Annotated in this window: 56 protein-coding genes and 1 pseudogene (2 of these 57 cut by a window edge); 20 read left to right on the top strand and 37 right to left on the bottom strand. The window is 39.3% G+C overall.

Annotated features, from left to right (window positions below; genetic code table 11):
* Positions 1–197 carry the beginning of an ATP phosphoribosyltransferase gene (hisG, locus tag PLEUR7319_RS0104720; protein ID WP_019504050.1) on the bottom strand. It extends 439 nt beyond the left edge of the window, so the window shows 197 of its 636 coding nt (coding positions 1–197); its start codon is at positions 195–197; the stop codon falls past the left edge of the window.
* A 22-nt stretch (positions 198–219) separates the two neighbouring features.
* Between hisG and PLEUR7319_RS0104715 the strand changes: the two genes are divergently transcribed.
* Together PLEUR7319_RS0104715 and PLEUR7319_RS0104710 are read left to right on the top strand one after the other, a co-directional pair.
* The gene (locus tag PLEUR7319_RS0104715; RefSeq protein ID WP_019504049.1) at positions 220–645 is read left to right on the top strand and encodes a VOC family protein; all 426 of its coding nucleotides are present in this window, start codon (positions 220–222) and stop codon (positions 643–645) included.
* A gap of 236 nt (positions 646–881) precedes the next feature.
* On the top strand, positions 882–1,355 hold the full coding sequence (locus PLEUR7319_RS0104710) for a GNAT family N-acetyltransferase (RefSeq protein ID WP_019504048.1): 474 nt from the start codon (positions 882–884) through the stop codon (positions 1,353–1,355).
* Between the two features lie 110 nt (positions 1,356–1,465).
* Here PLEUR7319_RS0104710 and fabG read toward each other — a convergent pair whose 3' ends face one another.
* Positions 1,466–2,230 (bottom strand): 3-oxoacyl-[acyl-carrier-protein] reductase, encoded by a 765-nt coding sequence (gene fabG, locus PLEUR7319_RS0104705; protein ID WP_019504047.1) that lies wholly within the window; start codon positions 2,228–2,230, stop codon positions 1,466–1,468.
* A gap of 140 nt (positions 2,231–2,370) precedes the next feature.
* Between fabG and trxA the strand changes: the two genes are divergently transcribed.
* Both trxA and PLEUR7319_RS0104695 read left to right on the top strand, forming a co-directional pair.
* Entirely contained in the window at positions 2,371–2,688 is a 318-nt protein-coding gene (gene trxA / locus PLEUR7319_RS0104700) for a thioredoxin (protein WP_019504046.1), read from the top strand.
* A gap of 143 nt (positions 2,689–2,831) precedes the next feature.
* A complete protein-coding gene (locus PLEUR7319_RS0104695; protein WP_019504045.1) occupies positions 2,832–3,686 on the top strand; it encodes a DUF2267 domain-containing protein in 855 nt (284 codons plus the stop codon).
* A 237-nt stretch (positions 3,687–3,923) separates the two neighbouring features.
* On the opposite strand, the gene PLEUR7319_RS0104690 is transcribed toward PLEUR7319_RS0104695, so the two are convergent.
* Positions 3,924–5,456 (bottom strand): phosphomannomutase/phosphoglucomutase, encoded by a 1,533-nt coding sequence (locus tag PLEUR7319_RS0104690; RefSeq protein ID WP_019504044.1) that lies wholly within the window; start codon positions 5,454–5,456, stop codon positions 3,924–3,926.
* Positions 5,457–5,587: 131 nt separating this feature from the next.
* On the opposite strand from PLEUR7319_RS0104690, the gene PLEUR7319_RS0104685 reads away from it, so the two are divergent.
* Positions 5,588–5,941 (top strand): phenylpyruvate tautomerase MIF-related protein, encoded by a 354-nt coding sequence (locus PLEUR7319_RS0104685; RefSeq protein WP_019504043.1) that lies wholly within the window; start codon positions 5,588–5,590, stop codon positions 5,939–5,941.
* A 650-nt stretch (positions 5,942–6,591) separates the two neighbouring features.
* On the opposite strand, the gene PLEUR7319_RS0104680 is transcribed toward PLEUR7319_RS0104685, so the two are convergent.
* The 7 genes from PLEUR7319_RS0104680 to PLEUR7319_RS0104650 all read right to left on the bottom strand — a co-directional run bounded on the left by PLEUR7319_RS0104680 (position 6,592) and on the right by PLEUR7319_RS0104650 (position 12,483).
* A complete protein-coding gene (locus PLEUR7319_RS0104680) occupies positions 6,592–6,711 on the bottom strand; it encodes a photosystem II protein Y (protein ID WP_019504042.1) in 120 nt (39 codons plus the stop codon).
* 218 nt (positions 6,712–6,929) lie between these two features.
* Positions 6,930–7,883: a DUF1517 domain-containing protein gene (locus PLEUR7319_RS0104675; protein ID WP_036799287.1), complete on the bottom strand. Its 954-nt coding sequence runs from the start codon at positions 7,881–7,883 to the stop codon at positions 6,930–6,932.
* A 40-nt stretch (positions 7,884–7,923) separates the two neighbouring features.
* Positions 7,924–8,145, bottom strand: a complete 222-nt coding sequence (gene thiS / locus PLEUR7319_RS0104670) for a sulfur carrier protein ThiS (RefSeq protein ID WP_019504040.1) — start codon at positions 8,143–8,145, stop codon at positions 7,924–7,926.
* Positions 8,146–8,168: 23 nt separating this feature from the next.
* Positions 8,169–9,182, bottom strand: a complete 1,014-nt coding sequence (locus PLEUR7319_RS0104665; protein ID WP_019504039.1) for a thiamine phosphate synthase — start codon at positions 9,180–9,182, stop codon at positions 8,169–8,171.
* A 428-nt stretch (positions 9,183–9,610) separates the two neighbouring features.
* Positions 9,611–10,549, bottom strand: a complete 939-nt coding sequence (ppk2, locus tag PLEUR7319_RS0104660) for a polyphosphate kinase 2 (protein ID WP_019504038.1) — start codon at positions 10,547–10,549, stop codon at positions 9,611–9,613.
* Between the two features lie 615 nt (positions 10,550–11,164).
* A complete protein-coding gene (locus PLEUR7319_RS0104655; RefSeq protein WP_019504037.1) occupies positions 11,165–11,764 on the bottom strand; it encodes an ATP-dependent Clp protease proteolytic subunit in 600 nt (199 codons plus the stop codon).
* 29 nt (positions 11,765–11,793) lie between these two features.
* Positions 11,794–12,483, bottom strand: a complete 690-nt coding sequence (locus tag PLEUR7319_RS0104650) for an ATP-dependent Clp protease proteolytic subunit (protein ID WP_019504036.1) — start codon at positions 12,481–12,483, stop codon at positions 11,794–11,796.
* Between the two features lie 221 nt (positions 12,484–12,704).
* Here PLEUR7319_RS0104650 and mgsA point away from each other — a divergent pair, with 221 nt between their 5' ends.
* Positions 12,705–13,979, top strand: coding sequence for a methylglyoxal synthase (gene mgsA, locus PLEUR7319_RS0104645; protein ID WP_019504035.1), 1,275 nt, complete (start codon positions 12,705–12,707; stop codon positions 13,977–13,979).
* A gap of 11 nt (positions 13,980–13,990) precedes the next feature.
* On the opposite strand, the gene truB is transcribed toward mgsA, so the two are convergent.
* The 4 genes from truB to PLEUR7319_RS0104625 all read right to left on the bottom strand — a co-directional run bounded on the left by truB (position 13,991) and on the right by PLEUR7319_RS0104625 (position 21,976).
* Complete coding sequence (truB, locus tag PLEUR7319_RS0104640; RefSeq protein ID WP_019504034.1) at positions 13,991–14,905, bottom strand: tRNA pseudouridine(55) synthase TruB; 915 nt, start codon at positions 14,903–14,905, stop codon at positions 13,991–13,993.
* A gap of 31 nt (positions 14,906–14,936) precedes the next feature.
* On the bottom strand, positions 14,937–19,985 hold the full coding sequence (locus PLEUR7319_RS37815; RefSeq protein WP_019504033.1) for a tetratricopeptide repeat protein: 5,049 nt from the start codon (positions 19,983–19,985) through the stop codon (positions 14,937–14,939).
* Positions 19,986–20,081: 96 nt separating this feature from the next.
* Positions 20,082–20,711 carry a COP23 domain-containing protein gene (locus PLEUR7319_RS34290; protein ID WP_019504032.1) on the bottom strand — a complete coding sequence of 210 codons (630 nt, stop codon included), beginning with the start codon at positions 20,709–20,711 and terminating at the stop codon, positions 20,082–20,084.
* 560 nt (positions 20,712–21,271) lie between these two features.
* Positions 21,272–21,976, bottom strand: a complete 705-nt coding sequence (locus PLEUR7319_RS0104625) for a hypothetical protein (RefSeq protein WP_019504031.1) — start codon at positions 21,974–21,976, stop codon at positions 21,272–21,274.
* A 234-nt stretch (positions 21,977–22,210) separates the two neighbouring features.
* Between PLEUR7319_RS0104625 and PLEUR7319_RS0104620 the strand changes: the two genes are divergently transcribed.
* Complete coding sequence (locus PLEUR7319_RS0104620; protein ID WP_019504030.1) at positions 22,211–22,963, top strand: FHA domain-containing protein; 753 nt, start codon at positions 22,211–22,213, stop codon at positions 22,961–22,963.
* Between the two features lie 12 nt (positions 22,964–22,975).
* On the opposite strand, the gene PLEUR7319_RS0104615 is transcribed toward PLEUR7319_RS0104620, so the two are convergent.
* Entirely contained in the window at positions 22,976–24,403 is a 1,428-nt protein-coding gene (locus PLEUR7319_RS0104615) for a serine/threonine-protein kinase (protein WP_019504029.1), read from the bottom strand.
* Between the two features lie 156 nt (positions 24,404–24,559).
* On the opposite strand from PLEUR7319_RS0104615, the gene PLEUR7319_RS0104610 reads away from it, so the two are divergent.
* Positions 24,560–25,378: an EI24 domain-containing protein gene (locus PLEUR7319_RS0104610; protein WP_019504028.1), complete on the top strand. Its 819-nt coding sequence runs from the start codon at positions 24,560–24,562 to the stop codon at positions 25,376–25,378.
* A 128-nt stretch (positions 25,379–25,506) separates the two neighbouring features.
* On the opposite strand, the gene PLEUR7319_RS0104605 is transcribed toward PLEUR7319_RS0104610, so the two are convergent.
* Entirely contained in the window at positions 25,507–25,629 is a 123-nt protein-coding gene (locus tag PLEUR7319_RS0104605) for a photosystem I reaction center subunit VIII (RefSeq protein WP_019504027.1), read from the bottom strand.
* A 176-nt stretch (positions 25,630–25,805) separates the two neighbouring features.
* Between PLEUR7319_RS0104605 and PLEUR7319_RS0104600 the strand changes: the two genes are divergently transcribed.
* On the top strand, positions 25,806–26,279 hold the full coding sequence (locus tag PLEUR7319_RS0104600) for a photosystem I reaction center subunit XI (RefSeq protein WP_019504026.1): 474 nt from the start codon (positions 25,806–25,808) through the stop codon (positions 26,277–26,279).
* Positions 26,280–26,459: 180 nt separating this feature from the next.
* A complete protein-coding gene (gene psb32, locus PLEUR7319_RS0104595; RefSeq protein ID WP_019504025.1) occupies positions 26,460–27,191 on the top strand; it encodes a photosystem II repair protein Psb32 in 732 nt (243 codons plus the stop codon).
* Here psb32 and PLEUR7319_RS0104590 read toward each other — a convergent pair.
* The 4 genes from PLEUR7319_RS0104590 to PLEUR7319_RS0104575 all read right to left on the bottom strand — a co-directional run bounded on the left by PLEUR7319_RS0104590 (position 27,188) and on the right by PLEUR7319_RS0104575 (position 30,636).
* On the bottom strand, positions 27,188–27,580 hold the full coding sequence (locus PLEUR7319_RS0104590) for a DUF4346 domain-containing protein (RefSeq protein WP_019504024.1): 393 nt from the start codon (positions 27,578–27,580) through the stop codon (positions 27,188–27,190). The genes psb32 and PLEUR7319_RS0104590 overlap by 4 nt on opposite strands.
* A 236-nt stretch (positions 27,581–27,816) precedes the next feature.
* On the bottom strand, positions 27,817–28,584 hold the full coding sequence (locus tag PLEUR7319_RS0104585; RefSeq protein ID WP_019504023.1) for a sulfite exporter TauE/SafE family protein: 768 nt from the start codon (positions 28,582–28,584) through the stop codon (positions 27,817–27,819).
* A gap of 182 nt (positions 28,585–28,766) precedes the next feature.
* Positions 28,767–28,955, bottom strand: a complete 189-nt coding sequence (locus PLEUR7319_RS0104580; RefSeq protein WP_019504022.1) for a CPXCG motif-containing cysteine-rich protein — start codon at positions 28,953–28,955, stop codon at positions 28,767–28,769.
* A 49-nt stretch (positions 28,956–29,004) separates the two neighbouring features.
* Positions 29,005–30,636, bottom strand: a complete 1,632-nt coding sequence (locus tag PLEUR7319_RS0104575) for a radical SAM protein (RefSeq protein ID WP_019504021.1) — start codon at positions 30,634–30,636, stop codon at positions 29,005–29,007.
* 172 nt (positions 30,637–30,808) lie between these two features.
* On the opposite strand from PLEUR7319_RS0104575, the gene PLEUR7319_RS0104570 reads away from it, so the two are divergent.
* Together PLEUR7319_RS0104570 and PLEUR7319_RS0104565 are read left to right on the top strand one after the other, a co-directional pair.
* On the top strand, positions 30,809–32,971 hold the full coding sequence (locus PLEUR7319_RS0104570) for a DUF3769 domain-containing protein (protein WP_019504020.1): 2,163 nt from the start codon (positions 30,809–30,811) through the stop codon (positions 32,969–32,971).
* A gap of 99 nt (positions 32,972–33,070) precedes the next feature.
* On the top strand, positions 33,071–34,321 hold the full coding sequence (locus PLEUR7319_RS0104565; RefSeq protein WP_026102302.1) for an RNA-guided endonuclease TnpB family protein: 1,251 nt from the start codon (positions 33,071–33,073) through the stop codon (positions 34,319–34,321).
* Positions 34,322–34,380: 59 nt separating this feature from the next.
* Here PLEUR7319_RS0104565 and PLEUR7319_RS0104560 read toward each other — a convergent pair whose 3' ends face one another.
* Positions 34,381–34,617 carry a NifU family protein gene (locus tag PLEUR7319_RS0104560; protein WP_019504018.1) on the bottom strand — a complete coding sequence of 79 codons (237 nt, stop codon included), beginning with the start codon at positions 34,615–34,617 and terminating at the stop codon, positions 34,381–34,383.
* A gap of 84 nt (positions 34,618–34,701) precedes the next feature.
* On the bottom strand, positions 34,702–35,355 hold the full coding sequence (locus PLEUR7319_RS0104555) for a DUF3386 domain-containing protein (protein WP_019504017.1): 654 nt from the start codon (positions 35,353–35,355) through the stop codon (positions 34,702–34,704).
* 217 nt (positions 35,356–35,572) lie between these two features.
* On the opposite strand from PLEUR7319_RS0104555, the gene PLEUR7319_RS0104550 reads away from it, so the two are divergent.
* The 4 genes from PLEUR7319_RS0104550 (at position 35,573) to PLEUR7319_RS0104535 (ending at position 38,153) form a co-directional block, all read left to right on the top strand.
* Positions 35,573–35,755, top strand: coding sequence for a hypothetical protein (locus PLEUR7319_RS0104550; protein WP_019504016.1), 183 nt, complete (start codon positions 35,573–35,575; stop codon positions 35,753–35,755).
* A gap of 99 nt (positions 35,756–35,854) precedes the next feature.
* Positions 35,855–36,787, top strand: coding sequence for a GNAT family N-acetyltransferase (locus tag PLEUR7319_RS0104545; RefSeq protein ID WP_019504015.1), 933 nt, complete (start codon positions 35,855–35,857; stop codon positions 36,785–36,787).
* A 65-nt stretch (positions 36,788–36,852) separates the two neighbouring features.
* Complete coding sequence (locus PLEUR7319_RS0104540) at positions 36,853–37,761, top strand: TIGR02587 family membrane protein (protein WP_019504014.1); 909 nt, start codon at positions 36,853–36,855, stop codon at positions 37,759–37,761.
* On the top strand, positions 37,761–38,153 hold the full coding sequence (locus PLEUR7319_RS0104535) for a TIGR02588 family protein (RefSeq protein WP_019504013.1): 393 nt from the start codon (positions 37,761–37,763) through the stop codon (positions 38,151–38,153). Before PLEUR7319_RS0104540 ends, PLEUR7319_RS0104535 begins: the two co-directional genes overlap by 1 nt.
* A gap of 36 nt (positions 38,154–38,189) precedes the next feature.
* Here PLEUR7319_RS0104535 and PLEUR7319_RS34285 read toward each other — a convergent pair whose 3' ends face one another.
* From PLEUR7319_RS34285 to rimI, 14 genes are all read right to left on the bottom strand, one after another.
* On the bottom strand, positions 38,190–39,059 hold the full coding sequence (locus PLEUR7319_RS34285) for a histidine kinase dimerization/phospho-acceptor domain-containing protein (protein ID WP_051044394.1): 870 nt from the start codon (positions 39,057–39,059) through the stop codon (positions 38,190–38,192).
* Positions 39,060–39,544: 485 nt separating this feature from the next.
* Complete coding sequence (locus PLEUR7319_RS0104525; protein WP_019504011.1) at positions 39,545–40,732, bottom strand: glycosyltransferase family 4 protein; 1,188 nt, start codon at positions 40,730–40,732, stop codon at positions 39,545–39,547.
* 180 nt (positions 40,733–40,912) lie between these two features.
* Positions 40,913–41,662, bottom strand: a complete 750-nt coding sequence (locus tag PLEUR7319_RS0104520; RefSeq protein ID WP_026102301.1) for an isoprenyl transferase — start codon at positions 41,660–41,662, stop codon at positions 40,913–40,915.
* A gap of 48 nt (positions 41,663–41,710) precedes the next feature.
* Positions 41,711–42,715, bottom strand: coding sequence for a ferritin-like domain-containing protein (locus PLEUR7319_RS0104515; RefSeq protein ID WP_019504009.1), 1,005 nt, complete (start codon positions 42,713–42,715; stop codon positions 41,711–41,713).
* Between the two features lie 159 nt (positions 42,716–42,874).
* Positions 42,875–43,312 (bottom strand): pentapeptide repeat-containing protein, encoded by a 438-nt coding sequence (locus PLEUR7319_RS0104510; RefSeq protein WP_019504008.1) that lies wholly within the window; start codon positions 43,310–43,312, stop codon positions 42,875–42,877.
* Positions 43,313–43,638: 326 nt separating this feature from the next.
* Positions 43,639–44,394, bottom strand: coding sequence for a sulfite exporter TauE/SafE family protein (locus tag PLEUR7319_RS0104505; protein ID WP_019504007.1), 756 nt, complete (start codon positions 44,392–44,394; stop codon positions 43,639–43,641).
* Between the two features lie 4 nt (positions 44,395–44,398).
* On the bottom strand, positions 44,399–44,968 hold the full coding sequence (locus PLEUR7319_RS34280; protein WP_019504006.1) for a gamma carbonic anhydrase family protein: 570 nt from the start codon (positions 44,966–44,968) through the stop codon (positions 44,399–44,401).
* Positions 44,961–45,860 carry a 3-keto-5-aminohexanoate cleavage protein gene (locus tag PLEUR7319_RS34275; protein WP_051044392.1) on the bottom strand — a complete coding sequence of 300 codons (900 nt, stop codon included), beginning with the start codon at positions 45,858–45,860 and terminating at the stop codon, positions 44,961–44,963. The genes PLEUR7319_RS34280 and PLEUR7319_RS34275 overlap by 8 nt, the downstream gene beginning before the upstream one ends.
* Positions 45,861–46,014: 154 nt before the next feature.
* Complete coding sequence (locus PLEUR7319_RS0104490; RefSeq protein ID WP_019504004.1) at positions 46,015–46,341, bottom strand: hypothetical protein; 327 nt, start codon at positions 46,339–46,341, stop codon at positions 46,015–46,017.
* Positions 46,342–46,426: 85 nt separating this feature from the next.
* Positions 46,427–46,717 (bottom strand): hypothetical protein, encoded by a 291-nt coding sequence (locus tag PLEUR7319_RS0104485; RefSeq protein ID WP_019504003.1) that lies wholly within the window; start codon positions 46,715–46,717, stop codon positions 46,427–46,429.
* A gap of 390 nt (positions 46,718–47,107) precedes the next feature.
* The gene (locus tag PLEUR7319_RS0104480) at positions 47,108–48,559 is read right to left on the bottom strand and encodes an ATP-binding protein (RefSeq protein ID WP_019504002.1); all 1,452 of its coding nucleotides are present in this window, start codon (positions 48,557–48,559) and stop codon (positions 47,108–47,110) included.
* A gap of 8 nt (positions 48,560–48,567) precedes the next feature.
* Complete coding sequence (gene rppA / locus PLEUR7319_RS0104475) at positions 48,568–49,248, bottom strand: two-component system response regulator RppA (RefSeq protein ID WP_019504001.1); 681 nt, start codon at positions 49,246–49,248, stop codon at positions 48,568–48,570.
* Positions 49,249–49,559: 311 nt separating this feature from the next.
* A complete protein-coding gene (locus PLEUR7319_RS0104470; protein WP_019504000.1) occupies positions 49,560–52,031 on the bottom strand; it encodes an ATP-dependent Clp protease ATP-binding subunit in 2,472 nt (823 codons plus the stop codon).
* 117 nt (positions 52,032–52,148) lie between these two features.
* On the bottom strand, positions 52,149–52,703 hold the full coding sequence (gene rimI, locus PLEUR7319_RS0104465) for a ribosomal protein S18-alanine N-acetyltransferase (protein ID WP_019503999.1): 555 nt from the start codon (positions 52,701–52,703) through the stop codon (positions 52,149–52,151).
* A gap of 101 nt (positions 52,704–52,804) precedes the next feature.
* Here rimI and lysA point away from each other — a divergent pair, with 101 nt between their 5' ends.
* The 4 genes and pseudogenes from lysA to PLEUR7319_RS43395 form a co-directional block, all read left to right on the top strand.
* A complete protein-coding gene (gene lysA / locus PLEUR7319_RS0104460; RefSeq protein ID WP_019503998.1) occupies positions 52,805–54,214 on the top strand; it encodes a diaminopimelate decarboxylase in 1,410 nt (469 codons plus the stop codon).
* Between the two features lie 122 nt (positions 54,215–54,336).
* A complete protein-coding gene (gene cdaA, locus PLEUR7319_RS0104455) occupies positions 54,337–55,257 on the top strand; it encodes a diadenylate cyclase CdaA (protein ID WP_019503997.1) in 921 nt (306 codons plus the stop codon).
* Positions 55,258–55,311: 54 nt separating this feature from the next.
* The gene (gene uppS, locus PLEUR7319_RS0104450; RefSeq protein WP_019503996.1) at positions 55,312–56,061 is read left to right on the top strand and encodes a polyprenyl diphosphate synthase; all 750 of its coding nucleotides are present in this window, start codon (positions 55,312–55,314) and stop codon (positions 56,059–56,061) included.
* A gap of 73 nt (positions 56,062–56,134) precedes the next feature.
* A pseudogene (locus tag PLEUR7319_RS43395) lies at positions 56,135–56,227 on the top strand (glycosyltransferase family 2 protein); the annotation flags it as partial.
* 103 nt (positions 56,228–56,330) lie between these two features.
* On the opposite strand, the gene PLEUR7319_RS0104445 reads toward PLEUR7319_RS43395, so the two are convergent.
* On the bottom strand, positions 56,331–57,671 hold the 3' portion of the coding sequence (locus tag PLEUR7319_RS0104445) for an IS1634 family transposase (RefSeq protein ID WP_019503995.1). Its footprint extends 408 nt past the window's final position; the window shows 1,341 of its 1,749 coding nt (coding positions 409–1,749); its start codon lies beyond the right edge, outside the window; its stop codon occupies positions 56,331–56,333.

Raw genomic sequence — 57,671 nt, 5'->3', positions numbered from 1 at the left:
TGTGCTTGTCCGTATTCAACGTATACAGGCACATCCTGAGCTCTGACTAATAATGCCCTAGCTGTGTCAGTTGGATCGGTAATTTGCAGTTGGCGATTAGATTTATCCAAAAAAGCACTAAAATCTAATCCCAATTGAAGAAATAAATTGATACTGTCTTTTAATAATGCGCCCTTTGGTAAGGCAATTGTAATCATAAAAAATTATTCGGCAAAAATCATGCTAACAGGATTAAATCACCTTACTTTATCAGTTTCTTGTTTAGAAATATCCTTTAATTTTTATACTCAAACTTTAGGTTGTAAGCCTTTGGCTAAATGGAAACGAGGTGCGTATTTGTTAGCTGGTGATTTTTGGCTATGTCTTTCCTTAGATGCTAATACCAAGAATAAAATTTCTTCTGAATATACTCATATTGCTTTTAGCGTTTCTCCAGAATCCTTGAATCATTATCGTCAGAATATTGTTAGATTAAATCTCAAGCTATGGAAAGAAAATACTAGCGAAGGTGACTCTATCTATATTCTCGATCCCGACAATCATAAATTAGAACTTCATGTCGGTAACTGGCAAACTCGTCTCGTAGCAACTAAACAAAATCCCTACGAGGATATGGTGTTTTATGATATTCCAGAAGTAAATTGAATGCTGACCTTTAAAAATACATTTTAATTTTGATACTTATCAAATTCACGTTTAATTAGCAGTGATCTGAATGTCAGGAAATACACACACAGATCGTGCCTAGATCCACAAAAATCTGCAATTATAACTGTAAGATGAGAAAATGCTTGATCTAACTAAAGTAATTTAGTTAGGGCAAGTCCTAAAGTACTGATCAGGAGATTTCCCTTTAATAATCATAAGAGGTATTAACCGTAATGGATTGTAGTCATATTCAGTTTTGTGCCGACAAATTAAACTTAGATTTCGTACAATTGCAACGCTTATTGGCGAAAACAGCTTTTTGGGCACGAGAACGAAATATTGATGAACTGCAAATTGCGATCGCTAATAGTAATCCTGTAGTAACTGTCTGGGATAAACAACGTCTGATTGGTTTTGCTAGGGCAACTTCAGACGGTATTTATCGTGCTGCTATTTGGGATGTAGTTATTGACCCCGATTATCAGGGAGTAGGTTTAGGACGAAAGCTAGTACAAACTGTTTTATCTCATCCTTTAGTGAGCAAAGTAGAGAGAGTCTACCTTACTACTACCCATCAACAAAGTTTTTATGAACGCATTGGTTTTGAGCGCAATGAAACCACAACCATGGTGTTGCATAACTCCGATTCAAGTGAAGATTTAGCCCGACGAATCAAAGAACAACTCCCCGTAACAATTGACAATTGATAAGTTTTCAACCTTAGATTATTGACTGATCGTGGTTTAAACCATTTATATCTTTATAGGAACAAGCGATAACTCCGAACTCCGAACTCCGAACTTCGAACTTAAGTTGTTCACGCCATTACCATTCCGCCATCAACGTTGAATACTTGACCTGTAATATAGGCTGCTGCGGGATCGGCAGCTAAGAAGCAGATTGTTCCCGCAACTTCCTCAGGCTTGCCATAACGACCAAGGGGAATGAACTTGATAATGTCATCTGATTTAAGGTCATGAGTCATATCAGTCTCAATAAATCCCGGTGCCACAGCATTAACAGTTACACCACGATTAGCTAATTCTTTGGCAACAGTTTTGGTAAAGCCGATTACTCCAGCCTTGGCTGCACTGTAGTTGGCTTGTCCAGGATTGCCCATTTGTCCGGCAACTGAGGCAATATTAATTATTCTGCCACTGCGTTGCTTTAGCATTGTTTTACTAACAGCCTTGGTACATAAAAAAACCCCAGTCAGATTGAGGTCAATTACTGCTTGCCATTGTTCGGGTTTCATTCGCAGTAATAAGGTGTCTTTGGTAATACCAGCATTGTTCACTAAAATATCAATGCGTCCGAATTTATCGAGGGTTTGTTTAATTAAATTATCTACCTCTGCACTTTGAGAGACATCTGCCTGTAATGCGATCGCCTCTCCTCCTGCGGTAGTAATTTCCTGTACTGTAGCTTCTGCTGCCTCACTAGAACGAGCATAGTTAATTACAACTTTTGCCCCTTGACTAGCTAAAGCTAAGGCTGCTGCTTTACCAATTCCTCTGGAGGCACCTGTAATCACTGCTACTTTATCTTTTAGATGCTGTAGATTTTCTGGTAATAATTCCATGATTTGCTCCTCCAAATAAGCTTAAGAAACTAAATAAAATTAGCTAAATTTCTGGTTGACTTAGTTATCATATAAGCTAACTAGTACCTCGCACTAATTTTCTCTTAGTGACTTAATCACTTACTTATACAGCGATCGCTATGGCAGTTAAAAAGCAATTCTCCAGTTTTCAAGATTTGTTAGAAAGTACCGAAATCCCTGTTTTAGTTGATTTTTATGCAACCTGGTGTGGACCTTGTCAGATGATGACCCCAATTCTAGAGCAGGTAGGAGCTAATTTACGCGATCGCCTCCAAGTAGTCAAAATTGACACTGATAAGTATCCTAATATCGCTTCTAAGTATCAAATCGAAGCTTTACCAACCTTAGTCTTATTCAAAAATGGCGAGCCAGCCGAAAGAATTGAAGGTGTACTACAAGCACCACAGCTAATTCAACATTTGAGTACATTGGTTTGATCTACAGTGAACTATCGAATCTAACTTTGAATCTATCCAGAGTTGTGTATTGGATACTATCAAATATTCTCCTTAGGATAGATACATCGATCAATAAATTTTTATTAAGATTTATTACGTAGAAACTAATAATAATTAAACATATGACTATAGCTTTAAGAGATGATGTTATGTACATCTTGCTCAAAAAGATTAATGAGGAAGATGGTAAAGGTAAACATTCAGTTGATTTTCAAGCTACTGATTTTACTGGGAGAAATATGACCGTCTCAAGCTTTTTAGGTCATTTAGACTATCTCAATCAAAAGCAATATATTAATGCAGACTTTTCTGGTAATGCCTATGCCAATCAAGAAGATGTTCCCGATTTAGTCGATGCAGAAGCAGTAGACTTTCGCGTTGCCAATACCTTGGGTGCACCTAATGGTCCTTTACCCCACTTAATCAAGTTTAAAAGGGCAGAGTTAACTGAAAAGGGTAAGAAAATGCTAGAGAGAATGGAGGAAAATCCCCCTGCTGCTTTAAGGGAAGGTGTTTCTACTCCTATCATTGATAGCTATACACCATTTTTAGAAAAGGTAGCTCTCAAGGCGGAATTACCAGATATTTTCGATGCTAGAGATTTAACTACCATTGTCTATCGCACCATGCGCGATTTGATGAATACCGAAACATCTAAGGAAGTTGAATCGGAACTAAAGAAGGAGGCTGAAGAAGATGCCAAAAATAAGAGATTACAAGATTCAATCGCTGATCTCTGGCGTGATGATAATCCTTTAGTTGCATGGTTAAGCGATATTCGTCCCCCTTTAAAATTTGATGCCGATACTTTTATTTTTCGCATTGAAAAAGAGGGAGGTCTTCCCCGTGGTACGACTGGCAAAAAAGTAATTAACGCTGTTTTTTCTGCTACGAAAGAAGAATTATCTGAAGACAAGATTAAAAAAGTTGCCGAATTTTTACCAGGAACAATTCGAGAAATGTGGGAAACAGCATAAACAACTACTCGCTAATGCTTTGAGTATAGGGACTTCCCGCTCACAAAATTAAATCGTTGATATTAGCTAATGTCAGGGCGTTGTTACCAGCGTCCTGATTCTTTATCTTAAAGCTTTTAGCCTTTAGCCTTTAGCTTTTAGCCTTGGTTTGACTGCTAAAAGCGTAATTGAGTTTAAGACTCTATTTGATTGAAGCTAAGAGCTAAGAGCTACGGCGTAGCCGTTTCTTGATTGACCTCAATCAGAGCAATTTAAAGATGATAAATCCAAAGCTTCAAAATCTCGAAAAAACGCCAGTAACCTCTGAACTATTTTACTGACCCCCTGATTAACATTAGACTCAATATTTAACGGAATTACTGGATCGTGAAGGGACAAACGCAATAGAAACCAGCCATCTTCTGTGGACGACTGACAAGAGATTCTCACCCCTTCATAATTATTAGGAACAATTTGCCAATCATCTTGGCTACGAGCAAAAGTTTCTAACTCGGCAATAACATCATTGCCGTATGCTTTAAAATCTTCTACCTGGATTTTTAATCGAAATTCTTCGCTTTCCACTGGCTCTTGCAAATCACTGATGAGATCCGTCAACAACTTCCCCTGTAATTTGGATTTAGCCAATTCAGCTAATAACTTGGTTGCTAAATAAGCTCCATCATCCAGAAAATAATTTTCCTTCATTGCTCCATGTCCAGAGGTTTCGATCGCCAGCCAAGATTCTGACCCAGCATTATTCAGTCTGATAGATTCATTGATGACATTTTTATAACCTCGTTTAAAGCGATGATGTTTACCCCCTAAATTTTGCTCAATAAATTGGGTTAAACCATCGGAAGTAATCGAGTCTGTAACGATAGTAGAGCCTGGATGTTCTTGTAAAACTATTGCCGAAATTAGAGCAATCATGCGGTTACGATTTAGTTCATGACCTTGATGATCGACTGCTGCAACACGATCAACATCAGTATCAAAAATAATGCCAAAATCAGCTTGATGCTCAATAACTGCCTGGCAAATTGAAGCCATTGCCTCTTTATTTTCCGGGTTGGGAATATGATTGGGGAACATTCCGTCAGGATCGAGAAATTGACTACCTGTAGTATCTGCACCCAATGGCTTAAGAACCTGATCAACATAAAAGCCCCCAGCACCATTTCCCGCATCGACCACTATTTTTAAACCTGTTAAGGGTTGCTCAAAGTTATCGGGATGATTAACCCCTTGGCGAATAGTTTCGACTAATTTGGCGGCATAGATAGCAATAAAATTGTGATTGCTGCTTTCTCCCTCAGTATCACTAGTTTTTAAGTTTCCTGCCTCAGCTATAGACAAAATGTTTGTAATGTCTGGTTTGCCTAGACCTCCTTGGGGTGTAAAAAACTTTAAGCCATTCCGATTAAAGGGTAAATGACTGGCAGTAAGCATAATTGCTCCGTCACACATAAACCCTGAGGTAACTGTACTCATAAACATGGCAGGAGTCGAAGCAATTTCAAAATTGTAGACTTGGCAACCAGCGATCGCAATTCCTTCAATTACTGACTGGCTTAAGGTTTCTCCCGATAAGCGACTATCTCGTCCAATAGCAATAGTTAATTCTGTGGTAGATTTTTTGGCTTGTTGACTAAGCCACTGGGCAAAAGCATTGCCTAAAGTTTTAGCTACATTAGGAGTTAGATTAACTGTTTCATCGGTAACTCCCTCCAGAGCCACTCCTCGTATATCAGAGCCATTTTGTAGCTTCTTCCAGTCGATACTATTCATTGCTTCTATTCCGGATAACGTCGTTAAAAATTAAACTTGACAGGCTGTAATGAGAGATAATTGGCACGCTAAAACAATATATTAATAGATACAGCCCAAATAAAATCTAGTATCAAAATTAAAAAGTAATTATGCCTTTGATCAAAGTTCAATCTTCTGTCTCTCAACCGAAAAAGGAACAAGTTGAAAGTTTGCTTACAAGCTTGTCTGCTAACTTAGCTAAGCACCTGGGTAAACCAGAGTCTTATGTCATGACTGCTTTTGAGTCTGATGTCCCCATGACCTTTTCTGGTACATTCGATCCTGTTTGCTATGTAGAAATTAAAAGCGTTGGTAACATGAGTTCATCTCAGACCAAAGCAATGAGTCAAGATTTTTGTAGTCAGATTAGCCAAAAACTAGATGTCCCTGCTAATCGTATCTATATTGAGTTTGCTGATGCCAAAGGATATATGTGGGGCTGGAATGAGTCTACTTTTGGCTAATACTTTCAAGTCTTTCCTCTCTACTAATGCGATCGCCTTAGAGCTAATAAACATAAATAATGTTTACCGTATTATTTAACTTGTCCATATATTAGTGAGGAAATTCTTGGCTTTGATATTTAATTTTCACCTATTAACTCTTGAGCAAATCAAGACTTAGTTGGCTAATTATTTTCTCAATATTCTGGATAAATCACTATGACTAATTTAGGAAAAAAGTTAACTTATGTATCATTTACTGAGAATAAAAAGAGAAAGTGATAAATTAGTAATTGAAGCTTAGTTAGCTTCCCTGACAGACATACAGGTTGATCCACATTTAATAAAGGAGGTAAAAACCTGACTAGTTTATTATCTGTCTCGTTTCATAAAAACAACAACACCCATCTAGAAAGCTGAAATTTCCTCACTTAGGAATTAGGGAGATAGTTTACAGAAGCTTATTATCAGTAAACCTCCAAATTGAAGTGATTATAAGAGGAAGTCTCTCGGTTAGTATAGCTTGGGTGTTGTTGTTTATTAATCTCAAAAAACTCTCTTCAATTTGTTTTTTAAGTTATAAATTTCAGCAATATTAGCAATAAAAAAACCAACTAAAATCAATTTAGAGTTTAGTTGGCTCAATTTTTCTACGTTGTTTTAGATTTTATTTAACTTTCATTGCTAAAGTATTTTTGCACTTGTGCTAAAGCAGCAGTGCCAATATTAAATATAGCCCAACCAGCGGCGATCGCTAAAGGAGCCAATACTATCAATACACGCCAATCCATAATTCAACCTCTCCTTTACAATTTCTAATTTATTTAAAAGGCTTATTAACGTAAAACCGCACATTACCATACTCAAATGTACCAGTTTTCCTAGCCATTTATCTATATTGTAGAAAAAAATCGGGCAAGTATTTAGTTCTACTTCACCCGATATAATAAATTAACGACTTTTAGACTTTTAATTAAGAATGTCGACTCGACTCTCCAAATTATGGCTATTAAACTAATTTGAGATTAGGATAGTATGCCAAAATATCATCAGAGGATAAAGTATCTCCTTCTGCTTGTGGTGTCCAAAGGATTTCTACCGCTAAGAGGCGATCGCTGCCAACGCTACCTACCTGTTGTAGTGCCTGACGCAAATCATCAGAGCCGTTAATTTTCGGTAAGTTTAGCTCACCAGTTACACCCACAATGACTGTGGCAATTATATATTCTCCAGAATCTTCTTCTTGAGTTTGAATTGCCCCCTCTTCTGAATTACCGCCTAGGGTTTTTTGAGCTGCATTACTAATTACACTATCGACGTTAGTTAAAGTCTCTGAGGTAAATTTACTGCGTTCAGTTAAAGCTAACTGATTAAATTTAGCTTCAGCTGCGTCAATATCGGCTTTTTGTGAGTCTGTCGCTCCGTATACCCAATATTCAGGATGACGTAACAGAGCTAAAGTTGCCTCTTGAACTACAGTAGCTCGCCCAGAAGCAGAACTAGTATCAGCAGTTAAAGCGAGACGATTGAGTTCAGGTTGTAATTCACGGGCATTAGCCAATAAACCGACTTGAACCTGAGCGACGGCTACTTTGGGACTGCCGCTATAGCCTAAGTCACCGCCTACTCCTGCATTGCGGAAGCTGCGAACCAAAAAGTTAGCAATAGCAATAAAAATTAGGATTGAGAAGATACCGCCCATGCCACCAAAGCCGACGAAGGGGAGGAGAAATGGAAAACCAAAACCACCGCCACCATAACCATAACCAGGGGAGGCATATCCACCGCCATAACCGCCACTACGGGGAGTAGAGTAACTACGGGAAGGAGCCCGAAATGAACCGCCGCCGATTCTACCACCGGTGCGGGCAGCCATTGCTGCGCTGGCATTGCCAAACACTAGGATGCAGATTAGCCCCAGTGCTAAAACAGATTTAAGCCAAAATTTCCGTTTAAAAATCATTTTCATAAGTTATTAATTATGTGTTAACTATCTACAAAAATTAACCACCACCAACAATGGTGACAATTTCCAAGCAATCGCCTAATTGCATTCGGGTTTGATCCCAATATTGACGATGTAAGATTTCTCCGTTGTATTCTACGGCAATCAAACGAGGGTTAAGTTCTAATATGGTTAATAATTTAGATAGAGAAATCAACTCAGGACAGGTTTGAGGTTCTCCATTGACCTGTATATTAATTGTATTAGTTGCGTTCAACATAAATCTAGCTTAGAAGGGAGTAATTACCGACTCATCAATTGAGATAAAAACTGACGGGTAATTAGGGTTGGTTGTTCTGCTTGCATGATAGCGCGAACTACCGCTACCCGTTGTGCGCCTTTGGCGAGAACCCCATTCAGATTCTTGAGATCGATCCCACCAATGGCAAACCAAGGAACAGGACATTTAGCTTTTACATATTCAATGTATTCAACACTTGCGGCTGCTTTACCTGGTTTGGTAGGGGTTTCATAAAATGGTCCCACTCCGACATAATCCGCCCGTTCAGCGATCGCCCTATTTAATTCTTGTTTGTTAGTGGTAGAACGACCGATAATTTTATGGGTTCCTAGAATCTCTCTAGCAAAGGCTACTGGTGCATCTTTTTGTCCTAGATGAACACCATCTGCGTCAACTGCTAAAGCAATATCGACGCGATCGTTGACAATGAAGAGGGCGTTATAGCGATGGCATAATTGACATAGCTGGTGAGCTTTTTCGATACGATTACCATCTGAAGCATCCTTATCCCGATACTGTAGTAATGTTAGCCCTCCCTTGAGAGCAGATTCAACCACTTTGAGTAGCTCTGGTTTGGGGGAAGTAACTAAATACAATTGAGCATTATACAATTGCTGATGTCGGTAACTATTTAATAAGCTACTCTCAATAGTATAGACACGGTAACGCATCTGTTTGCAAGCTGCTGCCATCTGAGGGTCATAGAGCTTACTATATTCTTCAAGAACTCTTAGGGCTTCCTGTGAACGACAGAAATTTGCCTGAAGTAACTGTTTAATCGTCTCTCTCACTTCTTCCTGGGGATGAGACAAATCAGTTCCCACATCTCCAGGTGTATCTCTAGCCTGACGTAATTCCCAACTGTGCCATTGGGCTAGTTCTTGACGTATTTGCTTACATTCTTCAGCTAATGGCTGATGGTTTAAACCAAGTCGACACCACTCTTCAATGATCCTCATTCCTTCTCTAGCTCGGTCAAGATTGGCATCCAAAATACGAAAAATTGCTTTTTTCATGTAACTTTAAGTCTGTTATAAATAATATCTAGAGTTACATAGCAGTACAGACTTATCATTAGGACACTTATTACTCATTACTCACCCTTCGGGAGGTGCCCTAAAGGACTTCCTTCGGTCGCGCATTCCCTTGCCCAGATAACGCTCCTGGGTAAACGCCTTACGTCGACGCGGTGAAGCAGTGCGGTCTTGGGGGTTTCCCCCATGAGCAACTGCTGAATCCTTTAGGGGGTCGCACCTTTACTTACGAGAAATCAAATAAACTTGTCCTAATAAACTTTAGTACGGCTATAAATGTCCTCTTATCCTCAAGATGAAACAGTGAGCAATTTTAACTCGAAACTAGAAAATCCTCTAAAAAGCGAATGAAGAATTAAGAATCCATAGCAGAGCATTATTGTTAACAGAAGGTCATGTGACTTAACCGATTATCCGAGAAATTTCCCGTCGCGAATTCGCTCGGCCTCCATGTTCTCAAGTTCTCGAGAACCAGAAACCACTATGTCGGAATCTGGCACAAAATCCAACTCCGTTGAGCGATGCGAATAGTCCATAGCGTTGAGGATGACGCGCAAGGCATTCAAACGCGCCAGGTGCTTTTCATTGGAGCGGATTACAGTCCAAGGAGCAAATGCCGTATGAGTCTGACGAAACATTTTGTACTTGACGTCTGTAAAGTCGTCCCAGCGTTCCTGAGCCTGTACATCCACTTCAGACAATTTCCACTGGCGCAGCACATCATTCTGGCGACGTTCGAATCGGCGCGCTTGTTCTTCTTTGGTCACAGAAAAGTAGAGCTTGAGCAGAACAGTTTCTTGGCGGACTAGTTCTTCCTCGAACTTAGTGACCCCTATCATGAAATTTTCATATTCCTTTGGGCTACAGAAACCGAACACTGGTTCAACCATGGCACGATTGTACCAGCTGCGGTCGAATAACACGATCTCTCCACCGCGCGGAAACTGCTCAACGTAGCGCTGAAAGTACCACTGGGTTTTTTGCACGTCGGACGGTTTTCCTAATGCCACCACACGGTAGTGCTTTTCGTTCATGTATCTGGTCACACGGCGAATCGTGCCACCTTTGCCTGCCGCATCACGACCTTCAAAGATAATGATCATGCGACGAGACTCCAGCTCCAGTTGCTGCTGCATCTTGATCAACTCAGCTTGGTAGGGCTTGAGCGACACTTCTTGACGACGACGCATTATAGCCTTTTTCTTCTCCTTGAGAAGATCCTTGTTCGCTAGATTCAATCGTGCAAATTCTGCGATCAGATCTTCATGGGACATCTGCCTTGCCCTTTCCTCCTCAGACCTTAGGGCAGAATCGACTTTACTTTTGGATTCAGCAGTGCTTTCTGACATATCGATTTCCAATAATTTTAATTAGTGCCAAATTTAAATTGTGGAAGTACTATTAGATGAATACTACTGCAATTTAAGCGAACGATTAGAATGCAGTTTCTCTCTCCAGAACTTTAGGGTATTAGCAGCTACAGTTATTCCAAGCAGATCTTATCTTCGCCTATGCCAGGACAGAAAATATAAATTGCAAAGACAATCTCCACACACAGCTCCTTGCATTTAGCCCTAGCAGCAATTTACCTTATTTCTGCACACAGGCTGATGAAATTTAATTTTGATGCCAACTCCTAATTAAGCCCTTGATTTGAGCCAATCGGCGATACTTGGAGTTACAAGTTAAGTTGTATTTTTGTTAAACAGTTTTAGTATCCACCTTGAAGCTCAGAAGCTTTATCTGGAAGGCAATAGAGCCTTATTCGATTTATGCCAATTATACCAGAGTTGTCGCGCCAAATCCAACACAATACCTGTTCCTCCTTAGCGATTGTTGTGAGAAGCTAAGAGCTTTGCCAAAAAAAGACTGGCAAGTTATTAAATATAATCACTAACTTGCCAGCTTGAGAATGAAAACAATGGCTAATATTTGCCAATTTTGCCAATAATGAAGTTATTGTTTTACTGTTTATCTTCAATTACTTGATCGATTAGACCATATTCTTTGGCTTCGTAAGCCGACATAAAATAATCGCGGTCAGTATCTTTTTTGATTTTTTCAATGGGTTGTCCAGTATTATCAGCCATCATTTGGTTAAGCTGATCGCGAATACGCAGAATTTCTTTGGCTTCAATATCAATATCTGTTGCTTGTCTACGACCTTGAATTCCCCCTAATGGTTGGTGAATCATAATTCGAGAATGAGGTAAAGCCAGACGTTTACCTTTGGTACCACCACAGAGCAGAAATGCTCCCATGGATGCAGCTAGACCAACGCAGATAGTGACAACTTCGGATTTTAGGTGGCGCATCGTGTCATAAATCGCCAATCCAGCAGTTACCGAACCACCGGGAGAATTGATATAAAGATAAATTGGCTTACCAGGATCTTCAGAATCCAGATACAACATAATGGCAATGATTTGATTCGCTAAACCATCGTTAACGCCTCTTCCCAGGAAGATAATACGCTCACGATACAAGCGATCGTAAATGCTAATCCAGTCGCTATATTGCTGACCTGGGAGTTGATAGGGAACTTTAGGAATACCAATGGGCATGGGATTTTTTACCTTAATATATTTTTGTTTTAAGTCAGAGTGGAAACTGGAGTGGGCAAATCGCTAGTGCTTTCTAAAACCTTATCAATCAAACCGTATTCTTTGGCTTCTTGGGGGGTCATATACAACATTCGATCTGTATCTTTCTCCAATTTATCGATTGCTTGACCGGTATTTCGACTAAATATTTCCAGTACTGCCCGTTTATTTTCTAATACTTCTTTAGCACGGATTTGAATATCTGTGGCTTGACCCTGAGCACCCTGACGGGCTTGATGTAGGATGATTGTGGCATTAGGCAAACTAGCGCGATAGCCTTTAGTTCCTGAAGAGAGGATCATCGCAGCAGTTCCCATTGCCTGACCGATACAAATAGTATGGACTGGGGGCTTAATGTAGTCCATAGTGTCACAAATCGCAAAAGCTTCGGTTTCAAAGCCAATTGAATCCCCACCATACCAGGAAGTACCAGTAGAATTAATGTACATAGTGATTGGTTTGTCTGGGTCATCAAATTGCAGGAACAGCAATTGAGCCACAATTAGTTCTGTAACATCAATCCCAATCTGATCTTTATATTCATCAGGAGATACTAAGGGAAGTCCTAAATAGATAATGCGTTCTTTGAGTAGTAGAGAAGGTAAATCTGGGGGTGGAGTACGATAGTTACCACCGCCTCCTCTATAAGGTGCTTGCACTGCCTGAATTGGTGAGTCCATAGTTTTTAAGTTAATTTACCTCTTACGTTTGATTGTTATCTGCTCGACAAATTGGCGGAGAAACAACTAATAAGCTTAAATTATGCTTTTATTCCAAGGTTAGTAAAATGATTTTAACGCATCTATCTACCAGGATTTAGCTAGTTTTAATCTATAAAACCGAACTACAACCGAACCATCGGTGTTTTAATTACTATATTTGTTAATAACGATCGATAACTATGGCTAGAACTATTGCTTTAATTGCCCACGACCAAAAAAAAGACGATCTGGTAGATTTTGCCCTGCGCCATCAACCTCTGTTATCTCGGTATCATCTCATTGCCACAGGAACAACAGGTAAAAGAATTGAAGAAGCTACCTCTCTTGAAATTGAGCGTGTGGCATCAGGACGATTGGGGGGAGATGCTCAAATTGCCGCCAGAGTCGTAACAGGAGAAATGATTGCTGTTATTTTTTTAATTGATTCAATAAATGCCCAACCTCATGAACCTGATATCCAGTCACTGCTTCGTATCTGTAATCTTCATCTAGTACCTCTAGCCACTAATTTGGGGACGGCTGAAGCGATCGCCACTAGTTTTGCTCAGAGTCTGGTAGCTCACCTGATCTTTAACCCTGTATCTGGTGGTGGTAATGGTCAACAGGATCTTGACTTTATTAAACAGATGTTAGAACCTCATTTACATCTAGAGGTTCATTTAACTAGTCCCGATATTAGTCCCCAGGAATTAGCCCAACAGGCGATTTCTCAGGATGCAGATCTGATCATTGCATCAGGTGGGGATGGTACTGTTTCTGCTGTCGCAGGGGCGGTAATTGATACTCAAATACCTTTAGGAATTATTCCTCGGGGAACAGCTAATGCTTTCGGTATGGCGTTGGGGATTACCCAGCAAATTAGTCAATTACGAAGAGCTTGCGAAATAATTTTGGCAGGGAAAACGAGGGTAGTTGATGCCGCACGGTGCAATAATTTACCGTTAATCTTATTGGCGGGAATTGGTTACGAAGCGGAAACCATCGAAAAAGCCGATCGCGAAACTAAAAACCGTTGGGGTTCATTGGCTTATATTATGGCTGGTTGGGAACAATTAGATGAGCAAAAATTATTTGAAGCAGAAATTGAAGTTGAAGGAGAAATGAGAACTTTTCAAGCTGGGGCGATTACGATCGCTAATGCTGCTCCTCCCACCTCGGTTTTGGCTCAGGGAATTGGTGAAGTGTTGGCTGACGATGGCTTACTAGATATTACGATCGCTACCGTAGAGAATAAGTTACAAGCTGTTACCACAATTTTAAGTATGTTAGGAGCCGCCTTAATTAAGACTAGTGCCGAATTAGATAATATAGTTCATCTGCGAGCCAAAAAAGTGAAAATTTCTGCTAGTCCCTCCCAAAAAGTTGTGCTCGATGGCGAGATTATCGGCAACACTCCAGTTGAAGTCGAATGTATGCCCCAAAGCTTGACTGTATTTGCACCTCCTATTGAGTAAAAGAAAATTAGTTACTGATGCAAGACTATTTTTGGCTTAAGTTTAAAAATGTTATCGCGCTGAATTAAAATACTGATGCCCAAAAAGGCTTGGTCTGCTCGATAGGTAACGAGATAACTATTTTCCTTGATCGGGTATGGTTGCATACAGGTTGTGGCTGCCGCTAAATCTATTAACTGACCCTGACACCACCGAATCGATTCCTCTTCTGCTAAAGTTACGCGCTCAAGATGATTGAAGACTAGGCTGGGTGAAATTAGAGCAAAAGTCTGCTGTTGCAGTTGGCTTGCAATTTGCTCCAAAGTAATACTATTCTCTAGCTGCATCCCACAACTTTCAGTACGTACCAAATTAGCTAGCGTCCCCCCAACTCCTAACATTTGCCCTAAGTCACGGGCGATCGCTCTAATGTATGTACCAGAACCACAGTGAATTTTTACCTCTAATTCATAAAAATCTGCACGATAAATATTGAGTAATTCGATTTTAGTGATGGTAATTATTCTGGGTTCTACTGCGATATCCTCGCCTTTTCTAGCTAGCTCATATAGTTTTTTTCCTTTTTGTTTGATAGCACTATAAATCGGTGGTACCTGTTCAATTGTGCCCACGAAATTATTTAAGGCAGCAGTTATCTCTTCAGGTTCTAGATTTACTTCAGCTACACTTTTAATCACTTCTCCTTCTAGATCATCTGTAGTTGTTGTCACTCCCAAACGAATCAGAGCGCGATAGGCTTTTGGCTCAGGTAAAAACTGTAATAATCGAGTTGCTTTCCCCACTGCCACAGGTAACACTCCAGTTGCCGCAGGATCGAGAGTCCCTCCGTGACCAATTTTTCTAGTATTTAAAAACTTACGTAATTTGGCGATGCAATCATGAGAAGTAAAGCCAGCAGGTTTATTTAAATTGATAAAACCAAACATCTATATTTATTATTTAGCGATTGCCTAGATATTACGGTATTTTTTTCAAAATATTATTCACTTTTTCCGCCTCGGCAGTTTTATCTTGAGAAATAAATAACTGTTCTGCTTTTTGCAAATTTGATCGCGCTGTTTCCTTATTTCCCATGCTCATCTGTAGCTTACCTAAACCAGCATAGGCTTCAGCAAATTCAGGATTGAGTTTAATTGCTTGGTTATAATCAGCTAGGGCTAATTCGGTTTTTCCTTGCTTGGTATAAAGTTCTCCCCGAAGGAAATAGGGATTAGGAAGGTCAGGATCGAGTTGAATTGCCCGATTGTAATCAGAGAGGGCTAATTCGGTTTTTCCTTGATCGAAGTAAACATGACCCCGATTATTGTAAGCTGAAGCAAAGCTAGGATTAATTTTAATAGCTCGATCGTAGTCAGCTAGAGCTGTTTCTACTTCTCCTTGCTCTTTGTAGAGATTACCTCGATTAAAGTGAGCATTGGCATAGTTAGGATTAATTTCAATAGCTTGATCGTAGTCAGCCAGAGCTAATTCGATTTCTTCTCGATCATGGTAAAGCACACCCCGATTGCTATAAGCTAAAGCCAAATTAGGATTAATTTTAATTGCTTGATCGTAGTCAGCCAGGGCTGTTTCTAGTTCTCCTTGGTTATAGTAAACGATACCCCGATTGAGGTAAACTTGAGCCAAGTTAGGATTAATTTCGATGGCTTGATCGTAGTCAGAGAGAGCTAATTCGATTTTTCCTTGCTCTTTGTAGAGATTACCTCGATTAAAGTGAGCAGCGGCATAGTTAGGATTAATTTCGATGGCTCGATCGTAGTCAGAGAGAGCTAATTCGATTTTTCCTTGCTCTTTGTAGAGATTACCCCGATTGTTATAAGCTAAAGCCAGATTAGGATTAATTTTAATTGCTCGACCATAGTCAGTCAGAGCTGTTTCTACTTCTCCTTGGTTATAGTAAAAGTTACCCCGATTGATATAAGCATCGGCATATTTAGGATTAATTTCGATGGCTCGATCATAGTCAGAGAGAGCTAATTCGCTTTTTCCTTGGTTGGCATAAAGTGCGCCTCGAGTAAGGTAAGCTTGAGCCAAGTTAGGATTAATTTCGATGGCTCGATCGTAATCAGAAAGAGCTAATTCGATTTCTCCTTGCTCTTTGTAGAGATTACCTCGATTAAAGTGAGCCTCAACAGATTCAGGATTAATTTTAATAGCTCGATTGTAATCAGAGAGAGCTAATTCAGTTTTTCCATCCTCGAAGTAAATAGTACCTCGATTGCCGTAGGCATTCGCCAAGTTGGGATTAAATTGAATAGCTTGGTTTAAGTCGGAGAGAGCTAAGTCTATTTTTCCTTGGTTGGCGTAAAGTACACTCCGATTGTTATAAGCATCAGCATATTTAGGATTTAGTTGAATAGCTTGGTTGAAGTCAGCCAGGGCTAATTCTACTTTTCCTTGGTCAGAGTAAAGAAGACCCCGATTGTAGTAAGCTTGAGCCAAGTTAGGATCGATTTTAATCGCCTTTTTATAGTCAGCTAGGGCTAATTCTACCTTCCCTTGCTCTTGGTAGAGATTACCTCGATTAAAGTGAGCATCGGCATAGTTAGGATTAATTTCAATAGCTCGATCGTAGTCAGCCAGAGCTAATTCGATTTCTTCTCGATCGTGGTAAAGCACACCTCGATTGCTATAAGCATTGGCATATTCAGGAGCGAGTTTGATTGCCTGGTTCAAATCAGGCAGGGCTAAATCATCTTTTCCTTGTTGTTCATAAAGCACACCTCGACTGTTATATGCATTAGCATTCTCAGGATCGAGTTTAATGGCTCGATCGTAGTCAGCTAGAGCTGTTTCTACTTCTCCTTGCTCTTTGTAGAGATTACCTCGATTAACGTAAGCATTGGCATATTCAGGAGCGAGTTTAATTGCCTGGTTCAAATCAGCCAGGGCTAAATCATCTTTTCCTTGTTGTTCATAAAGCACACCCCGATTGTTATATGTCAACGCAGATTCAGGAGCGAGTTTGATTGCCTGATTATAATCAGCCAGAGCTAATTCGGTTTTTCCCCGATCATTGTAGAGCAAACCCCGATTATCGTAAGCTAATGCATATTCAGGATTAATTTTGATGGCTCGATTGAAATCAGCTAGAGCTAATTCTAATTTTCCGCGATCCGAGTAAAAACTTCCCCGATTGTAGTAAGCAGTAGCATAGTTAGGATCGAGTTTAATTGCCAGGTTGTAATCAGAGAGAGCTAAATCATCTTTATCATCTTTTTCTTGTTGTTCGTAAAGCGTACCTCGATTACTGTAAGCTAATGCAGATTGAGGATCGAGTTCAATGGCTCGGTTATAGTTAGAGAGGGCTAATTCTACTTTTTTTTGCCTTGCGTATAGCAAACCCCGATTAATATAAGCAGGAGCATAGTTAGGATCGAGTTCAATGGCTCGGTTCAAGTCAGAGAGGGCTAATTCTACTTTTTTTTGTTCGGTGTAAAGCCCACCTCGATTACTATAAGCAGGAGCATAGTTAGGATCGAGTTTAATGGCTCGGTTCAAGTCAGCTAGGGCTAATTCAGTTTTTCCTCGGTCATCGTAAAATACACCCCGATTGCTATAAGCTAGAGCAAATTCAGGATCAACTTTAATCGCCTGGTTAAAGTCAGCCAAGGCTAATTCTGGTTTTCCTTGATCGTCGTAAAACCCACCCCGATTGCTATAAGCTAGAGCAAATTCAGGATCGAGTTTAATTGCCTGGTTATAGTCAGCGAGAGCTAATTCGGTTTCTCCTTGGTCGTTGTAAATAAGACCTCGATTGTTGTAAGCAAGAGCCAAGTTAGGATTAACTTTAATCACCTGATTATACTCAGCGAGAGCTAATTCGGTTTTTCCTTGGTCTTGATAAACAACACCCCGATTGTAGTAACTATGAGCATGGTTAGGATTAATTTTAATTGCCCGATTGTAGTCAGCTAAAGCTAATTCGGTTTTTCCTTGGTCAGAGTAAAGATTACCCCGATTGAGATAGAAACTAGAGAGGGGATTAAGCTTAATAGCTTGTTGATAAGCAGCGTCGGCTTCTGCATATCGTTTTAAGTCTGCTAGAATAATACCTTTTTCGTTGTATAAATTAGCTCTACTAGTATCATTTTGTGGCAACGAGATAGCTCGCTCGATATTAACTAAAGCTTCATCAAAGCGATTTGATTCCCTTAAAATTACACTCTTAGTGAGAAAAGCAGGTACAAAATCCGATCTCATCTCCACTGCTTTTTCTATACTTGCTAATGCAGATTCGTCTTTTTCTTCAGCAGATAAAGCCAAACCTTTACCATAATGAGCCAAGTGGATAAATTCAGGATTTAGGGTAATGGCTTTATCGAAAGCTTGTACTGCTTCTTCATAACGTTTTAGTCGCCACAGTTGATTACCTCTTACTAACCATCTTTCTGCCCCTGCGTTACTTTGAGGTATTTCTGTACTGAGAATTGCTGCTTCAAAAGCTTCTTTTTTCGCTGGATTTAATTCTGGCGATCGCTTATTTTCTATCGGTAATGGGGAATTAAGCTTAAATCTATCTGCTAATCCAATAAAAGTATTAATCGGAATTCCCAAACTATAGCCCAACTGGATTTGTTTTGCCGAGCCACTTTGACTGTCTAAAGCGGTTTCTCCCTCTGCTAACCCATGAATACCAATCACTCTTCCTGCTAAATCTAATACAGCACCGCCACTCATCCCCCCATAGGTGATACTGGTGTAAACCATTTCGTATCCACCCGCTAAACTCCCCTGACTTTGTGTTAAACCAGAACTATCAGTAGATAAAGAACTATCTTTAATATTTAACAATCCTTGCTCTCTCTCCAAACCATATCCGAGACTAAATCGCCATTGGGGTGGTGTATTTCTACTTAGCTGAGGATATCCTGCAACAAATACCGCATCATCTTTGGTTAAGGGATAGTTGGCTAATTGAGCAATTTGATAATTCTCAGGGCTATTAAACCTAACTACCGCTAAATCTACACCCTCTTGTCTCTCAATCTTGCTAGCATCTAGAGGATATTTATTGCCATCAGGAGCAATTATTTCGTAGTTGTAATTAATACACTTATTCCCATCGTCTTGTTCACAAACTACATGATCGGCAGTTATAACAGCATAAGTATTTCCTTCCTTAGCTACAATTATCCCCGAACCATTTGCTCCGCTGCTACTATCGATTCTGACTGTAATTTGTTTGGCTTTATTCTCTAATTCTCCTAACCATCCCGTTAACTGAGTATTACCGAGATCGGCTACCGTTTCGGGTAGGGGTAAATTGTAGGCTGTAATAATTTCGGGATTGATTTTAGCCAACAAGCTATTGATGGGAATACCCCAACTAAGTTGTCTTAATTGTTCGATTTCTGAGGGGCTGGGTGTAGTGCCATCTTCATATTGGTATCCCGTATTTAAAATAGGAAAAGCACTAATACCATTAATACCAATTAACTCTCCTTCAATATTAACGATCGCACCACCACTCATTCCTGACAAAATATCGCTGCTGTAGCCTAGTTGATAACCTTCTTGAAGCGATCGCTCTAGTAGATTTTCCACTCTTCCCGGCTGAGTAACAAATTCTCCTGTTTCACCTGAGTAACCTACCGCAATCATCTTTTGCTCGACTATCGGCGTTACTTTCCCGATATCAGCTAAGTTATAGGTGCGATCGCTGCTAAATTGCAGTAAGGCGATATCATCTTCAGATTGAAAATTAGTTAATAGAGTTGCTTGATGGTTTGTGTCATCAGGAGTTTTAAGCGTAATTTTATTTTCATTACCGCTAATGACGTGGTGGTTGGTCAGCACTAAATAATTATTCCCCTGTTTGCCGATGATGACACCAGAACCACCATTATCCGCAGTGGAAATTTTAACCGAGATTGAACGAGTATATTGCTTTAATCCAGGGGAGATGTCCTGGGCAATTAATTCGCTTTTAGCAGTAATGGATGTGGGTATAAAAACAGTGGGGAATAGAACGAGAGAAGCGATTAGGGATAGATAGCATTTCATGTTTTTCGATGAGTAATATTGGTCAAATTACTAATTAGTTGAGTAGCTAAATTGCAGACTTTTTCGGTTAGAAATAACTCTCTTCAATCCGCCCGATCATCCCCCGCTGTTTTTTTCATCAACAGTGGATGTATTGTTCAACAAATCTTCAATCGAAACATATACCTGCTTATCTCCAATTTGATACAGGGGTTGAGAAGTTTTCCCTTCTAACAATTCATTTAAACTAAGTAAAATCTCTCTCGGATTGCTACTAGGTTTGACTTGAAATAATTGATCTTCCCCTTTACAGAGTTGTCCTTTTTCAAGCACCGCGCAAATTATGGGATATCCTTGATTGACTCCGTTAGTTAAATAGTTCAAACGTCCATCTTCATAAAAGGTCTGAAACTTAGACGATACAGTTTCACATCTTCTTTGAGCATCCCATACTGGAATATAATTTGATTCCCAGGCAATAATGGGGATTGTGATTTGTCTTTGGGGAACATAGGCTACTGTGGCTGGAATATTTTCGCCACTCGCGCGATTGACAGTTTCACCGCAAGAAAAAGTGACGCGATCCTTGGTTGGTTCAACTTTTCCTGTCTTGGGAATGTCATACTCTGTTTGCGATTCTTTAACCTTAATCTCTGCATTACCTGACAGACTTAATAATAGTGAAGTAGAAATACAACCAAAAATTATTAAAGTTAAAGTTATTGGGGTATAAAGTTTGGTATTCATAATGTTAAATTGTCTTTTAAACAAGTCGTTAGTACATATAGCGGCTCTCATTTCAATAAGGCATACTTAATAACCTTTATTCAGGTTGCCTTTTAATGGATGATGGTTAAAAAGCTGTAAGCTCTAAGCTAAAGAAGGATTTGATTGCCTCTCCTTTTAAGGAGACTATTATCAAGGAAAAGTTCAAGCTCTTTTGTAATAAATAGCCTATGGCTTATGGTTTATAGCTAATTGACTTGGAATATAGATCGGCAACTAGAAAAACGCTATAAAATCAAAACAATATAAATAGAATTAGCTATTATAATGCTATGACTTTTATAGATTAATTTCAATTATTTTCAATCTAACTAAAGCAAAATTAAATATTATTTAAATAATAGTTTTTATATCTTTTAGCTTTTTAGTTAGAAACAAGAATTAATACCTATATGTTGAAGTTAAGTAGGTAGGCAGAATAATTGATAAAACCATACAATTAAGCTGTTTCTCTATTCCCTGTTCCCTATTCTCTTGCCGTAGGCATTTTATATTTAATTACACCCACCTACTTAAGAATATTATTCGAGTGCGCCCCAAAGTTGAAGCGTATATGATGAATCCAAATTTTCCCTGGTAAGTTTTTTGACTTTAAAATATTGACCTACCTTTGGCTCAAAATTGAATGTTTGAGTATTCGTTTGTCCGTCCATTGTAAATTCACCAATAGATTCAAACTTACCCGAAGGAGATTCATTACCAACTAACAGTTCAAATTCAAAATCTTTAAGGTTCATCTTTTGAGAAGCCATAACCGAAAAAGTGTCAAACGCAGCACATTTACCGTCCTTAAATCTGTAAACTACTTCTTTACCTGCGAATAGAGGATCATCAAGATACTCATCAACACCATCAAGTACATCGATTTGAGTTGCTCCTCCCGTGCATATAGTCCCAGAACAACTCACTGATTCGCCACCCTCTGATAATTTTAAGAGACTTATTCTGTTGGACTCGGTGATGTTTGTGGTTGGGCAAGGAGATGTCGAACTTGATTTTGACTGAGCTATCGTTTCAGAGTCATCAGTGCGAGTACTTCGATCTTCTAATTCTACTGCTTCTGATTCTTCTGATTGAGATATAGACGAAGAATCTGTGGTAGTTGGTTGCGATTCAACCTTACTTGGCTCGCTCCCAATAGTTATAGTAATGTTGGGAAGACTACTACAACTAACTAATAGCAATGTACTAATTAATGTGGTGATCGATCTATGAGCAGAAATCATCTTTTTAACCTAACTAGATAGAAATTTTTCTAACTCCCACTACGATAATCTTAAAAGAATTAAGCAATATTTATAGATATTTACTAAATATTTAAATTTGATTCAATTGAAATTAAATATTACTTAAATCTAATAGTTAGACAATAATTGCTAGAGTAAAAATATACTTTCAAACTATTTCGTGTATCCTAAAACTTTTTTGATTAAGAATTTAAGAAGTTTATTTTTACTTTAATGATTGGAGAATATCCGTATTTAGAAGTTACTAAACCCGATGGAATGCAGTATGCTGTCACTCTTGAAAATTTTATCCCTCAGCAAACAACCGAAAATGTTTATATTTCCATCGGGCGACAAAGCAATAATCATATTGTTCTGAACGATCCGCAAAAGAAAATATCTCGACATCATTGTTCTTTGCAATACCAAAATAATCGATGGTGGATTGTAGATAACGGTAGTGCTAATGGTACTTTTCTACAACGAGAAATAGATCAACCAGAAATTGATGTCCGTTCTGAAGATGCGATCGCACTTAGGAGCGGTGATTATATTTTGATTTTAGGAGCATTAAGTTCAACAAATCAACCGATATTCTGGCGACTAGAATTTATCGATCCGGGAGAAACTAACCAAGTGACCAGTATGCAAGCTATTCACACTTTAGAATATAGTCTTAGTCGCCAAATGTTATACCGTAATATTGTTCGTCGTCGAGATTCTATATCCTTGGGAGAACAAGAACGCTGTTTAATAGACTATATGAGCCGTAAAAATCACTATCATCAGAATCACCCAGCAATTTGTGAATACGATGAATTAATTCAAGCAGTATGGCAGGATGACACTTTTGGTAGGGATAGAAAAGCCATTAATCATTTAGTTTGGCGCATTAGAGACAAAATCGAGTTGGACTCAGGTGAACCTCAATTTCTAAAAACTATCAAAGGTAGAGGTTATTGTTTAGATATCAAAATCATTGATTGAATTTGTGACACACTATAATTCACATTGATCGACTCGTGATAGTAGAAGTTGCCTTTCCCTCCAGCGCAAATTTGGCTTGTCAGCAATCTCTTTTCCGGGACTAGGAAGATGTCCCAATGGAGCAATATCGGTATACATAAGATCGCCAGATAAACTCCAAGAGCCAAAAGTTCTCCACCCAACTCGATCACCAAAGGCTTGATAAGTTGCTTCTATGTAATCACCTGGGGTATTTCCTGTTTCTACATAGACTTGCTTTTGAGGACTAAATCCGAAACGCCCATCACTATGCTCTGTCCATAGTTGATTGATTTTACGTAACGATTCACAGGGAAATTTGTTAATTGATTTTAGGTTTAAGGCACTATCGTCACCAGCAATTTTCAACAGGATTTGATCTGTCTCTTCGTCAGCTTTTTGCCATTGTTTATTTTGCAAATATGCTTCTAGTTGATTATAGTTAGGCTGATTTAAAATTCGCGAAGTGTAAACTCCTGTTCCCAATAGAGCGATCGCACCCAATAAAGTTAATAATAATTTTTGAGGTGAATTAGATTTTCTAGACTGAGTTTTGACTTTTTCAATAGTGGTTTGAGTAACAGTGGGGGAAGCTGCTGGTTCAGATTCGACAAGACCGGTGTTAACGAGTGCTTTAAGTGCTGAACTAGCATCAGGAAATCGATTCTGGGGTTGAAAGCTAATCATCTTACTCAAAACAGATTCTAGTTCAGGGTCAATCTTTATTTGTAATTCAGCTAAAGTTTGTTTTAATCGATCTGAATTATGAGGCAATTCTGGAGATGCCAAACCTGTAAGAGCTTTGATAGCCAATATTCCGACTGCATATACATCACTGTATTTTCCAGGATAGCCCTGTGCCTGTTCGGGAGCCATATAAGAACCTGTACCAATACCAACCGTTTTTTCCTGTCGATCAACAGTTAAAATTTCTTTGACTGCTCCAAAATCAATTAAAACTAATTTTCCATCGCGATCGCGACGCATGATATTGGTAGGTTTAATATCTCGATGAATTTTGTCTTCATGATGCACCAAAGTTAAAAGTTGTAGCAATTCTTGCATAAGATTAACGGTTTGAGCTTCATTCCATCTTTTTCCAGACTCAAGTTCTGAAGCTAAGTTGTGCCCGCCGATAAATTCCTGTACTAAATAAAATTGTCCATTTTCTTCAAAGTAAGAATAGAGCTGAGGTATTTGATCGTGTTTCCCTAAGCTTGATAAAGACTTTGCTTCCTCTTTAAATAGTCTTTTGGCGATCGCTATTGCTTGAGGATCGGGATTTTTCGGAGAAAGATGTTTAACCACACATTGACGTTGAGGAACATAGTCTAGGTCAATCGCCAGATAGGTATCTCCAAAAGCTCCACTACCTATTTTTTGAATAATTTTGTATCTTTGGCGAAGAATACGATTAAGCATAAGACTAGCTCAAAAATTCAAAACATGATCTACCTAGATCGCAGAAAACCGATATCTATAGATTGTTGTGCTATTCATCTGTAATTATACGGATATTTAGAAATTTGAAATTTGTAAGATCAGAGATGAGCAAAAAAATTTTCGTTAAAACATTAAATGCTAAAGACGTTAAAGAAAATATTAGGTGGATTTGGAACCCTTGATGGTGCGACTTATCCCTTAAAAGCCTTAATAACTTTTATCAAAAATCCTGGATTATTCAAATATATTGCCATACCGATTCTGGTGAATATTATAGTTGCGATCGCGCTTTACAGCGGATTACTTTATTTTGGTTGGCAAATTGTTGATGGAGTACAAAGTGATCTCACTTTATGGTTAAATCAACTCATTGCTAACCTACCTCAGTGGTTAGGATTTTTAAGCTATATTGTTTCAGGTTTAATAGCTTTAATACGTTTATGCCTAATCGTAATTCTCCTGATTGCCACGGGTTTTTTGCTAACTCAATTTGGCGTATTGTTGGGGGCACCTTGGTATGGTCAACTTTCTGAACAACTAGAAAAACTCCGCACAGGTAAAGTGGAACTAGTTGAATTAAATATAATTAGTGATTTGGGTCGGGCAATTTTATATGAGTTAAAGAAGTTAGTATTGATCGCTGTGGTCGGAATTCCGTTACTATTCATTAATCTCTTTCCTGGGGTAGGTACGCTAGTTTCTACTGTAGGTTCATTCACCCTGACTACCACGATTGTCTGTCTCGATTTTCTTGATTCTTACCTAGAAAGAAGGCGACTACCTTTTCGTCGGAAGTTAGCTATTGTCTTCAAAAATTTACCTGCTACTGGCAGTTTTGGCTTAGTATGTTTGGGGTTAATTAGTATTCCTTTGGTTAACTTAATTACTATTCCTTTGTGTGTCGCTTCTGGAACATTGTTTATTTGCGATCGCGTCAGCCGACCTGTAAAATAATCATTGAAATCAGATCCAAGATAAAAGCCAAAAGCCATATTACACGGAAATACCCCACCGATTAGGTAGAGTATTAACATTTAATAAGTAAAAACAAGTTACTTATCAAGATAAACCTTGCAGAATCATTAAGCCTCGGCTTCACCTTCAATATAGATAAATAAAAGTGCCATAGAAACTGCTGCACCTACTATGCCCACAAGAGGAACCATAGCAACTGGTAACCAGGAAGCTGCGTAATCGCCAATCATATGTTAATTTCCCTATTTTGGATTAAAACGTTGACAACATGGATATTACTGCGAACAGAAACCCGAATAGGTTGAGTTATAAAGATTCTTAACAAAAAGCGAACTTAAACCAAGTTAGAGTAATGCTATTTAAAGGATTCATTGAATCTTGTAAATTTTAAGGAGAACTCAATTTTATGGATGCAATCACATCTGGTGGAGATCCTCAAGTAGGAAATTTGGCTACTCCCCTAAATTCGTCTGATTTTAGTACATCTTTAATCCGCAATTTACCTGCTTACCGCGAAGGTTTAGCACCACTTCGTCGTGGGTTAGAAGTAGGAATGGCGCATGGATATTTGTTATACGGTCCTTTTCTGGTATTAGGTCCATTACGTAACACTGAAAATGCAGACATTGCAGCTTTACTAGCTTCTATTGGTCTGGTAGCAATTTTGACCTTATGTTTGTCTCTCTATGCTAGTGCAATGGGTGGTAAACCGAGTGAAACTCTAACTGCTCCTAAAGTTCCTGCTGCATTTGCCTCTAAAGAAGGCTGGAGCGAATTTGGTACTGGTTTCTTTCTTGGCGGTACTGGTGGAGCATTCTTCGCTTATTTCTTGCTCTCCTCAGCTTATTTAGGAGATATCAAATCACTCATGGGTCTTTAATTTTTCTAGATTTTAATTTTTCTAGATTGTCTGAAGTACTAGGATGGTTAAGTTTGAGATAGCTTAAAAAATTTATCTAATAATCACATAGATTACAACCCAGAGGGAACTCTGGGCTTTATTATTTATAAAGGTATTCAGCTAAAAGTATAAAATAAGTAAGTATTTGAGAAAGACACCATGAAACCATATAAACTATCCCTGATGCCCATTAAACAGGCTAGTCTGCGTCTAAAGACCTGGATTGTTTCCAGCTTATTGATGGTATTGGCGATTTCCTGTTTAGCAGCACCAGCGATCGCTACTGGCTTATTTGATTTACCCAATTTTGATGCAGAAAGAGTTTGGGTGGTTGACACGGCTGATGCTATTAGTGCTTCTAACGAAGGTAAGCTAAGTAAAACTTTCAAACAATTTGCTAACGAAACGGGTCAAGAGATCAGAATGGTAGCAATCCGTCGCTTAGACTATGGAGAAACTGTAGATAGTCTAGCAGAGGAAATATTTAAAGATTGGTATCCTAGTACTGAAGCCCAAGCTAACCAAACTTTACTGGTATTAGATACCTTAACTAACAACGTTGCTATCCGCACTGGAGAATCAGCTCAAGAATTGGTCAATGCAGATATTGCTACCAGTATTGTTGATGAAACTGTGGGCTACAATATCCGCAAAGGGGATAAATACAACCAAGCCTTTATTGATGCAGGCGATCGCTTAGTAGCTGTACTTTCTGGTCAAGAAGATCCAGGTCCTCCAGTTATGGAAGATGAAATTCAAATCGAGGGTACATTTACCACAGCGGAAGATACTGACCAAGGTAGTGCAACTATTTGGGTAGTAGGTTTTTTGATAGTTGCTACCATTATCCCTATGGCAACCTACTATTGGTACGTCGGATTTGGTAATTAATCCTGAATATACTCAGTACCGTTAACTAAAGCATACTCAGCCCTGGTAAATTCTCGACCTAAATAGGCAGCATGATCTAACATTGTAATCGGGCAGGGTTGAGGTTCTTCAATTACCTTGACACAAAGTTCTTTAGCCGTTCTAGCTGTATAGAGTGTCTCTGCAACACGCTCTACTTTTTCACCCCCGCAGGCAATTACCTTTCCTGTATTGGGGTCTACTGCCAAACCTTTTTCGTTGATGATATTGGTATAGTGTTTGGCACAGATTAATTCTGCTTCTCGATCCACATAAATGATGTAATAGCCACCAGGATCTAGAGCAATCGGACGTTTAGAAAGCTGATCATCTATAGCTTTTAAATGATTGGTATTAATCGTAGTCGGCATTAAAAATTTAGAACATTTGTTTTGTTTACTAACCACGATCATAATGCTTTCTGAAGTTAAAAAACCTATCTCTTAAACTGAAATAAAATATCTTTAATAAAAATCAAAATCTAGTCACGAGTAATGAGTAACAAAGGCTTAATCCCCATGTGTTGAGACCAACTTGGGGCTTTTATATTCATTACTCATTACTTATTACTCATTACTTTAGCCCGAAGGGCGTGGTTAATTTCAACTTAACTCGAATAACTTTTCCATGCTTGCCAAAAGTTCAGCACAGCCATCATTACTATAAACAAACTAAAAATTTTCCTGACCACCGAATCTGGTAACTTAGGTAATACTCTCGTACCTACTTGACTGCCTAACATCCCACCAATACCCAACATTATTCCTTGAAAAAACAAAATATTACCCTGAGTTGCATGAACTATACAAGAAGAAATTGTCGCTGTGACGATTACTCCCAAACTGGTCTGAATTGCTACTTTAATTTCTTCGTTCAGCAGTAACATTTGCAAAGGAACCATAATTGTACCGCCACCGATTCCCAATAAACCCGACAAAAAACCAGCAATTCCTCCTGTCGTAATCTTGGCTGTTATTGGAGTAAATAACTTTGTTGACTGTTGTTCTTGTACTGCTAACTTTTTTCGCAGCCTAATCAAAAACAGATTTACCAGTAAAAAGATACTGAATATTGTTAATAAAATATATTCTGGTATATTTACCCCCACAAGAACCCCTAATTGGGCGGTAATTATAGCTGGCAAGGCAAGATAAACCACTCTTTGCAAATCCAAATAGCCCATGCGCCAATTATAGAAACTACCAGTAGACGAACTCATAATAATGACAAAGCTACTAGTTGCCACAGCTTGAATGGGAGGATAACCTAATGTCACCAGTAAAGAAACAATTACAAATCCGCCACCTATTCCTAGTAATCCCGCTAAAATACCCGAAAATATGCCACCAATACCAAAAATTAGCCAACTTTCCATAATTAAATATTAATCTCTAAATATTGAGTATTTACTAGACTTCTCGCAAAAATAAAATTGGCAATTCAATATTTTTTATGCTTTTAAGATTTCCTCAAAACGAAGTGGAATCAATTTCTTTACTTATTTTCCTTGTCTATCTTGTCTTAATCAACTATTTAATTTCTTCTTGTACCAAAAATTTACTCCTCATAGTCACTGTTGATTTGAACCTCTAGAGTATCTTCATCAACATAAACGTATAAAACGTTTGGACGACAACATACCTGACAATCTTCGGTATAGGACTGTTGCATTCCTGCACTAATATCGACAAAAGTACTATTGGTTTCGCCACAAAAAGCGCAGTAATATTCAGCAGTAGTTTGCATATTTTCTTACTTAATAGTTGACCAGGGACAAATAAACTGAAACAAAAGCTTAATTCCTAATTACTAGTTTTTCATTATTAATTGCCATAGCATCGTTTAAGTGTTTCACTAAAGTTTTTTGAGGTAATGCTCCTTGTATATGTTGCCAGGGAAGAATTTGCTCGTTCCAGTCCCATTGAGAGTGAACATAGTAATCTAGTGGGGGAATTTGTCCTCTTAACTGTTTAAATGCCCTTTTATAGCTACCAACAGAGTCTCCATATTCTCTGGTTAATTGCAGTAATTTACCTAATCGGCGATCGCCACGAGAAATTAAAGCCTGAATAACTGACCAGTTATAACTTTCGGGGCGAAAATCAATCCCCTGTTTTCTGAGGTTTTTCTCCAGATATTTTAGTCTTTTTTTGGCCTCGGAATTAACCCCAAACCATTGAAATGGAGTATGAGATTTAGGCACAAAAGTACTGCATCCCAGAGTTAAGCGTAATCCAGGGGCAGCTTTTTTAATAGCTGACATCATAGCAACAGTTTCTTCTACATCCGCCATCGATTCTCCGGGAATACCGACCATCCCATAAAGTTTTAAGGCCTTTAAGCCTCCAGCTTTAGCATTAATTGCTGCCTGAATGATTTCTTCGTTAGTTAGCTTTTTGTTGACGATTTGTCTTACTTTTTCTGAACCACTCTCCACGGCGATGGTAATGGAACGAGTATCGCGATTAGCTAGGGTAGCAGCCAGTTTTTCGGTAACAGTGTTAGTCCTTACCGAAGCAATACTAAGACGGACATCTTGGTATTGGGGTTGGGATAAATAATCTAAAATTGCTTCAAATTCGGGATGTTGTGTTACTGATGCTCCTAATAAACCAAGACGGTTAGTAACTTGTAAACCTTTTTGGATCGCAGGTATTAGAGAACCTGATAAAGAAGCAGTACGAAATGGCAGGGTTAAATAACTGGCTAAACAAAAGCGACACATCTCAGGACAACTACGGACAACTTCGACCATGAAAATATTTGACCAGGCCGCTTTTTCCGTGACTACGGTAGAGGCAGAAAGTGTATTGCCACGATAGGTTTGTTTTTGTACTTGCTTGGGAATATCTTCAGCGATAGGTGCGATCGCTTTGATTGCACCATCAGGGTTATGATAAGTTACTGCATATAAGCTGGGAATATAAACCCCTGGAATCTGTGCTAATTGGCGTAATTTAGTCTGGCGATCGGCGTTTCTAACCTGTTGATAAGCATCAATAAAATTATCGAGTAAATCTTCCCCATCTCCTAGCAGAATGACATCAAAAAAATCTGCCAGTGGTTCAGGATTAGCAGTTAAAACAGTTCCTCCACCAAATACCAGAGGGTGATTATTCTCTCTATCAGCGCTATGAAGAGGAATGGCTAAAGATTCTAGTAAATCGAAAATATTAATATAATCTAATTCCCAAGATACGGAAAAACCTAGTAGTTCAGGATTTCTGGGTAGAGGTTCGTTGAGGTCGGTAAATAAACGACTGACATTCACATCAGAACGCATTGCTAAAGTCGACCAAACTATTTGATAACCTAAGCTAGTTATACCAATGGTATATTCATTGGGGAAAGCAAAGATTGTCGGAATAGCATTAGCTTCTGGATTGGCGGGGGAAAACAAAAGATGTTCTTCTTGAAATACATTCACAGATTGTTAGTTTGAGCCTATAGTTTTAGGTCTTAAATTTTAAATGGTCGTACTTCTTGATTATCGATCGCTTTAGTAAGATGTTGCCAAAAGTTGAATCTCGATCGATTGAGTTTAGACAATTTTTAGCGCAGGAAGAGTTATACTACTGAATTGTTGCCGAAAGTAGTCTATGGTTAGTTTTTTGAGGTATTGGGTTGGAATATTGTTATGGACATTTTTATCTCAACTATCTTTATTAGCCTCAGAGTTACCTAAATTAGACGGGACTACAATCTTGGTTTTTGATGATGATTCCCGCCCATCACGCCAAAATCCTGTAAATAATTTATCTAGCCTAACTAAGTTTAAATCTCCTACCCATCTCATTACCCAAGAGCGTCAGGGAGAGGTTCAACAATATAAAATACCAGCAAATAATGAATCAGAATTTAATCCCTCGATTCCCATCGACCAAATTGAAGTAGTAGAGGTCATTGCCGATCGCCAAGAATTCGATGAACAAAGACAAGTAATCACTGCCGAAGGAAATGTCGTGATGCGCTTTGCTCAATCAGTAATGACTAGCGATCGCCTAGAGATAAATCTCAAGGACAATCTGGCTGTAGCCACGGGGAATGTAGTGCTGACAAGAGGGGAACAAATTCTGCGAGGAGAAAAATTTGAATATTATTTAGTTACTGATCGGGGAGTCATTTTTAATGCGGGGGGAGAAATTTATCAACCCAGTCTAAGTCAAGACTTAGATTTAGAGCAACAATTAGCACCCGAACAAAGGGTTTTTGACCAAACTTTAAGTCAGGGACTGACAAATAATCAACCCCTAACAGGAGTCACTGCCAACGAAGGCATCGGGACTACTATAGGTAGTTCAAGGGATGTTAATTTATTGAATGATGATAACTCCACTGGCGGCAATATTAACCGAATTCGATTTCAAGCAGATCGAGTAGATTTTGAAACTTCAACCTGGGAAGCACAAAATTTACGTCTAACTAACGATCCGTTTTCTCCACCTGAGCTAGAGTTAAGAGCCAAGACAGCAACTTTTCAACAGGTTGATGCTCTGACAAATACATTAACTACTACTAATTCTCGCCTAGTAATTGATGATAGTTTTACTGTCCCCCTTTTAACCCGTTCATTTGTCTTTGATGGTCGCCCTCGCCGCCCCGGACTGTTCAATATTGGTTTTGACGGCGACGAGCGAGGCGGCCTCTTTATTGAACGGAGCTTTGATATTATTGATGGGGAGCGAGTAAACTGGGAGATTACTCCCCAATACTTTTTGGAACGAGCTTTATTTCCGACCACCTTTCGGTTTAGTGACTCAGATGAAGGAGGAGTATTCGATCCAGCAGTCTTTGGTCTTAAAAGCGAGCTTAATACAGAATTTTCCCCTAGAACAAGAGCAGAAGCTGATTTTTCTTTAACTAGTTTTGATTTTGGTGACTTTGAAGATAATTTTCGTGCCCAAGTAGGAATTGAACAAAGGGTAGGTAATCTAAATAATCCCTATACCTTCGATCTTGAATATAATTTTCGCGATCGCCTATTCAATGGTTCTCTGGGTTTTCAGACCGTATTTAACAGTATCGGTGCAGTGGTAACTTCACCTAATATTGCGATCGCTGATACTGGGATAAATCTAACTTATCAGGCCTCAATTCAAAACATCAATGCAGATACTGATCGCCAAGATTTATTAGGCGCAGCAAGAGATAATGATCGCGTTAACTTAACTCGCTACCAAGGAGCAATTTTTCTTAATAAAGCCTTTCCCCTCTGGTCGGGAGAGGCATTGCCCCCCACCAAAGACCAAGGATTGCGTTATACACCTGTTCCAGTTGTGCCTTACCTACAATTATTTACGGGAGTTTCGGGGGTTGGTAGTTTTTATAGCAACAGTGATAATCAACTATCTTTACAAGGAGATATCGGCATTCAAGGACAACTAGGTCACTTTTCTCGTCCTTGGCTTGACTATACAGGATTTAAAATAAGTTACTCACAAAATATTCGCGGCGATGAGTCACCCTTTTTATTTGATCGCTTGGTAGATCGACAAATTCTTTCCTTAGGTGTTACCCAGCAAATTTATGGTCCTATTCGTTTGGGAGTTCAAACTTCTCTTGATTTAAATGATAGCGATGAAATTAATACCGATTATCTGATTGAATATAGTCGTCGGACTCATAATGTTACCCTGCGCTACAATCCAGTATTAGAAATTGGTTCCATCAGTTTACGGATTAGTGATTTTAATTGGCGAGGTAATCCTCGACCCTTTAACAGCAATGAAATTACCCCAGTAATCCAGGGAGTTGGACGATAAAGTTGCACATCGTAAATATTGTCATAATAATATCATTTGAGGTCGAGGCGCACGGAAGCCCGAATGCATTTGGGCTTCCGCTGTCGCCTGTTTACAGCAATGATTACCTACGCATACCGATACAAAATTAAGCCGACACCAAACCAAATAAGACAGTTCGAGCAATATTTAAGTATTTGTAGAAGCGTTTACAATTTTGCTCATTCTGAACGTAAGGCTTGGATTGAATCTCGTAAGTGTCAGGTAGATCGTTGCTCGATAAATAGTGAATATATAATCCCTGCCGAAAAACCTTTTCCTAATTACAACATTCAAGCAAAGGCGTTAACAGAAGCCAAGAAAAAATTACCCCACCTAAAATTGGTAAATGCTCAATGCTTACAGCAAGTATTGAAGAGATTAGATAGAGCATGGATTGATTTTTTCAAAATGCCGAGTAGAGGATTTCCCAGGTTTCGTAATGCCAACAGGTATCGAAGCTTTAAATTTCCTAAACCAAATACAGTTTGTTTGGATGCTGGTAGGGTCAAGCTCCCTAGTATTGGCTGGATTAAAATTAGGCAGTCTCGACCATACCCAGTTGGTTTTACACCCAAACAGCTACAGATTGTCAGAAAATCCAGTGGTTATTATTTAGTGATTTATTTTGAGTCATCTGAATCTGTCCCTGATGCTGTTCCTGGAGATAAAAGTATTGGATTAGATGCAGGGATTGAAAGTTTTGTGGCAACTCCGACGCAGTTAATTAAAAGCCCTCGGTTTTTAAACCATAAAGCTAGGAAGCTGAAATTGCTCCAGCGACGATTGAAACATAAAACCAAAGGCTCAAATAACTGGAAAAAGCTACAAAACAAAATAGCTAGGCTGCATGAAAAAGTGGCTAATACTAGACGTGATTGGCATTTTAAATTGGCGCACCAAGTCACCCAAAATATAGATAATATTTTTGTCGAAGACATTGATTTTAAATCTTGGTCAAAAGGCTTGTTCTGCAAACAATCTCTGGATTCTGGTATTGGTGGGTTTATCAATACTGTCTTACCTTATGTAGCCTCGAAGCAGGGAAAATTTTATCTTAAAGTAGATAAAAATGGCACGTCTCAAGAATGTTGTAAGTGCCATGCTTACACTGGTAAAAAAGAATTAGGACAGCGTATTCACGTCTGTACTAATCCAGCTTGTTTACACACTGAGTCGAGAGACACCTGCTCGGCTAAAGTAATTCAACATCGTGGTGAGTTGGCGGTAGGGCATACCGTCAAGCAGGGTAAAACTGTAAAAAATGCTTGCGGAGGCGATGCGACGGGGATAGTTCAACTTTCGTTGTTCAATCTAGTTGGCAGCCGATGAGTCAAGAATCTCCCGTTAAACCCGTAGGGTTAGCGGGAGAGTGTCAAGCTGTTAAATTACTACATTACTTGTTCGACTTCCGCGATTTCAGGAATTTTTTCTCGCAAACGTCGTTCGATTCCCATTTTGAGAGTCATTGCTGAACTGGGGCAAGAACCACAAGCCCCTTGCAATTTTAATTTAACAATTGGACCTTCAATTTCAGCTAATTCGACGTTACCGCCATCAGCCATAAGATAAGGACGTAGTTCGTCTAGGACGGTTTCTACGTTATCTTGAGTTAATGCTAATGCCATAATTATTATCTTGATTTGTTTGTATTATTGTCTCGATCCTAGCGTGATATTAACCTATTAGGGGTAATTCGCAAATTGCTCTGATTAAGCTACTGTTGCGGGTTCTAACAACTTAGTTTCAGAGAAAATGAACTCAGTTGTAATTTTATCGTTGTCAGCATCAATAGATTCAATTATCTGATGCTTAGGCAGATAATAGTTACCCAACTTTTCATAGCTTTCGTTGAATTCCCGTTTAGCTTTTAAATCATTGGTTTTAGAGTCACGGAAAACAGCATTATAACCAGTAGAAATATAACCCTCGCCAGTATCAAGACTTTCGTTCGTATTAATCACAAATGCCATGGGACCCATGACACGGCTTACCTGACAGATTTCGGTACCGCGAATTTTGTAGTTAGACCCCATAGAGTCTCCTTTTACCAAAATTTCAACTGCACCGGAAGCATCTTGCTCTCCTAAGGAAAAGGTATTTTTTCCGTGGGCGTTCTCAAAAGTATTCCGCTTACGATGAGTAATTACATCTCTCATATGGTTATAGACGCTTTCGGATACTTTTTCGTCTTCGATGCCAGTGACTTCTACGGATAAATCACTATCAACTTTAATCTCGGCTGTATATACTTCCTCCCCTTGTTTTAGTTCCAACTTGGTGGTGTAACCAGGGAAGTTACTATCCCAAGTATACCGATTTTCATAAGCAGCACGAAAGCGATCGCGGGCAGTATTATCTGTCATATTTACTATCAAAATTTTATCTCTGTTATTTTCTAGTGTAGGAAAATTTGTCCTCAACTAACCGAAGTGTGCCCGATAAATCTCTAAATCTCGAATATAAGTAAAATAAATGTTAATTGAACTCAAATTGTTGCCAAATTAGTATTGCTCAAAACATAGATGATTGTAACTATGGGTTAACTTTGAATAAGATATATTTCCAAGATAATCTTAAAAAATGCAGTTTAATAAACTTAATTTCAATTTAGATAGTTCAGAATCCTGGCTGATTTTATTGATATATGCAGGATTTTGGCTATATAGTTATTACTCTCTAGTAATTTGTCTAATTCATACTCATAAGCAACAGCGTATTGCGGAAAACCTGGAACTAGAAGAAAGTTCCTTGGATGCTCTATGATTCGTTTTGATTGTGCTAGCTGTGGCTACATCTAAATCATTGATAATATGATATTAGAAACAATAGTAGTAAACGAGAGCATTAATATGCTCGAATCTAATGAATTCTGTCGAGATTAGTTTACTACAAGAAAGCCAGCTACCAGAAGCAGCAAAACTCTTAAAACTTTCTTTTGGAACTTTTTTGGGACTAAAAGAGCCAATGAGCTTTGGCAATGGAGCAGAATATATGTCCCGTTGGTATCGAGAGTCTTTAGGAGCTTTCGCTGCCAAAGCAGATGGAAAACTTGTAGGTCACTGCATGGTAGCTAATTGGGGTAGTTGTGCTGGGTTTGGACCGATTGTTACCCATCCTGATTATTGGGATCGAGGTATTGGTTCTCAATTGATCGATGCTTCATGGTCAAAATTTTATGAATGGGAAAGTCAACAGATTCTTTTTTGTACCCATGCCAACAGCCCCAAACATTTACACTTTTACGGAAAATTTGGTGCCGAACCTCGATTTTTAATTGCTTTATGTACTAAAACGCTGCTTCCAATTCAACCACCCCGTCTCAAATCTCAGCGATACTCTCATCTGTCACCTGAACAGCAAAAAGAAAGCTTAAATGCTTGCTACCAGCTAACTGACAAGATTTATGGAGGATTGGATTGGCGTTCGGAAATTCTGCTGGTACAACAAAAGTCTCTTGGAGATACTTTGTTGGTTTGGGATGATCTGGAATTAATCGGCTTGGCTATTTGTCATTATGGAGCTGGTTCTGAAGCGGCAAAAGACACTTTTTATATTAAGTTGGCAGCAGCCAAATCAGCTCAAGCATTTGAGCAGTTAGTAGATGAATGTGAAGTCTTATCCATCACCTTAGGAATCTCTTCAATGATGGCGGGGGTGGATATGGCTTGTGTCGATGCTTACCGCCGAATGAGAGCGCGAAGATTCAAGATTCAATCTCTTTCCGTCTCAATGCACAAACCTAATCACATGGGCTATAGTCGTCCCGATGTTTATGTAATTGAAGATAGAAGGTAGATAAATACGGTTAAAGTAAGAATAGATCAGCTCAAAAAAAAGAATCCCAAAATTACGGTGGTATAATGACTCCAACCAAACCGCTTGCTCGCCAACAGAATAACCAGCACGGTGACAATTGGCGACAAGAAATCACAGAAATCATTAGTGGAGCTTCGGGTGGTTTTCTTTTCGGGATACCTCTGCTATATACGATGGAAGTTTGGTTTATTGGTTCTTATGTCCAACCACCAATTTTACTAGGTATTTTGGGTATTACTTTTATTCTTATTTTGTTGCTCAACCGAATTGAAGGTTTTCGTACCCAAGAAAGTGAGACTCTACCAGGGGCGATCGCAGAAACGATAGAAACTCTAGCGATTGGGCTTGCCTGTGCTACTTTGATGTTAATTATTTTAAGACGCATCGATTTTCAAACTTCTTTGGTTGAAGCACTAGGCAAAATTATTTTTGAAGGCGTACCTTTTTCTCTAGGAGTGGCATTTTCGAGATCGCTTTTGAGTGGTCATGCGGAAGTTGATTTAGACGCTCATAAATCACAACCATCTCAATCTTATAAAGGTCATCGTCTAATCTGGCGAGATACATTAGCTGATTGTACTGCTACTTTAATTGGTGCCTTGTTTATCGCCTTCAGTATCTCTCCCACAGATGAGGTTACTGTATTAGCCGCCTCGGCTTCTCCTCTGTGGTTGTTGATTATTATTGCCGCATCCTTATTGATTTCTTATGGAATTGTGTTCGCCTCCACTATTACCAACTATCAGCAACGTCGCCAACAACAGGGATTATTTCAAACTCCTCAAAGTGAAACCGTCATCTCTTATTTAATATCTTTGATAGCTGGAATGTTAATGCTGTGGTTTTTTCAGAAAGTAGCTTTTAGCGATCCTTGGTTTGTTTGGTTGCGCTACGGTATAATTTTAGCCTTACCTGCTAGTATCGGAGGAGCGGCAGGGCGTTTAACAGTGTGATGCAAAAAAACTATTGGCGGCGATCTCTTGCTGAAAAAGTTAGCTTTGGTATCTCCTTATCAATTGTAGGTATTATTGTTGCCTTGGTTTGTTATACCTGGATAACAGGAGACAATAATCCGCCGATTTTATCAGTAACAACGGATTCTAATATTAGACAAGTCAATCAGCAATACTATATACCTTTTACCGTAAATAACTATGGGGGAGAAACTGCCGAATCTGTTGAGATTGTTGCTAATTTATTATTTAAAGACCGAATAGCTGAAACTGGCAGGCAGCAAATAGATTTCCTATCTCGCGAAGAAAAAAGATCGGGAGAATTTATTTTTAGCCACGACCCACAACAAGGAGAATTGACTATCCGAGTAGCTAGCTACAAGTTACCTTGAACCTGGAACAATTCTCAAACAATTAATTATTGTTCATTATTTTTGATCCAAGCGAATCAGAAGCAGTAAATCCTCAATTGAGCTTCTGAGTTGCTCGACTGCATCTTCGATGATTTTCAATTTTCGGGTGTCCGAGGCGTGAATTTTATCGGTATTTGTCAGCATCATTTCTGTTGCCATACTAATTCTGCTTAGAGGAGTGCGTAAATAATGGGAAATGTCGGTAGTCGACCTTTTTAGCTTCATAAAGCCTTGATCTACTGGCGTTGCATTCTGTTGAGTCAGGTAAGTACTACTGATACTCATTAAAATCATTAAGATCAGTGCGAGCAGCACTCCTAATCTTAATCCCAACCGCAACTTATGGTTGAGCCAATCCGACTCCTCGGTGGATTCACTGGCTCGAATATAGCCTTCTAATACGACAGTTTCACTGTCAAGGCTTTCTCTATACACAGCAATACTTGCGCTCCTCACTTGACCCTGTTTTTTGAAAATAGGAAAGTCTTCTTGGGTTTTGCCAGCAGCAATGCTTTGCTTGAAGGTTGATTCTAAAAATCTGTTTCCCTCTCTTGCCAGCAACTTACCGTCAGGGTCATACCACTCTATACTTCGGTCTTGCTTGGCAAATAATTCTTGCCAGTGGACTTCTTGTGACAAATCATTGATACCTCCAGTTTTAACTATATCTAAACTGGGAGATGCTACTTTTACTAAAGTTAGCAGTTCTTGATTTGATTGCTGTTCTAGATTACGAATTATAAAAAAATACGAGGATAAATCGGAAAGACCTATGATAGCTAGTGCAGCACTTAAATAGACCAAGATTGAACGCGAGATTGAACGTCTTGATGAGTTAGGAAAACTTGATTTTAAAAAGTGAGTAGAAATAGTCGTTAGAAACATTTATAGATACTTAGTGACTCGATTTATTGAATATAGGAAAGATTGTTAAAAATTAAATGCTACTTTCAAGGTATATACAATTTACTCTCAAGACGTATCAAATCTTTAAAATCTCATTTCAAGCTTAGATTCAATAAGGTGACAAACTCGGAACTGAATATCTATTAATTGTTTTGATATTGTTATTAGCTTGAGAAGTATTTCAACTTTATGTCTTTACTTTACATAATTGACTTGCGATCGCAAAAAATATCAACTTTGACAATAAGTAATAGTTCCAGTTGAACAAGCCAATTTGACACTCTTAAATTAGTAGGTCTATACTAAAAAGACTATAAATCTAGCTATTTAACAAGCTAACTACATTTCTATTTACTGCCCTTAAATTTTTTTTGGCATCTTTTTTAAATATTCAACAGAGTTTCCTCAATCAAGAGCATACTCGCAATTTTCTCTTAAGAGAAACTAAAATCCATTTTGCCCAGCTACCATTCTACTTGCGATCGCTCATAGACAACTTGACCATAAACTAAAGCCGTTTGTTTAGCCAGATCATCCCAACTAAATTTTTCAGCCAAAGATTTATAGGCATTCTCTACCAGATACTTAGCATGAGCCGAAAACCTCAAAACTTCTAAAATTCCCCAAGTCAGAGAATGGCAATCATTAGCACGGGTAACAATACCAGTATAGTTGTGTTGTACTACTTCTGGTAGACCACCCGTATCGGAAACCACTACAGGTACACGAGCGGCAAAGCTCTCTAATGCCACGATGCCGAAGGGTTCATATAGACTGGGAAATACGGCACAATCGGCAATTGTCTGAAACTTATCTAAGTCTCCGTCAGACATAAAACCAGTAAAATAGCACTTTTCCCAAATTCCTAAATTTTCAGCCTGTTGTTTGAGGTGGTTAGTATTGCCTCCACCAATAATTACAAATTTGACATTGCCTTCCATTTCCCAGAGTATTTTGGGAGCAGCATTAAGCAGGACAGAAACACCTTTTTCGTAGGTCATTCGTCCGACATAATAGACAATTTTCTCCTTATCGTTAGCAAAGTAACGACGAAATTTAACCCGGTCAAATTTTTGGTCATGATGTTTTTTTTCGGGACGGATACCATTGTAAATAACATCAATTTTGTCTACTGGCGAAGAGAAGACACGCTGGATTTCCTGACGCATATATTGGCTACAGACAATTATCCGCCACGCCTCGTGAGTTAAGAGCTTTTCTTTGCCATAGATATATTGCTGTTCAACTGTATGGATACCATTATGGCGACCATATTCTGTAGCATGAATTGTAGCAACGAGGGGTAATCTAAAAGTATTTTTAAGCGCGATCGCCGCATCTCCTACTAGCCAATCATGGGCATGAATCAAATGAAAATCTCCATGTTTGACTAAGATTTCTCCACCTAATCTGCCCATACTGTCATTCATGTTGACAACCCAATGGAAAAAGTCATTGCCATGGGCAACAGGACAACGATAAACATGAATACCTTCAACTATTTCATATTTGGGAGCAGAACCAAATTCGACAGTGATTAGGTGAACTTCGTATCCAAATTTAACGATCTCTGGATACAATTCCGCCACATGACGGGCAATTCCTCCTACAAGACGAGGAGGGAATTCCCAAGCAAGCACCAAAATCTTCATCTGTTTGAATCCTCACGCGATCGCACTGTGGATAGCTATAACTCTATCTAACTTATGTCTTTATGTCGGCTTTTGAGACTTACTTTAGATTTCTTTTCGCATCACCACTACTATTTATCTTTAGTAAACAATCATAATAAACCCCTCTATTACTTTTGTCTTCACTAACAACCGAAGTTACTAGCCAACTTTTTTCCCAAAACGGCGATCGCGTTGTTGAAAGGATTCTAAAGCTTGCTCAAATTGCTCATGATTAAAATCAGGCCACAGTGTATCTGTAACGTATATTTCAGTATACGCTAGCTGCCACAGCAAAAAGTTACTCAGACGCATTTCGCCACTAGTACGAATCAATAAATCAGGATCGGGACTAGAAGAAGTATAGAGATGTTGCGCGATCATATTTTCATCAATGTCTGTTGCAGATATTTTTCCTTGCTGCACCTTTTCAGCAATTTTACGACAGGCTTTGACCATTTCATGACGACTACCATAATTAATAGCAACGTTAAAATATATGTCTCGATTGTTTTTAGTACGTTCCATTGAGCGATGCATTTCTTGTTGCAAAGATGGAGGCAAAGGAGATAAATCCCCAATGAAGTTAATACAAACTCGCTCCGCTTCCATTTCTTTGAGTTCTTTTTGTAAAAGTCTTTCAAATAATGTCATCAAGAAATCAACTTCGGCAGTAGGACGACCCCAATTTTCTGTCGAAAAGGCATAAGCAGTTAAAGTTTTTATCTTTAAATCTTTACAATAGCGCAGCATTTCTTTGAGAGTATTTGCTCCTCGACGATGTCCTTCAATGCGGGGTAAACCTCTCTGTTTTGCCCATCGACCATTCCCATCCATGATTACTGCTACGTGTTGGGGTAATTTATTTAGATTGAGATTACTGGATAAAGTTGGTATTAATTGAGCTGTCATGGAATTATCTAAAATAGGAATGTACAAATAAAAAGTGGCTATTATTGCTTATAAATTGCTTTTTAAATACTGATGTGATTCAAGATTATTATTGACAAAAAAGTCTGGTGAAGCACAGCAAGATTGTAAATATTCTGGGGTTAAATTTCTACTCCATTGCCACATACGTTTCAAAATCCCAATAAAAGTGTAAATTAATTCCCCTCTAGATAAGATGGACCAGGATTGCCAATTTAAAACTGACATCATACGTTGAAATGTTGGTTTTAAATTTGATTGAGGTTTTGGACTTAGTTCATAGGATAACGGTAAGATGGTGTGAATTTGGCTAAGGATGTATCTCATTAGCTGCTGAGCACTGTCAGGATATAACCACATTCCCATCCCCCAAAACTTGGTCATGTGATTAATTTCATCCTGTAATATTTCTGCAATTACTTGCTGAGTTGTACCAGTAGTATGGGACATCAGCCAGAGATATAAGCAAGCAGCACTATATTCGGTTACTACACGGTGTAATCCATGACCGTATAAGTCTTGATAAGGATTTTCTCTCGGTTGATATGATTTAACTTGCCGTAATTGAGGAGTAATTTTTTTCTGAGTTAAATGCTGATAAATTTTGGCTAAGGCTGGAGTATGTTGACGCTCTTCTTTTTCCCACAAACCCAACTCTACTATTGTGCCATCTGCTCTAATTGCGCCTCCCACAAATTTTGCCATGGAAGGATGAATTGGTTGGAGGTACTTTCTACTAGTTTGAGTGTAGCCTCTGATCGGTGCTTCAGTATCTAATGCCCCTTGAATAATAGATAAAAAAATATCCAGCTCGATGCCGATAACTTGTTCAAGATTAATATCTTGCCAATTTATGGGCTCCCACTGCCGAGGTTGAGGATTCCTAAACTGCTGGGGTAAATCTTCTAGGCGATCGCATAATTGCTCAAGGCTTAGATATTCGTCAATTAAATAATTAATTCGATTTTTGGTTTGGAAAAAGTTGGGACGGAAACAAACTTCTCCCGCTAAATCTATAGATGGTTGATAGTTCATAAATCTACTGGAAAACTGTATTTTGTTTGATTACAAAACAGCTTAAGTAAATTCCAGTAATTTGTCTGTCGGTAAAAGTCGGGAGTTTCCTGTAGTAGCTCAGTAGGAAAAAGTCGGATATCCTGACGATTTCTCTGAAGCTAATTACTTGCCCTTTTCTTATTCATCACTACCGCCGATCGCAATTCCTGTATTGAAAATTTGAGCATGAGTTAAGTTTAAATCAGCCATCGATGCCCCAGTAACATCAGCATCGATAATTGTAGCTGCGGTCAAGTCAACCCGATCTAGATTCGAGTCATTAAGACTAGCATTGGTCAAAAACGCAGAATTCAGAATTGCACCCTTAAGGTTGGCGCCTGTCAAATCCGCTCCTTCCAAGTTAGCACCGGTTAAATTAGCCTTTCTTAAATCTGCATTCCTCAAATCAACGCCAATTAAATGTGCGTCACGCAAATCTGCACCCGATAGATCGCAACCCATACATTCCCCTGTCGTTTGTAGCTGTTCAACATGAACAGGGTTGGCTGCTGTTACGGGAGTAGCCATAGTCAGATTAACTAGCAATCCCAAGGTGATAATCAGACTTAGTTTCATTATTTATTACCTCCGTCGTTAACTATTGTTCGACTGAGTAATTTAGTTCACACTTGCTTATTTTTTTATTTATTTTATATAAGTCTATATTATCCCAAGATTAACTACATCAGGTAGTAATAAACGAATGGACAACCGAATTTTAGATTTTCTTAAGATTAGTCGGCTCAACACCTTGGTATTCTTGCTGGTCAAATTAAGTAGCTCAGAATAATTAAAGGCTGAAGGCGATTGCGCGAAGCGCACTGGCAGAGCCAATCGCTAAGACTCAAAAACTGAATAACGTTGAGAAGCAAAACGAGAAGGTTCTTGAGAATGTCACCTCGTCAGCTCATTGCTGTCTGAATCATATAAATAGCCAGAGAAATTAATAATCCGGTAAATAGATATTGAACCCAGATTTCTGGCAGTTTGGGTAACAACCGTGCGCCCAGTTGTCCGCCAATTAAACTGCCGACACCTAAAAGTAGCCCAGGAAGCCAAAGCACGTTTCCTGCCATTGCATGTTGAGTCACTCCCACACTAGATATTAAAACAATTGCCCCTAAGCTGGCTCTAACGGATGCTTTAATCGACTCCCCTAAAAATGTCCTTTGCAAGGGTACCATGACAATTCCACCGCCAACTCCGAACAAGCCCGATAAAATTCCCGCCAATAAACCAATGGAAGTCACTTTTGGTAATGAGACAGATTGAGTTGTTGTTGCTGAATGTGCGCGCGCTAAATTCCGTCTTAAGTTAATTAGGTAGATTGCCACTAACTGCAATCCAGCAAAGCCATACAATAGATGATTCTCAGAAATTTGATTTGCGATCGCCACCCCAATTCCCACAGACAACATCGCAGGAATGGCAAGTAAAATCACTAATTTGGTATTTAAATATTTTGAACGCCAATTCTGAAAAGAGCTAGAGATTGCACCCAGGGAGATTCCCAGTAAACTAGTGGCAGTCGCTTGAATTGGTGTAGCCCCAACTAAGGTTAGAGCAGGGACATAGAGTAAGCCTCCCCCAATTCCTAATATGGCTGCAACCAATCCAACTACAATTCCTAAGGGCAATAGTCCTAAAAGATGTAACATATAACTATAATTTAATTTTTCTTAGAGAATGCCGATAAAGCTCTGCTGTCTCTGCATATCTCTGGGAACGGATCATGTTTTCTTTGATTTCTTCTGGTCGAGTTTGCCGATAGAACTTAGCGGGTACTCCCCGCAAAACAACGCCATCTGGAGGGGTGGGAGATTTTGTTACCAGACTGCCAGCACTAACAATACAATTGCAGCCAATGGTTACGCGATCAAAAACATCACTGTTGATGCCAATTAAAGATCCTGCTCCAATAGAGCATCCATGGAGAGTAGCTCGATGCCCAACACTAACGCGATCGCCCACGTAAACAGGTGTTCCATCTGAGTGAATCACACAGCTATCTTGAATATTGGTGTACTTGCCAATGTAAATAGGCGCTCTATCCCCTCGTAGTACAGCATTAAACCAGATTGACGCACCTTCGGAGATTTCGACATCGCCAATAACTAAAGCTGTAGGTGCAATCCAAGCTTTTTTGTGGATTTTGGGAACTTTATCTCCAAGAGCAAAAACCCCAAAAACTCTATCAGTCGATGTGTCAGTTTCAGTTTGATAGTTAAGCATAAACCAGATTTAAATTAGATACAGGTTTGGTGGAGGCTAATCCTAATAGTTCACGAGCTTCTTGAGGTGTAGCAATTGGTCTACCATAGATTTCGCACAAAGATGCTACCTGCTCGACCAACTGCGCATTAGACTCGGCTTTAACCCCCTTGCGAATATAAGTTGTATCTTCTAGCCCTGTCCGAACATGACCACCTAAATGAATAGACAGAGCAGCGATCGCCAAATTGTATCGCCCCGCACCCAATCCAGTCCAATGAGTTCCAGGGGGGAGAGCACGTACTAAATGCAACAAGTTTGCTGGATCTGCCGATATACCACCACTGCCAAGTACAAACAGAAAATTAAGCGGCTTTTGTAATATTCCCTTGCGGAGAAGCTCAAAGGCATTTTCCATCTGTCCGATTTCAAAAATATCTAACTCTGGTACAATTCCCGCATTGTAAATTCGTCGGGCTTGTAATTCAATATCTAGGGGAGAATTGAGAAAAATTTGGTCTCGAAGGTTCAATGTTCCCGCATTCAGTGAAACTAGATCGGGCTTAAGGTTGTCATCATTGCCCCACAATTTTGATGTTAGTTCGACGCAAGTACCGCGATCAATTCCATCCTCGATGCTAGTAGCACGAGTCGAAATTTCCACTATAATTTCAGGACACCTCGACTTAATTTCATATAATACTTCTTGATATCTTTCTGGGCGATGGGATTCACTACCATCATCCTCTCTTGGATGTACGTGAGCGACTCTTGCCCCAGCTTTAAAGGCTTCTTCGATAGCGCAAGCTTGTTCTTTCGGTGTAATCGGAACATGAGAGTTCATCTGACGAGATGTTATGCCATTGATAGCACAAGTAATAATACAAGGGGTTGATTGTAGTGTTGAAAGCATTGATAGAGTACCTCAATTAAAGCAAAATTACTCAAATCTATAATCAAGTTAAAATTTGCCAATATTTTTCTAGGGCTTTAAAAAATATTGGCTTTGTCAGAGTAGAAGATAGTGTTGTAGTTGCTAAAGTCAGACAATATCGGTTGTAGATACTTTACTCTCTGTACTCAGACGCAGTACAAACTGGAGTTTCTTGATTGTCTGTGATGGAGAAAGCATCAAACTCTAGTCCTGAAAATTCGCCTGATACCTTAACTGGATCCTTGGCTGACAGATAATTCATTGTATTGTCGCCACAGACATCCCAGGAATCTACTCTAAACGTGCGATCGCCTGTATTCAGACGAAAGCCATCTTCCCAAACTTGTTCTACCGTACCAGTGAAGGTATTACCTTGGGCATGGACAGCTGAATAAAAAGTAGGAATAGCTATACCCGCAAAGGTCAGTCCGACAAATGTTAATTTCTTGATAGTCTTCATTTTGCTAAATTTTAAATTTGATAAGTAATAGGTCAGAATAAAAAGTCTGGTTGTAATTCACTTAGAGCAATCGAAAATGCTCTCTCTAATTAATTGTTGAAGATGCGGCTTCTTTGTATTGCTGAGTTATAGTCGAAATCATATTTAGCTCTGCCTCAGTTTTTGCTACCAGATTAAGAATCATTTGGTTGACAAAATTTTGAAATTCTTGGTTATTGCTTGTATCTAAGTTATTCCGCCGATGATAGGCGAACCCTGCTTGGATTTCGTTAATTTCATCCCTAATAAAATTTTCCGGGCTATTGCTAGAAAAATTTGTTATTAGGTTTCTCTTGCTATTAACTTCATTGCTGATAGAGAGTGATGATTCCAGCATTTTTGAATTCCCTTTCTTGTTTTGTTCTTGATATTGATGTTAAATAAAAAAAATGACCAAAAAATGACCACTGATACTAAATTTTGTTGGTGTAGGTTACTTAAATAAACGAAGTAATAAGTATTGAGTAATGAGTAATAAGTATTGATTACTCCCCTAGTTTCCCAGTCAAGAGCTTCAGCCTACATAAATAACCTCTGTCAATCGAATTTAGTATGATATGAAGTCCGTTTAAAATTTAATCTGGCGTTGGTGAATGCGTAATGCTATCGCTGCGTTTTCTATCTCTAAAGAAGTAAACCTGGATTTAAAAAGCTTAGAGCTTATGGCTTATAGCTTAAAGCTACGAACAGTAAGCTTCCGTAGAACATTATTTAATGAGCAACCCCTTTAATCTTCAATTGTCCTATTCCTTGATGGCAAAACAACTCGAAACGTTGACCCCTGACCTACTTTACTGGTAACTGTAATCTGTCCGCCGTGCGCCTGAACAATTTGTTGGGCAATGTTCAATCCTAAGCCAAAGCTACCCTTAGCTTTAGTTCCCGTCTGGTTAACTCGGTAGAACCGCTCGAAGATATGAGGCAAAGACTGGGGAGAAATGCCAATTCCTGTATCTTCTACTTCAATAAAGACTTTATCGTTGTCAGAATTGAGTCGCAGGGAAATGCTACCATCTGCTGGAGTATAACGACAGGCATTACTAAGGAGATTGTCAATGGCTTGACGCAGCAAATTAGCATCTGCCTTCACCATCACAAGTTGATCTGGCAGATAAGCGGTGAGAGTAAGATCTTGCGATCGCGCTTTACTCTTCCAATCAGATGTTAAAGTACGCAGCAAATCCACTACATTTATTGGCTCTAGGGAGTCGAGAGACAATAAGCTTTCCTGTCGTGCCAGAAACAGTAAGTCACCTACGAGGGTACTCATGCCCTTGGTCAAATGGACAATTTTCTCTAAACGTTGATCCAGGAAAGTAGTATCTTCTGTCAAATCCTCAAGTTCCATTAATCCCACCTGAGCATTGCTCAATACGGCAGCTAAAGGAGCGCGTAGTTCATGGGAAGCATTGGCAGTGAAGCGATCTAACTGAGCACAAGCTAACTCCAATTCTCGATTGGTATTTTGCAGCCTAGTTTCTCGTTCTCTCAATTCTCTTTCCAGTTGCAAGAATAGAAGAATAGCCAATAATGCCCCCATGGTTCCTGCGATCGCTGATAAACAGAGGACAATCCAGGTAATCTGACGGTAAAATGCCTGGTGTTGTTGACGAACTTCCAATAATTCCTCTTGTTTGGTAGTAAAGTCATCGATCGCGATCCGAGTGGCATTCATCTTGTCCTTTCCCTCTTCTAGCCAGTCGTACAGAAGAACGGTATTAACCAATAGTTCTGCTTCTTCACGAGTTTGTTTAAGTTCCTGTTGCAGAGTTAACTTTTGCTGTAAAATCTCCAGATGTCGATCAACCTTAGTCCGAATTTCTTCTAGTCTTTGTTTTTGCTGAGGATAGTCCTGCACCAGACTCTCTAGTTCATTCAATGACACGGGAATAACCTCACGGGAATGATTGTACGGAGCAAGAAATTCTTCACGATGAGTTAGTCCATAACCGCGCACTCCCGTTTCTGTATCCACTAGGGCTGTAAGCAGACGTTTAGTTTCTAGCTTAACTAGTTTGGTGTGCTGTATTACTGTTTCTTCTTCCTCCAAGCTAGCTTTTAACCAGGCAAAAGCGCCAAGAGACGTAAACAAGCAGACAACTGGAATGGCGATAATAATGCCACCGCGCAGACGAACGGGTAGTGCTTTCCATTGCTTCAATCTAATCCAATTAGACATTGCTGTTACTAAGGTGATTTGGGTGGCTCAAAACAATATCCTACGCCGTAAATACTTTTAACCCAGTCTTCTACACCGATTTTTCGCAAACTTTTTCTTAAGCGTCTTACTCTAGCAGCGACAGCATTACTCTCTGGTTCTGAACCCCATTCCCACAATGCTTGCTCAATCTGATCGTGAGTCAGAATTTTCCGAGGATGACGCATCATATATTCCAAAAGTTGAAAATCTTTGCTGGAAAGCTTGAAAGAGATTTCCTGACATTCAACACGCATTGTATCTAGCTCCAAGCATAAGTCTGCTAGTTTGAGTCGATCTCCTGTCCACAAAGGCGATCGCCTTCGTAAGGCTCGTACCCTGGCTAAAAGTTCGGTTAAATCTACTGGCTTAACTAAGTAATCATCCGCTCCTGCATCTAAGCCAGTGACTTTATCAGCAATAGTATCTTTAGCAGTGAGTAGAAGGGTTGGAGTAGCGACTCCTGCTGCGCGAAAGGACTGGCAAAGATCGATCCCACTCTCTTGGGGTAACATCCAGTCAAGAATAAGCAGATCGTAGTCCTTTTCCCCCATCAACCAGCGAGCCGTTGCTCCATCTACTACACCATCTACAATATGACCAGAACGGGATAAGGCTATCTGCAATGGCTCTAACTGTTCTGGGTCATCCTCAACCAAAAGAATCCGCATGATAAGTAAGGGAGGGTAAGTTCAATAAAACCTAAAATTAGGGGGTTTATTCCTAAATCTAAAATTAGCCCACATATAGCAATACGGACTTACATTAGAACACTGATTACTGATTACTGATTACTGATTACTTACGAGTAACCAAATAAACTTGCCCTAATACAACTTTGTACGGCTATATCTACAATGCCAAAAAATCTTTTAAAAGCCAGAACTTTATATTTTGATTATAAAAATCTTTCCATAAAAAAGGTAAAGACATAAATTATCTTTACCCTAAGTAAACGAATTATTCAATTGTTATTTGCAGACTACGAAGAAGGAAGTAATTCTACCTTTTCTTTTTGGGGTGTAATCTGGACTTTATTTTCTTCGTCAATATCCACGGTTGCTGTATCTCCCTCGTTCAAACGACCAGAAAGAATTTCTTCTGCTAAGACATCTTCCAACAGACGCATAATTGCCCGGCGTAGGGGTCGTGCACCGTAAGCAGGATTGTAGCCTTCATCGACCAGGCGTTCTTTGAACTTCTCAGTTACTTCTAGAGTAATTTCCTTCTCGGTTAAGCGTTGGAACACCTCTTTGAGTAGGATTTCGCTGATTTCTTTGACTTCTTCTTTGGTTAACTGACGGAAGACAATGATTTCATCGAGACGGTTGAGAAATTCTGGGCGGAAGTAGCTCTTCAGCTCTTCATTTACCAAAGAACGAATGCGGTTGTATTTCGCTTCTGCTTGGTCATCAGCAAACTCGAAGCCAAGACCACCACCACCTTTTTCAATGACCTTAGAGCCAATGTTAGAGGTCAAAATTAGTAGAGTATTTTTGAAGTCTACTGTTCTGCCTTTGGCATCAGTTAAGCGACCATCTTCAAGTATCTGTAACAGCATATTGAAGATATCAGGGTGAGCCTTCTCAATTTCATCGAACAAGACTACGGTATAGGGACGACGACGCACGGCTTCAGTTAACTGACCACCTTCGTTGTAGCCGACATACCCTGGAGGAGAACCGATCAGTTTGGAAACTGTGTGGCGTTCCATGTATTCAGACATATCGAGGCGAATCATCGCGTCTTCAGAACCAAAGAAATAGGTTGCTAAAGCTTTAGTTAGCTCAGTTTTACCTACCCCAGTAGGTCCAGAGAAGACAAAGCTAGCAATAGGACGGTTGGGATTTTTTAAACCAACCCTAGCTCTTCTAATAGCTCTTGATGTCGCTTTTACCGCGTCTTCTTGTCCGATAATACGTTGATGGAGAGTATCCTCCATGTGCATTAGTTTCTCCGACTCAGATTCGGTAATCTTGTTAACTGGTACTCCAGTCCAAGAAGCAACAATGTGAGCAATTTCCTCTTCATCTACAAAGGGAGAATCTTCTCCTCCGTCGGCTTCATTTTTCTTGTTGGAAGCGATAGTGCGGATCTGCTCTTTAATTTCCATTTCCCGATCGCGCAATTCTCCTGCTTGGTCAAAGTCTTGAGAACGAACCGCATCATCTTTTTGTTTGAGAATTTCCCGCAATTCTTTATCTAGCTCTTTAGCCGCTGGAGGAAGTTGAGAGTTAATCAAGCGCACACGAGAACCAGCTTCATCGATTAAATCAATCGCTTTATCTGGTAAATAGCGATCGCTTATATAGCGATCTGACAGCTTAGCTGCCGCTTCTAAAGCTTCATCTAATATTTTTAATTTATGGTGTTGCTCATAACGTTCTCGCAAACCATAGAGGATTTCAATAGTTTCTTCGACTGTTGGTTCACCAACCTGTACTGGCTGAAAACGACGCTCTAAAGCAGCATCTCTTTCGATGTGCTTGCGATATTCATCTAGAGTAGTAGCACCAATACACTGCAGTTCTCCTCTAGCTAAAGCTGGTTTGAGAATGTTAGCAGCATCGATTGCACCTTCAGCTGCACCAGCACCAATTAAAGTGTGTACCTCATCAATTACGAGAATGACGTTTCCAGCTTGACGAATTTCGTCCATGATTTTTTTGAGGCGTTCCTCAAATTCACCACGATACTTGGTACCAGCCACCAATAAACCTATGTCCAGAGTAACGACTCGCTTTTCTTCGAGGATATCAGGAATATCTTTATTGGCAATGCGTTGAGCTAATCCTTCAGCGATCGCTGTTTTACCAACTCCAGGTTCACCAATCAAAACAGGGTTATTTTTGGTGCGTCTACCTAGAATCTGAATTACACGCTCAATTTCCTTTTGTCTACCAACTACAGGATCGAGTTTTCCTTCTCCTGCCATCTGAGTTAAGTTAGAACCGAATTCATCTAGGGTAGGAGTTTTATTTCTCCCTTGACCGCCACCAGAACCTGCGGCTACTTCCGCAGTTTCACCTAACATTCTAATTACTTGAGTACGGACTTTCGACAAGTCTACGCCCAGGTTTTCGAGGACTCTGGCAGCAACCCCTTCTCCTTCTCTAATTAACCCTAAAAGAAGGTGTTCTGTACCAATATAGTTATGACCTAATTGGCGTGCTTCCTCTAAAGATAATTCCAGAACTCTTTTGGCTCTGGGGGTAAAGGGAATTTCTACTGCCACAAAACCAGAACCGCGCCCGATGATTTTCTCTACTTCAATGCGAGCATCTTTAAGATTGACTCCCATCGATTTGAGAACTTTGGCGGCGACTCCTGTACCCTCTCCGATTAAACCCAAGAGGATTTGCTCTGTTCCTACGAAGTTATGACCCAGGCGGCGTGCTTCCTCCTGGGCTAACATAATTACTTTTATTGCCTTCTCTGTGAAGCGTTCAAACATGTCTTATTCCATCCACCTGCTGCTTGCCCTTGTATGGTGATTCTAGCACAGCCTAATAGTTTGCTGACTACGCTTATAGGTGGTAGAAATACGGTATTAAAATTGACAATTTTTACATCATTTTAAGTAATAATACTGACTGCGTAGGTTCTTGTCTGTGTTCTGCTGCCACCGAGATAAATTGAGCTGAAAATCAGGTTTTTGGATATCTTTTAGCCAGAGGATCAAAGCATCTTCTTCTGTCTTTTGATAGTATCCTTTTCTGGTACCTATAACTTGAAAACCAAATTTTTTATATAAGCTAATAGCATTAGAGTTATTATTATTAACTTCTAATGTGACCCATTCTAATTTTCGAGCGATCGCATCTCGTAGTAAAGTCAATAGAAGTAATTGTCCTAATCCTTGTCGACGATAGTCAGGATGAATTGCCAGCAAGGTAATGTGAGCTTCTTCAACAATTGACCATAAACAAGCAAACCCAATTATCTTAGCGGAAAAACTTTCAGATGCAGTGTCAGCTAGAGATAAAGTTAATAAACTACTGTTAGGACTATCAAGCTCTCGAAGATAGCCTTCAGCAGTCCATAAGCCATCTAAACAAACTTGGTCTAAAGCTACGACTTCCCTCACTTGAGAGGCAATTAAAGGCTCGATCTCTAAAATTTTCACGAAATAGGATGAATAATTTTCTATTTTTTGACAGTCCCTAACTGTAAACTAGACAATAGGTAATTACAAAACTTCACCAATTAACCAAAAAATTATAGATTATGCTTTCGACCGATCGCAGTTTACCAAATACTGGACATCGCTATGTTCCCCAAATTACAAGTTTAGACATTCCTCCTTCTCCTAATCAAGAGTTACTTCCTCTAACTGCTAAGGTCAACAGCAGCGATAATCTAGAAATTGGTGGCTGTGAACTCAGAAAACTAGTTGAGCAATATGGCTCTCCTCTATATATCTTAGATGAATTTACCCTGAGAACAGCTTGTAGTCAGTATCGCGATAGTTTTACTACCTATTACAGTGGTGAATCCCAAGTGATTTACGCTTCTAAAGCCTGGAGTTGCCTAGCAGTCTGCCGTATCATCGACAGCGAGAACTTAGGTTTTGATGTGGTATCGGGAGGAGAACTCTACACTACTCTGGAAGCTGGGGTCGATAAAGATAAAATCTATTTTCATGGGAATAACAAGTCCGTTACCGAATTAGAGTTTGCGGTAGAGGTAGGCTGTACGATTATGGTAGATAATTGGCTGGAGTTGAAAAACTTAGTGCAAATTGCCTCTGCTAAAAGCGAGCAACCAGTGCCGATTATGATTCGTCTTACTCCTGGGATTGAATGTCATACCCATGAATACATTCGTACGGGACACTTAGACAGCAAGTTTGGTTTTGATCCTAATCAGCTAGATGAAGTATTTACCTATCTTAGTCAGCAGGAAAGCTTAAGTTGTATCGGCTTACATGCCCATATCGGTTCGCAGATTTTTGAACGTCAGCCCCATCAAGACTTAGCATCCGTGCTAGTTGACTGGATGAAAAAAGCTCAGGGTTATGGCTTGCCTGTAACAACTCTTAATGTTGGTGGCGGCTTGGGTATTAAATATATCGAGTCTGACGATCCACCAAGTATATCAGAATGGGTTAGTGCGGTAAGTAAGGCAGTAGAAAATGCTTGTAATCAAGCTGCGGTACCTTTGCCTAAGTTAATTGCTGAACCTGGGCGATCGCTCATTGGTTCTGCTTGTGTCACTGCCTATACAGTGGGTAGTCGCAAAGAAATTCCGGAGTTTAATACTTATATAGCGGTAGATGGCGGAATGTCTGATAATCCTCGCCCCATTACCTATCAGTCCGTATATCGTGCAGTAGTTGCTAATCGGATGTCTGCTCCCATAACTGAGGAGGTTACTCTGGCAGGAAAACACTGTGAATCGGGAGATGTTGTGATTAAAAATGCTGCTTTGCCCAAAACTGAACCGGGTGACATATTGGCGGTAATGGATACAGGGGCATACAATTATAGTATGGCATCGAACTATAATCGTATTGGTAGACCCGCAGCAATAGTGGTTTACGAAGGGGAAGCAAACTTAATCATTGAACGCGAAACTTATCATGATTTAATTGAGCAAGATCGCTTACCTGAAAGACTGGTAAAACACCAAGAGTAGATTTAGTATAGTAGCCAGCATAATATGCGAGAGTCACTAGTCTAGTTTTCTAGACTAGATCTAACACCTTAAATTTCAAGGTTTTTGTCCCGCCAACCATAAGTAGTCGAGTAATTAAAATAATGTCATTGTCGGGTTTTGTTCCTGACTTCAGTTGGATTTCTTCCTGGTTGCCCGATCCAGTTAATATCATTGATTTGGGCCTAGTTTTAGCTTTGAGTTATGCTCTTCTCCTCATCATTGGCGAGGGAGAACGGCGTAGTTTGTGGATGGTCAGAGGATTTATCGTCCTCATGTTGGCAACCGTAGTCAGCGAACAATTTAAGTTACAGCTACTGAAATTTCTATTAGAAAAATTAGTTTTGGGTTCTGCTGTGGCAATGGCAGTTATTTTCCAATCACAATTTCGTCGTTTCCTGGAACAAATTGGCAGAGGAGAAATTATCCAATTATTTCAGGGGTCAGGTAGACCTAAGACCCAACCAGATAGCGTTATCGATCGCATTGTCGATGCGGTTAAAGAACTATCTCAAAATCGGACAGGGGCGTTGGTGCTAATAGAAACTACTGGCTCGTTAGAAGAGGAAGACTTTGTGTCGGGTGGAGTAGCGCTTAATGCGGAGGTTTCTAAAGAGCTTTTACAAACTATTTTTCAAACCACAACTTTGTTACATGATGGTGCGGTCTTAATTAGTGGTTCGCGTATTTTAGCAGCAGCAGTGATTCTTCCTCTATCGGAGCGTACAGCTTCTCGGCAGCTAGGAACTCGTCATCGTGCGGCGATGGGAATCACTGAAAGAGTAGAAAAATGCCTGTGTATTGTTGTTTCAGAAGAAACTGGTTCAATTTCTTTAGCAGAAAAAGGAACGTTAAATAGACCCCTAACCAGTAGTAAACTGAAAGAGCTATTACAAGCTCGATTTACTCCTATAGTGGAACGAGATGCGGTTCGTCTGAGTCGTAAAATTGGCTTTCAGGGAAAAATTTTGCTAGAACGTATTTTGCGTCTACGACCATCAGGTTCTCGTAAAAAAAATCACTAGTATTGATTCTTTTGTTTGTGTTCTCAATTCAGCAATTTTTAGTTCTATTTAACAATGAGCGTTGAGCCAGTTACTTTACAAAAATTACCCACGGATTTAAGCGTGAACCGTCTACCCAAACACGTAGCGGTAATCATGGATGGTAACGGTCGTTGGGCTAAAAACCAAGGAAAACCACGCATTATCGGTCATCAAAAAGGCGTCGATGCTCTTAAAGATTTGTTGCGTTGCTGTAAAGATTGGGGGGTTCCTGCTCTAACTGCTTATGCCTTCTCTACCGAAAACTGGGGCAGACCTTCAACAGAGGTGCAGTTTCTGATGACCTTATTTGAGCGTGTACTTCGGCGCGAGTTGGAGGAAATGAAAGAGGAGAATGTCAAAATCCGTTTTGTAGGTAATTTGGCTGGTTTACCTGATTCTCTCCGCCAGGAAATTGATCGTTCTATGGAAGATACTAAAAATAATTTAGGGATTCAGTTTACCGTTGCTACTAATTACGGTGGCAGACAAGAAATTATTCAGGCTTGTAAGGCGATCGCTGCACAAGTAAAGCAAGGAGATATTGAACCAGAGCAAATTAATGAAGAGTTGTTTGAGCAGCATTTATATACCCACGGAATTCCTAATCCCGATCTATTAATTCGCACTAGCGGGGAAATGCGAATTAGTAATTTTTTACTATGGCAGATGGCTTACTCCGAAATTTATGTTACCCCAACCCTGTGGCCAGATTTTGATCGAGTAGAATTTCATAAAGCTCTGGCGACTTATCAACAGCGAGATAGACGATTCGGTAAAGTTTGATAAAAAGCTCTGAGCTTTTAGCTCTGAGCTTTTAGCTTTTAATCTACTTCACCATAGGGCTATTTATTCAAAATCCTCCGCCTATTTCGCGACAGGAAATGTAGCGATCGCTCGTAAATGGTTAGAGGAAGCTGGTTTATCCGACACGGGGTTTCAACTCCATGGTTGAGAAGATTTAGAGTTAGGAGTACGCTTAAACGGAACTTTCAGATTGACAAAACAGCAAAAGCTATGCATCGTGAGGGATACAGCCCTGTTGAGCCAGTCATTTACTGGGTACAAATCAGGGAAACACCCAGTAAATCTAAGCATGATTGTTGTAGTGTTGTAGGTTGAGTTATCTTCTCAAATGTCACTCTCTCTCCCTGTAAATTGATTTGAATTTTATTTTGGGCAATTGTGGCTAAATCATTCAATAAAGTAGAAAAACTGTGAACAGGCAAGTTCTCTTGATTTCGCTTATTACCAGCTTTTTGCTTGGCAATTGGTGAGGGTTGATATCTCAATAATTCCTCTCTGTCTGAGGAGGAAATCTGTTCGATGTCTTCTTCTTCAAATAAAATGGGAGCAAGAACTTTTCTCATATGCCATTCGACATAATAAGCTAGAAAACAGAGAAAAATATGCCCTTTGACTCGATGGTCTAGATAGTGATAAATGGGACGTACTTTTAAATCAATTGTTTTCAGACATCGAAAAGCTTGTTCGACTTTTGATAGTCCTTTATATGCTCTTACTGTGGTTGCTACATCCATTTTTTCCAACTCAACAGAAGTACGAATAATATAGACTCCATCTAAGATTTTGTCTCTTTCGATTACTTCTGATTTTCTGCGATAAGCAAAATGAGAATCTGAGATCTCAATCTCAAATAGCTTTCCTACTTTAAATTTATTTAAAACTTTTCCTACTCTTAAGCCAATTTTATCTGCTCCCTTTAATGCTCTCTTTTCTCTAGTCATAGCTTGTTCTATTTTGTCTAGCTCTTTTTCTGTTGCGAGTAATAATTCTTCTCTAACTTGAGCATTTTTCTCAGCAATCAAAGGGTTACGACAAGCAATTAATCTTTCTCCTGGGTAATCATTACTTTCTATTTCTATGACATCTCTTTCATCAAATAATCCCAATTGAATCTGGTCAACTCCTGCCAGTTTTCTAATTTGACTCTTGGTTAAGGCTGTAATCCAATCTAATCCATCTTTGGCTTTTAGCTCATCTAAAATATTAGCGTTGGTAATCGTCCCTCTATCTCCTACCCACACTACTTGAGAGATGGCAAAACGTTTCTGTACTTTAGAAATTTGTTGTGCTAAAGTTTGACGGTCTAAACGATTCCCTTCAAATACCTCTACGGCAATTGGACAACCTTCTTGATTACATAAAATCCCAAAAACTATCTGAAGTTTTCCTTTTTTCTTGTCTCGACTATAGCCATAAGCTGCCAAAGAGCATTCCGTTCCTTCTACATAGGTTGAAGTTAAGTCATAGAGAATTAATGACCCGTTTTGCAGATGTCTTGATGCTAAAGCATTTTCAAGATCGAGCTGTTTTGATAGTAACCAATCTAGAGCTTCATAATATTCATTTCTGTCCCCATGAGATAATCCTAA

The organism is Pleurocapsa sp. PCC 7319, assembly GCF_000332195.1.
GTDB lineage: Bacteria > Cyanobacteriota > Cyanobacteriia > Cyanobacteriales > Xenococcaceae > Waterburya.
This window is presented reverse-complemented; position numbering and strand designations above follow the sequence as displayed.

Excerpts from the sequence above, each read along its gene's own strand:
- PLEUR7319_RS0104715 (WP_019504049.1), top strand. The coding sequence starts at position 220 with ATGCTAACAGGATTAAATCACCTTACTTTATCAGTTTCTTGTTTAGAA.
- PLEUR7319_RS0104710 (WP_019504048.1), top strand. The coding sequence starts at position 882 with ATGGATTGTAGTCATATTCAGTTTTGTGCCGACAAATTAAACTTAGAT.
- fabG (WP_019504047.1), bottom strand. The coding sequence starts at position 2,230 with ATGGAATTATTACCAGAAAATCTACAGCATCTAAAAGATAAAGTAGCA.
- trxA (WP_019504046.1), top strand. The coding sequence starts at position 2,371 with ATGGCAGTTAAAAAGCAATTCTCCAGTTTTCAAGATTTGTTAGAAAGT.
- PLEUR7319_RS0104695 (WP_019504045.1), top strand. The coding sequence starts at position 2,832 with ATGACTATAGCTTTAAGAGATGATGTTATGTACATCTTGCTCAAAAAG.
- PLEUR7319_RS0104690 (WP_019504044.1), bottom strand. The coding sequence starts at position 5,456 with ATGAATAGTATCGACTGGAAGAAGCTACAAAATGGCTCTGATATACGA.
- PLEUR7319_RS0104685 (WP_019504043.1), top strand. The coding sequence starts at position 5,588 with ATGCCTTTGATCAAAGTTCAATCTTCTGTCTCTCAACCGAAAAAGGAA.
- PLEUR7319_RS0104680 (WP_019504042.1), bottom strand. The coding sequence starts at position 6,711 with ATGGATTGGCGTGTATTGATAGTATTGGCTCCTTTAGCGATCGCCGCT.
- PLEUR7319_RS0104675 (WP_036799287.1), bottom strand. The coding sequence starts at position 7,883 with ATGATTTTTAAACGGAAATTTTGGCTTAAATCTGTTTTAGCACTGGGG.
- thiS (WP_019504040.1), bottom strand. The coding sequence starts at position 8,145 with ATGTTGAACGCAACTAATACAATTAATATACAGGTCAATGGAGAACCT.
- PLEUR7319_RS0104665 (WP_019504039.1), bottom strand. The coding sequence starts at position 9,182 with ATGAAAAAAGCAATTTTTCGTATTTTGGATGCCAATCTTGACCGAGCT.
- ppk2 (WP_019504038.1), bottom strand. The coding sequence starts at position 10,549 with ATGTCAGAAAGCACTGCTGAATCCAAAAGTAAAGTCGATTCTGCCCTA.
- PLEUR7319_RS0104655 (WP_019504037.1), bottom strand. The coding sequence starts at position 11,764 with ATGCCCATTGGTATTCCTAAAGTTCCCTATCAACTCCCAGGTCAGCAA.
- PLEUR7319_RS0104650 (WP_019504036.1), bottom strand. The coding sequence starts at position 12,483 with ATGGACTCACCAATTCAGGCAGTGCAAGCACCTTATAGAGGAGGCGGT.
- mgsA (WP_019504035.1), top strand. The coding sequence starts at position 12,705 with ATGGCTAGAACTATTGCTTTAATTGCCCACGACCAAAAAAAAGACGAT.
- truB (WP_019504034.1), bottom strand. The coding sequence starts at position 14,905 with ATGTTTGGTTTTATCAATTTAAATAAACCTGCTGGCTTTACTTCTCAT.
- PLEUR7319_RS37815 (WP_019504033.1), bottom strand. The coding sequence starts at position 19,985 with ATGAAATGCTATCTATCCCTAATCGCTTCTCTCGTTCTATTCCCCACT.
- PLEUR7319_RS34290 (WP_019504032.1), bottom strand. The coding sequence starts at position 20,711 with ATGAATACCAAACTTTATACCCCAATAACTTTAACTTTAATAATTTTT.
- PLEUR7319_RS0104625 (WP_019504031.1), bottom strand. The coding sequence starts at position 21,976 with ATGATTTCTGCTCATAGATCGATCACCACATTAATTAGTACATTGCTA.
- PLEUR7319_RS0104620 (WP_019504030.1), top strand. The coding sequence starts at position 22,211 with ATGATTGGAGAATATCCGTATTTAGAAGTTACTAAACCCGATGGAATG.
- PLEUR7319_RS0104615 (WP_019504029.1), bottom strand. The coding sequence starts at position 24,403 with ATGCTTAATCGTATTCTTCGCCAAAGATACAAAATTATTCAAAAAATA.
- PLEUR7319_RS0104610 (WP_019504028.1), top strand. The coding sequence starts at position 24,560 with ATGCTAAAGACGTTAAAGAAAATATTAGGTGGATTTGGAACCCTTGAT.
- PLEUR7319_RS0104605 (WP_019504027.1), bottom strand. The coding sequence starts at position 25,629 with ATGATTGGCGATTACGCAGCTTCCTGGTTACCAGTTGCTATGGTTCCT.
- PLEUR7319_RS0104600 (WP_019504026.1), top strand. The coding sequence starts at position 25,806 with ATGGATGCAATCACATCTGGTGGAGATCCTCAAGTAGGAAATTTGGCT.
- psb32 (WP_019504025.1), top strand. The coding sequence starts at position 26,460 with ATGAAACCATATAAACTATCCCTGATGCCCATTAAACAGGCTAGTCTG.
- PLEUR7319_RS0104590 (WP_019504024.1), bottom strand. The coding sequence starts at position 27,580 with ATGCCGACTACGATTAATACCAATCATTTAAAAGCTATAGATGATCAG.
- PLEUR7319_RS0104585 (WP_019504023.1), bottom strand. The coding sequence starts at position 28,584 with ATGGAAAGTTGGCTAATTTTTGGTATTGGTGGCATATTTTCGGGTATT.
- PLEUR7319_RS0104580 (WP_019504022.1), bottom strand. The coding sequence starts at position 28,955 with ATGCAAACTACTGCTGAATATTACTGCGCTTTTTGTGGCGAAACCAAT.
- PLEUR7319_RS0104570 (WP_019504020.1), top strand. The coding sequence starts at position 30,809 with ATGGTTAGTTTTTTGAGGTATTGGGTTGGAATATTGTTATGGACATTT.
- PLEUR7319_RS0104565 (WP_026102302.1), top strand. The coding sequence starts at position 33,071 with ATGATTACCTACGCATACCGATACAAAATTAAGCCGACACCAAACCAA.
- PLEUR7319_RS0104560 (WP_019504018.1), bottom strand. The coding sequence starts at position 34,617 with ATGGCATTAGCATTAACTCAAGATAACGTAGAAACCGTCCTAGACGAA.
- PLEUR7319_RS0104555 (WP_019504017.1), bottom strand. The coding sequence starts at position 35,355 with ATGACAGATAATACTGCCCGCGATCGCTTTCGTGCTGCTTATGAAAAT.
- PLEUR7319_RS0104550 (WP_019504016.1), top strand. The coding sequence starts at position 35,573 with ATGCAGTTTAATAAACTTAATTTCAATTTAGATAGTTCAGAATCCTGG.
- PLEUR7319_RS0104545 (WP_019504015.1), top strand. The coding sequence starts at position 35,855 with ATGAATTCTGTCGAGATTAGTTTACTACAAGAAAGCCAGCTACCAGAA.
- PLEUR7319_RS0104540 (WP_019504014.1), top strand. The coding sequence starts at position 36,853 with ATGACTCCAACCAAACCGCTTGCTCGCCAACAGAATAACCAGCACGGT.
- PLEUR7319_RS0104535 (WP_019504013.1), top strand. The coding sequence starts at position 37,761 with ATGCAAAAAAACTATTGGCGGCGATCTCTTGCTGAAAAAGTTAGCTTT.
- PLEUR7319_RS34285 (WP_051044394.1), bottom strand. The coding sequence starts at position 39,059 with ATGTTTCTAACGACTATTTCTACTCACTTTTTAAAATCAAGTTTTCCT.
- PLEUR7319_RS0104525 (WP_019504011.1), bottom strand. The coding sequence starts at position 40,732 with ATGAAGATTTTGGTGCTTGCTTGGGAATTCCCTCCTCGTCTTGTAGGA.
- PLEUR7319_RS0104520 (WP_026102301.1), bottom strand. The coding sequence starts at position 41,662 with ATGACAGCTCAATTAATACCAACTTTATCCAGTAATCTCAATCTAAAT.
- PLEUR7319_RS0104515 (WP_019504009.1), bottom strand. The coding sequence starts at position 42,715 with ATGAACTATCAACCATCTATAGATTTAGCGGGAGAAGTTTGTTTCCGT.
- PLEUR7319_RS0104510 (WP_019504008.1), bottom strand. The coding sequence starts at position 43,312 with ATGAAACTAAGTCTGATTATCACCTTGGGATTGCTAGTTAATCTGACT.
- PLEUR7319_RS0104505 (WP_019504007.1), bottom strand. The coding sequence starts at position 44,394 with ATGTTACATCTTTTAGGACTATTGCCCTTAGGAATTGTAGTTGGATTG.
- PLEUR7319_RS34280 (WP_019504006.1), bottom strand. The coding sequence starts at position 44,968 with ATGCTTAACTATCAAACTGAAACTGACACATCGACTGATAGAGTTTTT.
- PLEUR7319_RS34275 (WP_051044392.1), bottom strand. The coding sequence starts at position 45,860 with ATGCTTTCAACACTACAATCAACCCCTTGTATTATTACTTGTGCTATC.
- PLEUR7319_RS0104490 (WP_019504004.1), bottom strand. The coding sequence starts at position 46,341 with ATGAAGACTATCAAGAAATTAACATTTGTCGGACTGACCTTTGCGGGT.
- PLEUR7319_RS0104485 (WP_019504003.1), bottom strand. The coding sequence starts at position 46,717 with ATGCTGGAATCATCACTCTCTATCAGCAATGAAGTTAATAGCAAGAGA.
- PLEUR7319_RS0104480 (WP_019504002.1), bottom strand. The coding sequence starts at position 48,559 with ATGTCTAATTGGATTAGATTGAAGCAATGGAAAGCACTACCCGTTCGT.
- rppA (WP_019504001.1), bottom strand. The coding sequence starts at position 49,248 with ATGCGGATTCTTTTGGTTGAGGATGACCCAGAACAGTTAGAGCCATTG.
- PLEUR7319_RS0104470 (WP_019504000.1), bottom strand. The coding sequence starts at position 52,031 with ATGTTTGAACGCTTCACAGAGAAGGCAATAAAAGTAATTATGTTAGCC.
- lysA (WP_019503998.1), top strand. The coding sequence starts at position 52,805 with ATGCTTTCGACCGATCGCAGTTTACCAAATACTGGACATCGCTATGTT.
- cdaA (WP_019503997.1), top strand. The coding sequence starts at position 54,337 with ATGTCATTGTCGGGTTTTGTTCCTGACTTCAGTTGGATTTCTTCCTGG.
- uppS (WP_019503996.1), top strand. The coding sequence starts at position 55,312 with ATGAGCGTTGAGCCAGTTACTTTACAAAAATTACCCACGGATTTAAGC.